The 57,671-nt window shown below is 41.1% G+C and carries 55 protein-coding genes and 1 pseudogene (1 of these 56 running past the window's edge); 22 read left to right on the forward strand and 34 right to left on the reverse strand.

Annotated features, from left to right (window positions below; genetic code table 11):
• The first annotated feature begins 381 nt into the window (after positions 1-381).
• The 6 genes from MMP72_RS13405 (at position 382) to MMP72_RS13430 (ending at position 4,990) form a co-directional block, all read left to right on the forward strand.
• Positions 382-1,272, forward strand: coding sequence for a VacJ family lipoprotein (locus MMP72_RS13405; protein ID WP_241318049.1), 891 nt, complete (start codon positions 382-384; stop codon positions 1,270-1,272).
• 131 nt (positions 1,273-1,403) lie between these two features.
• On the forward strand, positions 1,404-2,372 hold the full coding sequence (gene gigA, locus MMP72_RS13410; protein WP_241318051.1) for an RsbU family protein phosphatase GigA: 969 nt from the start codon (positions 1,404-1,406) through the stop codon (positions 2,370-2,372).
• A gap of 102 nt (positions 2,373-2,474) precedes the next feature.
• Entirely contained in the window at positions 2,475-2,996 is a 522-nt protein-coding gene (gene gigB / locus MMP72_RS13415; protein ID WP_241318053.1) for an STAS domain-containing protein, read from the forward strand.
• 35 nt (positions 2,997-3,031) lie between these two features.
• On the forward strand, positions 3,032-3,853 hold the full coding sequence (locus MMP72_RS13420; protein WP_241318055.1) for a carbon-nitrogen hydrolase family protein: 822 nt from the start codon (positions 3,032-3,034) through the stop codon (positions 3,851-3,853).
• 223 nt (positions 3,854-4,076) lie between these two features.
• Positions 4,077-4,439 (forward strand): DUF4951 domain-containing protein, encoded by a 363-nt coding sequence (locus MMP72_RS13425; RefSeq protein ID WP_241318057.1) that lies wholly within the window; start codon positions 4,077-4,079, stop codon positions 4,437-4,439.
• Positions 4,440-4,555: 116 nt separating this feature from the next.
• Positions 4,556-4,990: an organic hydroperoxide resistance protein gene (locus MMP72_RS13430; protein ID WP_241318061.1), complete on the forward strand. Its 435-nt coding sequence runs from the start codon at positions 4,556-4,558 to the stop codon at positions 4,988-4,990.
• A 63-nt stretch (positions 4,991-5,053) separates the two neighbouring features.
• Here the strand turns inward: MMP72_RS13430 and gspE are convergent, their stop codons facing one another.
• A complete protein-coding gene (gspE, locus tag MMP72_RS13435) occupies positions 5,054-6,544 on the reverse strand; it encodes a type II secretion system ATPase GspE (protein ID WP_241318179.1) in 1,491 nt (496 codons plus the stop codon).
• A 93-nt stretch (positions 6,545-6,637) separates the two neighbouring features.
• On the opposite strand from gspE, the gene MMP72_RS13440 reads away from it, so the two are divergent.
• Both MMP72_RS13440 and MMP72_RS13445 read left to right on the forward strand, forming a co-directional pair.
• Positions 6,638-7,456 carry a hypothetical protein gene (locus MMP72_RS13440; protein WP_241318063.1) on the forward strand — a complete coding sequence of 273 codons (819 nt, stop codon included), beginning with the start codon at positions 6,638-6,640 and terminating at the stop codon, positions 7,454-7,456.
• A gap of 9 nt (positions 7,457-7,465) precedes the next feature.
• Positions 7,466-8,383, forward strand: coding sequence for a mechanosensitive ion channel family protein (locus tag MMP72_RS13445; protein WP_241318065.1), 918 nt, complete (start codon positions 7,466-7,468; stop codon positions 8,381-8,383).
• On the opposite strand, the gene MMP72_RS13450 is transcribed toward MMP72_RS13445, so the two are convergent.
• Complete coding sequence (locus tag MMP72_RS13450) at positions 8,384-11,233, reverse strand: DUF2339 domain-containing protein (RefSeq protein ID WP_241318067.1); 2,850 nt, start codon at positions 11,231-11,233, stop codon at positions 8,384-8,386.
• 188 nt (positions 11,234-11,421) lie between these two features.
• Here MMP72_RS13450 and polA point away from each other — a divergent pair, with 188 nt between their 5' ends.
• A complete protein-coding gene (gene polA / locus MMP72_RS13455; RefSeq protein WP_241318068.1) occupies positions 11,422-14,187 on the forward strand; it encodes a DNA polymerase I in 2,766 nt (921 codons plus the stop codon).
• 73 nt (positions 14,188-14,260) lie between these two features.
• On the opposite strand, the gene MMP72_RS13460 is transcribed toward polA, so the two are convergent.
• The 5 genes from MMP72_RS13460 to ppx form a co-directional block, all read right to left on the reverse strand.
• Complete coding sequence (locus MMP72_RS13460; RefSeq protein ID WP_241318070.1) at positions 14,261-14,809, reverse strand: YggT family protein; 549 nt, start codon at positions 14,807-14,809, stop codon at positions 14,261-14,263.
• Positions 14,810-14,825: 16 nt separating this feature from the next.
• On the reverse strand, positions 14,826-15,665 hold the full coding sequence (proC, locus tag MMP72_RS13465) for a pyrroline-5-carboxylate reductase (protein ID WP_241318072.1): 840 nt from the start codon (positions 15,663-15,665) through the stop codon (positions 14,826-14,828).
• 3 nt (positions 15,666-15,668) lie between these two features.
• Positions 15,669-17,054, reverse strand: coding sequence for a tRNA lysidine(34) synthetase TilS (gene tilS, locus MMP72_RS13470; RefSeq protein WP_277606396.1), 1,386 nt, complete (start codon positions 17,052-17,054; stop codon positions 15,669-15,671).
• Positions 16,991-17,815, reverse strand: a complete 825-nt coding sequence (locus MMP72_RS13475; RefSeq protein ID WP_241318074.1) for an acetyl-CoA carboxylase carboxyltransferase subunit alpha — start codon at positions 17,813-17,815, stop codon at positions 16,991-16,993. Before MMP72_RS13475 ends, tilS begins: the two co-directional genes overlap by 64 nt.
• 100 nt (positions 17,816-17,915) lie before the next feature.
• Positions 17,916-19,436, reverse strand: a complete 1,521-nt coding sequence (gene ppx, locus MMP72_RS13480) for an exopolyphosphatase (protein WP_241318075.1) — start codon at positions 19,434-19,436, stop codon at positions 17,916-17,918.
• A gap of 270 nt (positions 19,437-19,706) precedes the next feature.
• Between ppx and trxA the strand changes: the two genes are divergently transcribed.
• The 3 genes from trxA (at position 19,707) to MMP72_RS13495 (ending at position 22,262) form a co-directional block, all read left to right on the forward strand.
• Positions 19,707-20,033: a thioredoxin gene (trxA, locus tag MMP72_RS13485; RefSeq protein WP_130162797.1), complete on the forward strand. Its 327-nt coding sequence runs from the start codon at positions 19,707-19,709 to the stop codon at positions 20,031-20,033.
• Positions 20,034-20,354: 321 nt separating this feature from the next.
• Positions 20,355-21,623 carry a transcription termination factor Rho gene (gene rho, locus MMP72_RS13490; protein ID WP_004672538.1) on the forward strand — a complete coding sequence of 423 codons (1,269 nt, stop codon included), beginning with the start codon at positions 20,355-20,357 and terminating at the stop codon, positions 21,621-21,623.
• A 399-nt stretch (positions 21,624-22,022) separates the two neighbouring features.
• The gene (locus MMP72_RS13495) at positions 22,023-22,262 is read left to right on the forward strand and encodes a hypothetical protein (RefSeq protein WP_241318077.1); all 240 of its coding nucleotides are present in this window, start codon (positions 22,023-22,025) and stop codon (positions 22,260-22,262) included.
• 100 nt (positions 22,263-22,362) lie between these two features.
• Here the strand turns inward: MMP72_RS13495 and MMP72_RS13500 are convergent, their stop codons facing one another.
• From MMP72_RS13500 to pheS, 3 genes are read right to left on the reverse strand one after another with little or no spacing between them, the layout of a single operon-like run.
• Positions 22,363-22,659, reverse strand: coding sequence for an integration host factor subunit alpha (locus MMP72_RS13500; protein WP_000126166.1), 297 nt, complete (start codon positions 22,657-22,659; stop codon positions 22,363-22,365).
• Positions 22,656-25,052, reverse strand: a complete 2,397-nt coding sequence (pheT, locus tag MMP72_RS13505; protein WP_241318079.1) for a phenylalanine--tRNA ligase subunit beta — start codon at positions 25,050-25,052, stop codon at positions 22,656-22,658. The genes MMP72_RS13500 and pheT overlap by 4 nt, the downstream gene beginning before the upstream one ends.
• Positions 25,053-25,085: 33 nt before the next feature.
• Positions 25,086-26,066, reverse strand: coding sequence for a phenylalanine--tRNA ligase subunit alpha (pheS, locus tag MMP72_RS13510; RefSeq protein ID WP_241318081.1), 981 nt, complete (start codon positions 26,064-26,066; stop codon positions 25,086-25,088).
• A 156-nt stretch (positions 26,067-26,222) separates the two neighbouring features.
• Here pheS and MMP72_RS13515 point away from each other — a divergent pair, with 156 nt between their 5' ends.
• Positions 26,223-27,221, forward strand: a complete 999-nt coding sequence (locus MMP72_RS13515) for a hypothetical protein (RefSeq protein ID WP_241318183.1) — start codon at positions 26,223-26,225, stop codon at positions 27,219-27,221.
• Here MMP72_RS13515 and MMP72_RS15895 read toward each other — a convergent pair.
• From MMP72_RS15895 to thrS, 10 genes and pseudogenes are all read right to left on the reverse strand, one after another.
• Positions 27,206-27,331 (reverse strand): hypothetical protein, encoded by a 126-nt coding sequence (locus MMP72_RS15895; RefSeq protein WP_277606397.1) that lies wholly within the window; start codon positions 27,329-27,331, stop codon positions 27,206-27,208. The genes MMP72_RS13515 and MMP72_RS15895 overlap by 16 nt on opposite strands.
• Positions 27,332-27,524: 193 nt before the next feature.
• Positions 27,525-27,884, reverse strand: coding sequence for a 50S ribosomal protein L20 (gene rplT / locus MMP72_RS13520; protein ID WP_241318083.1), 360 nt, complete (start codon positions 27,882-27,884; stop codon positions 27,525-27,527).
• 11 nt (positions 27,885-27,895) lie between these two features.
• The gene (gene rpmI, locus MMP72_RS13525) at positions 27,896-28,090 is read right to left on the reverse strand and encodes a 50S ribosomal protein L35 (RefSeq protein ID WP_004278281.1); all 195 of its coding nucleotides are present in this window, start codon (positions 28,088-28,090) and stop codon (positions 27,896-27,898) included.
• Between the two features lie 199 nt (positions 28,091-28,289).
• Positions 28,290-28,717, reverse strand: a pseudogene (locus tag MMP72_RS13530) (YqaA family protein).
• Between the two features lie 66 nt (positions 28,718-28,783).
• Positions 28,784-29,635 carry an arylamine N-acetyltransferase gene (locus tag MMP72_RS13535; protein ID WP_241318085.1) on the reverse strand — a complete coding sequence of 284 codons (852 nt, stop codon included), beginning with the start codon at positions 29,633-29,635 and terminating at the stop codon, positions 28,784-28,786.
• 122 nt (positions 29,636-29,757) lie between these two features.
• Positions 29,758-30,147 carry a hypothetical protein gene (locus tag MMP72_RS13540; protein WP_241318087.1) on the reverse strand — a complete coding sequence of 130 codons (390 nt, stop codon included), beginning with the start codon at positions 30,145-30,147 and terminating at the stop codon, positions 29,758-29,760.
• Entirely contained in the window at positions 30,147-30,764 is a 618-nt protein-coding gene (locus MMP72_RS13545) for a glutathione S-transferase N-terminal domain-containing protein (RefSeq protein WP_241318089.1), read from the reverse strand. Before MMP72_RS13545 ends, MMP72_RS13540 begins: the two co-directional genes overlap by 1 nt.
• Before the next feature lie 136 nt (positions 30,765-30,900).
• Positions 30,901-31,218 (reverse strand): hypothetical protein, encoded by a 318-nt coding sequence (locus MMP72_RS13550; protein WP_241318091.1) that lies wholly within the window; start codon positions 31,216-31,218, stop codon positions 30,901-30,903.
• Positions 31,219-31,366: 148 nt separating this feature from the next.
• Positions 31,367-31,918: a translation initiation factor IF-3 gene (infC, locus tag MMP72_RS13555; protein WP_130162807.1), complete on the reverse strand. Its 552-nt coding sequence runs from the start codon at positions 31,916-31,918 to the stop codon at positions 31,367-31,369.
• 5 nt (positions 31,919-31,923) lie between these two features.
• Positions 31,924-33,846 carry a threonine--tRNA ligase gene (thrS, locus tag MMP72_RS13560; protein WP_241318093.1) on the reverse strand — a complete coding sequence of 641 codons (1,923 nt, stop codon included), beginning with the start codon at positions 33,844-33,846 and terminating at the stop codon, positions 31,924-31,926.
• A 266-nt stretch (positions 33,847-34,112) separates the two neighbouring features.
• Here thrS and MMP72_RS13565 point away from each other — a divergent pair, with 266 nt between their 5' ends.
• Positions 34,113-35,756 (forward strand): acyl-CoA synthetase, encoded by a 1,644-nt coding sequence (locus tag MMP72_RS13565; RefSeq protein ID WP_241318095.1) that lies wholly within the window; start codon positions 34,113-34,115, stop codon positions 35,754-35,756.
• A gap of 43 nt (positions 35,757-35,799) precedes the next feature.
• Here MMP72_RS13565 and yjgA read toward each other — a convergent pair whose 3' ends face one another.
• The 9 genes from yjgA to mazG all read right to left on the reverse strand — a co-directional run bounded on the left by yjgA (position 35,800) and on the right by mazG (position 42,467).
• Positions 35,800-36,339 (reverse strand): ribosome biogenesis factor YjgA, encoded by a 540-nt coding sequence (yjgA, locus tag MMP72_RS13570; protein ID WP_241318097.1) that lies wholly within the window; start codon positions 36,337-36,339, stop codon positions 35,800-35,802.
• A gap of 2 nt (positions 36,340-36,341) precedes the next feature.
• Positions 36,342-36,611, reverse strand: coding sequence for an HPr family phosphocarrier protein (locus MMP72_RS13575; protein WP_241318099.1), 270 nt, complete (start codon positions 36,609-36,611; stop codon positions 36,342-36,344).
• Positions 36,608-37,459 (reverse strand): RNase adapter RapZ, encoded by an 852-nt coding sequence (gene rapZ, locus MMP72_RS13580; protein ID WP_241318101.1) that lies wholly within the window; start codon positions 37,457-37,459, stop codon positions 36,608-36,610. The genes MMP72_RS13575 and rapZ overlap by 4 nt, the downstream gene beginning before the upstream one ends.
• A gap of 28 nt (positions 37,460-37,487) precedes the next feature.
• Positions 37,488-38,333 carry a pantoate--beta-alanine ligase gene (panC, locus tag MMP72_RS13585; protein ID WP_241318103.1) on the reverse strand — a complete coding sequence of 282 codons (846 nt, stop codon included), beginning with the start codon at positions 38,331-38,333 and terminating at the stop codon, positions 37,488-37,490.
• A 3-nt stretch (positions 38,334-38,336) separates the two neighbouring features.
• Entirely contained in the window at positions 38,337-39,146 is an 810-nt protein-coding gene (panB, locus tag MMP72_RS13590) for a 3-methyl-2-oxobutanoate hydroxymethyltransferase (protein WP_241318105.1), read from the reverse strand.
• Positions 39,147-39,185: 39 nt separating this feature from the next.
• Positions 39,186-39,674, reverse strand: coding sequence for a 2-amino-4-hydroxy-6-hydroxymethyldihydropteridine diphosphokinase (folK, locus tag MMP72_RS13595; protein WP_241318107.1), 489 nt, complete (start codon positions 39,672-39,674; stop codon positions 39,186-39,188).
• A complete protein-coding gene (pcnB, locus tag MMP72_RS13600; protein ID WP_241318110.1) occupies positions 39,671-41,125 on the reverse strand; it encodes a polynucleotide adenylyltransferase PcnB in 1,455 nt (484 codons plus the stop codon). Before pcnB ends, folK begins: the two co-directional genes overlap by 4 nt.
• A gap of 138 nt (positions 41,126-41,263) precedes the next feature.
• Positions 41,264-41,692 carry a ComEA family DNA-binding protein gene (locus MMP72_RS13605; protein WP_241318112.1) on the reverse strand — a complete coding sequence of 143 codons (429 nt, stop codon included), beginning with the start codon at positions 41,690-41,692 and terminating at the stop codon, positions 41,264-41,266.
• Positions 41,661-42,467, reverse strand: coding sequence for a nucleoside triphosphate pyrophosphohydrolase (gene mazG, locus MMP72_RS13610; RefSeq protein ID WP_241318114.1), 807 nt, complete (start codon positions 42,465-42,467; stop codon positions 41,661-41,663). The genes MMP72_RS13605 and mazG overlap by 32 nt, the downstream gene beginning before the upstream one ends.
• A 97-nt stretch (positions 42,468-42,564) precedes the next feature.
• On the opposite strand from mazG, the gene MMP72_RS13615 reads away from it, so the two are divergent.
• Together MMP72_RS13615 and MMP72_RS13620 are read left to right on the forward strand one after the other, a co-directional pair.
• Complete coding sequence (locus MMP72_RS13615; protein WP_241318116.1) at positions 42,565-43,341, forward strand: SDR family oxidoreductase; 777 nt, start codon at positions 42,565-42,567, stop codon at positions 43,339-43,341.
• Between the two features lie 388 nt (positions 43,342-43,729).
• The gene (locus MMP72_RS13620; RefSeq protein WP_241318118.1) at positions 43,730-44,158 is read left to right on the forward strand and encodes a hypothetical protein; all 429 of its coding nucleotides are present in this window, start codon (positions 43,730-43,732) and stop codon (positions 44,156-44,158) included.
• A 98-nt stretch (positions 44,159-44,256) separates the two neighbouring features.
• Here MMP72_RS13620 and MMP72_RS13625 read toward each other — a convergent pair whose 3' ends face one another.
• From MMP72_RS13625 to cysM, 4 genes are read right to left on the reverse strand one after another with little or no spacing between them, the layout of a single operon-like run.
• Complete coding sequence (locus tag MMP72_RS13625) at positions 44,257-46,563, reverse strand: bifunctional (p)ppGpp synthetase/guanosine-3',5'-bis(diphosphate) 3'-pyrophosphohydrolase (RefSeq protein ID WP_241318120.1); 2,307 nt, start codon at positions 46,561-46,563, stop codon at positions 44,257-44,259.
• Between the two features lie 46 nt (positions 46,564-46,609).
• Entirely contained in the window at positions 46,610-48,001 is a 1,392-nt protein-coding gene (gene rlmD / locus MMP72_RS13630; protein ID WP_241318124.1) for a 23S rRNA (uracil(1939)-C(5))-methyltransferase RlmD, read from the reverse strand.
• Positions 48,002-48,010: 9 nt separating this feature from the next.
• Complete coding sequence (locus tag MMP72_RS13635; RefSeq protein WP_241318126.1) at positions 48,011-48,832, reverse strand: 3'-5' exonuclease; 822 nt, start codon at positions 48,830-48,832, stop codon at positions 48,011-48,013.
• Positions 48,833-48,849: 17 nt separating this feature from the next.
• The gene (cysM, locus tag MMP72_RS13640; RefSeq protein ID WP_241318128.1) at positions 48,850-49,785 is read right to left on the reverse strand and encodes a cysteine synthase CysM; all 936 of its coding nucleotides are present in this window, start codon (positions 49,783-49,785) and stop codon (positions 48,850-48,852) included.
• Positions 49,786-49,932: 147 nt separating this feature from the next.
• Between cysM and MMP72_RS13645 the strand changes: the two genes are divergently transcribed.
• The 6 genes from MMP72_RS13645 to MMP72_RS13670 all read left to right on the forward strand — a co-directional run bounded on the left by MMP72_RS13645 (position 49,933) and on the right by MMP72_RS13670 (position 57,019).
• Complete coding sequence (locus MMP72_RS13645; RefSeq protein WP_241318131.1) at positions 49,933-52,743, forward strand: ATP-binding protein; 2,811 nt, start codon at positions 49,933-49,935, stop codon at positions 52,741-52,743.
• 77 nt (positions 52,744-52,820) lie between these two features.
• Positions 52,821-53,609 (forward strand): crotonase/enoyl-CoA hydratase family protein, encoded by a 789-nt coding sequence (locus tag MMP72_RS13650; protein ID WP_241318132.1) that lies wholly within the window; start codon positions 52,821-52,823, stop codon positions 53,607-53,609.
• 221 nt (positions 53,610-53,830) lie between these two features.
• On the forward strand, positions 53,831-54,697 hold the full coding sequence (locus MMP72_RS13655) for an NAD(P)-dependent oxidoreductase (protein WP_241318134.1): 867 nt from the start codon (positions 53,831-53,833) through the stop codon (positions 54,695-54,697).
• Between the two features lie 22 nt (positions 54,698-54,719).
• Positions 54,720-55,514 carry a TIM barrel protein gene (locus MMP72_RS13660; RefSeq protein ID WP_241318137.1) on the forward strand — a complete coding sequence of 265 codons (795 nt, stop codon included), beginning with the start codon at positions 54,720-54,722 and terminating at the stop codon, positions 55,512-55,514.
• A gap of 81 nt (positions 55,515-55,595) precedes the next feature.
• The gene (rsfS, locus tag MMP72_RS13665) at positions 55,596-55,994 is read left to right on the forward strand and encodes a ribosome silencing factor (RefSeq protein ID WP_004672480.1); all 399 of its coding nucleotides are present in this window, start codon (positions 55,596-55,598) and stop codon (positions 55,992-55,994) included.
• A 203-nt stretch (positions 55,995-56,197) separates the two neighbouring features.
• The gene (locus MMP72_RS13670) at positions 56,198-57,019 is read left to right on the forward strand and encodes an SDR family NAD(P)-dependent oxidoreductase (protein ID WP_241318139.1); all 822 of its coding nucleotides are present in this window, start codon (positions 56,198-56,200) and stop codon (positions 57,017-57,019) included.
• Between the two features lie 62 nt (positions 57,020-57,081).
• Here the strand turns inward: MMP72_RS13670 and MMP72_RS13675 are convergent, their stop codons facing one another.
• Positions 57,082-57,671, reverse strand: partial view of an NAD(P)(+) transhydrogenase (Re/Si-specific) subunit beta gene (locus tag MMP72_RS13675; protein WP_241318141.1) — the 3' end only. The gene runs 877 nt beyond the window's last position; 590 of the gene's 1,467 nt are visible here — the last part of the coding sequence; its start codon lies beyond the right edge, outside the window; it ends in the stop codon at positions 57,082-57,084.

Here is a 57,671-nt window from a genome sequence, read left to right on the forward strand (position 1 = left end):
TCACCATCAAGCTAGGTCGGCTATATTACTCTCAATCTCTTAAAAGTCAACAGGCAATTTAGATATTTTTAAAACTTATTCTCAATTCCAAGAATCTAACCTTTCGATCCAAATCCCTGTTTATCAACAAGTTTTTATCCGCATCACCGCCGATGGATGTGCATTCTACAGCATTTCACACACCACGCAACCCCATTTTTTAAATTTTATGTTTAAGTGGATATTTTTAGATCAAATTCACATTTCTTCTTATATTTTGCTAGTGAATTTGCTTTAATAATAGGTGAATAATTAAATTGTATTCTGCTTAATATGTTTCGTGTTAAATAACACGATCATTTTTATGACTGTATTTCGCTCAAACAGCGATTAAGGATTGATATGCATTACTCCAATTTTATCTTACTTGGGTTGTTAACTGCTGGAGCATGTTCTTCATCCGTATTCGCTCAAGAGGCATTTAATGAATCAGCAGTTGATAGCAATACTACCGTCACCTCAACATCAAATGAGCATAAGCCATCAACAATACAAGCAATAAGAGATTTAAAACATCTTACTAAAAGTGATTTAAAAGTTAATGCAAATGCCGCCCAACCAGATGCAGTGAAAGATCCATTACAACCATTAAACCGTCAAATTTTCCTCTTTAACGATGCATTAGACCGTAATTTATTGAAACCTATCGCAATACAATATGTTGCTAAAGTCCCTGAACCAGTACGTAGCCCATATCGTCAATTTCGTAAAAATCTAGGTGAACCGTGGAATGCCGTCAATCAAGTGATTCAAGGTCGGCCTAGCCGTGCAGCAAAAACCTTAGGGCGTTTTACTTTAAATACATTAACAACCTTGGGTTTTGCTGATCCTGCTCGTCGCTTAGGCTTATCTACAGAAGAAGAAAACTTCGGGGTAACTTTAGGATACTACGGCGTTCCTTCTGGTCCTTATGTCATGCTACCGTTCTTTGGTCCAAGCACTTTCCGAGACGGTGTTGGTATGGCTGCAGATAGTTTTGGTCGTCCGCAGAAATACTTACTTGACGATCAAGATGGTGTTTATTGGTCAACCAACGTCTTGCAAGCTGTAGATGCTCGCTCCCAGATCCTTGATATTGAAGAAAGTCTGAAAGGTGATAAATATGCAATGATTCGTGACTTTTATTTGCAACGTAAGTCTTTCCAAATTGCAGAGAAACGTGGTGACTCAAATGACATTTCCTTTATCAGCGACGAAGATGATATTGATGAATCATTTTCAGATGAAGAATAGTTAAATTAAAATAATGTCTTACAAACTTATGTGTCGCTAGTGAATTTAAACGCTAGCAACACTATGTTTTAGGCTATCTTTCATCTATGATGAATTAAAAAGTGATCATACAAAGGATTGGCAATACATCAATGTATTTCATTCAACCCACACGCTCCATACCTTACTTAGATCAAGCTTTAACCGAGTTACCGACTCTCCAAATCATTCAAGTGAATGATTTGGATTTGTATGATCAAACGATTATTGCGATTGCCGATGTACAAGACTTCTTAAAATATCAGTGGAAACTGCCAACCATTGTGCTCGCATTTGAACATGAAGGGGCTGCATTAGCGCAAGCTTGGGAAATGGGCGCACTAGCAGGTTGGATGTGGGATAACTTGCCCAAAAATCCGATACATTCTTTATTTAAAATTGATGCACAATACAAGCGAAATCAAGACAGTCGAGATCTCCCTTCCGCAGCTGAATTACAGAAACGTCTTTTACCCAATCCAATTGAATTGCCAAATTATCAATTCGAATCTTTTTTTCAACCATCCGCTTATTTATCTGGCGACTGGTACGATTACTGGCGATTAAATGATGAAGAGGTCTTATTTTATCTGGCCGACGTTTCAGGGCATGGTGTCACCAGTAGTTTATTGACGTCATGGATGGCCGCATTTCATGGTCGATCAAAAACGCCAAGTCAACTCATTCAAAAACTCAATGCTATGTTAGTGCAAGAAAATATAGAAAAGCACATTACCATGGTGGCAGGGATTCTAAACGTAGTAACCAACGAAGTTCGCTGGTCAAGCGCAGGACACTACCCTCCGCCCATTATTTTTGAGCCGAATCAACCACCACAAATTTTGTCAACCAGCAGTTTTCCTTTAGGTCTCACAGAAGAACTCGAAGTTGAAGAGCATCACTGTGTACTTAATCGCCAAGCACGGTTCATTTTATGTTCCGATGGTGCGCTTGAACCTTTTGATGGTGGATTGAATGATCAATTTAATCAATTGGTCGAACACCTACAGAATAACTCATTCCAAGCACCAGAACATGTCGCCGATGACATCGCTATTCTAAGTTTGTGTCGAATGAATTAATATTAAAATCAGTACTTTAACCAGTTCACAGTATCCAAGCCCTTGTGTCTGCAATATCACTATGGGATAATTTTATATCCTTTCTCTGAAAATGGCATTTATATGTCAACAGGTCATGTTGAATATGCAAGTTTGAATGGCACGCATATTTTCAAGCTTATTGGCGAAGTGCGTGCTCACTCTTGTATAAGTTTAGACAAACTGCTCAACCGAATTGAACAACAACAAAATGTTGTTGGTGCAATCGTTGATCTTACCCAAGCCACCTTTATTGACAGTACCGTTTTAGGAATACTGGCAAAACTAGGCTTAAAACTGAAGCAAACGCACCACATTCAAGCCGTAATGCTTTCAACAAATGCAGATATTACGACCTTAGCCAACAGTATGGGATTAGCACAAGTATTCGTGATTTTGAATTATTGTGGCGATCCGAATGTTTGCACCTTAGAACTGACTGAAGAGCAGGTTACTCATAGTGCCATGCTCAATACAGTATTAGATGCGCACAAAACCCTCATGCGTTTGAATGAAAACAACCAGAATATGTTTGAACCTCTGGTGAAACAATTGCAAAAAGAACAAGATTGCTTAAATATTGACGTACAAAAACAAAATGTCTGATCATTAAACATTAAACTCTGTATCGTGACTTGCTTATGACCTTACTTTCAGTTGCACAAATGAACTCCCAAGATGACATAGAAGCGAACTTTCTTGTCATTGAATCATTGATCCAACAAAGTAAGGCGCAAGCCGCCGAACTGGTGGTCTTTCCTGAAAATTTTGTCTGCTTTGCTGCAGGAAAACAGCGTGAAACTGCCGCACAATTTGAAAGCATCCAAAGCCGATTAGAGCAACTTGCTCACCGCTATCAAATTTGGATTGTTGCTGGCACACTCCCTTGCCCTTTCCGCCCAGATGGTTCGATTGTTACGGATGGTCGCGTTCGGACTGTGAGTCTATGTATTAGCCCAGAAGGTACAGAAGCGCGCTACGACAAAATTCATTTATTTGATGTTCAGGTTGGGGATAGCGTTGGTGGTTATCAAGAATCAAAATTCTTTGAGCCTGGCAATGACGTTGTTGTGGCAAAAACACCGTTTGGTAATATTGGCTTAATGGTGTGTTATGACTTACGCTTCCCAGAGCTTGCCTTAACGCTACGTCAGCAGGGTGCACATATTTTAACTGCTCCTGCTGCGTTTACGTACACCACGGGTCAATTACATTGGCAATTATTGTTGCAAGCACGCGCAATGGATAGTCAATGTTATGTTTTAGGTGCAGCGCAACAAGGGCGACACGGTGACCGTCAAACTTGGGGACATGCTGGCATCACCGATAGCCGTGGTCAACTGTCGAAAATGGTAAATGCAGAAGGTCATGCTTTAATCAGCACTCATTTTGATCTCGCCGAACAAGAGAAGGTACGTCTTGCAATGCCTTTGATGCAACATCGCCAACTCATCCATTATTAGCAACATATTTGATTAGCAATATATCTGCTGTTTTTTAAAATCCAAATTCAGACCCAATCTTTATCTTCTTAGCGTGATCTGACCGTGCTGATCATTTTTATCGGTGCGAGACCGCTTAAATCATGATTTAATACAAATTATTGATCTCTGTAGAACAAAGCAAAATGACTTTATTCGATGAGTGAAATAATATTGTCAACTAATTCTTATTAAGCCATTGTTCATGTTTAGATTTATTACCATATTGTTTTTTCTAGGGGCAATCACACCACTACATGCGACATCAGTAGAGGAAAATTCTGATGTATCAACCAACACGCAAAATAACTTATCGACACCACAAAACTTATCTCTCAATACATTTGGTCAATGGGTCATTGGTTGGGGTACAGGTGCAGAAGGTGCAAGGCAACGCTTAGACTATATTCAACCTGAAGATGTTGTGATCATCAAACAAAAAGGCACAACGCTGGAAATGATCAAAGCATGGCAACAGTATTATGAGCAAGAAGCTCAGAAAAGTTTAAGCAACCCAACAGCTCGCTATAGAGCACGATTAATGAAAAGAATTGCCGAACTTTGGTAAAAAAACGACAATAATAAGCGCTGAATATGCAAAATCAAACAACTTTTACTCACTTGTTTTTTCATTGATATGGAGTACGATCTAATTGTACCCAACAATATTCAGGAATAATAATCATGTCTTTAGAACAAGTGGTCTATCGTGCAAAAGCGAAAGCAACAGGTGGTCGTGATGGCCGTGCGACCTCTTCTGACGGTGTTTTAGATGTTCAACTAGGTGTTCCAAAAGAAATGGGTGGTGCTGGTGGTGAAGTGACCAATCCAGAGCAGCTTTTCGCTGCTGGTTATTCTGCATGTTTCTTAGGAGCTATGAAATTTGTTGCGAACCGTGACAAGCTTAAAATCAGCAAAGATGCTTATGTTGAAGGTGAAGTTGGTATTGGCCCAATCCCAAATGGCTTTGGGATCGAGGTCACGTTAAATGTATATTTAATTGGCTTAGAACAAGCAGAAGCAGAACAACTGGTTGCCGCTGCACACATCGTTTGCCCTTATTCAAATGCAACGCGTAACAATATTGATGTGAATTTTAATATTGTGACTGCTGAATAATATTCCTACTCATAAAAAACAGCATGGATTCACCATGCTGTTTTTATTCCTAACACGGCTGATTTAGCCTTCGGCAGCTTCATTGGTGACTCGTAATACTTCTTCTAAAGTTGTTTTCCCAGCCAAAACCTTTCTTAAACCATCATCACGAATTGAACCCGATTGTTTACGAACATAGGTTTCTAACTCATATTCGGCAGCATTGCCATGAATCAAACGACGCATGGACTCATCAACGGGTACAATTTCATAAATTGCGGTTCGTCCGCTAAAACCCACATGCGAACAATGCTCGCAGCCCTGCGGCTCTGGTAGCTCCATCTGTTGATTGACATCAAGATGTTTGAAAAGTTGTTGCTCAAAGTCATCAGCTCTACGCCATGTCACACAATGCGGGCATAAAGTACGAACCAAACGTTGTGCAATCACACCGATCAGCGAGCTTGCAAGTAGAAAGGGCTCAATCCCCATGTCTTTCAAACGAGTAACCGCACCAATTGCGGTATTGGTATGCAGCGTTGATAAAACCAAGTGACCTGTCAATGAGGCTTGAACTGCAATTTCTGCCGTTTCAAGATCTCGAATCTCCCCGACCATCACCACATCAGGATCCTGACGCAGCATCGCTTTAAGCGCTCGCGCAAAAGTCATATCAACTTTGGTATTGACCTGCGTTTGACCAATCCCTTCAAGTTGATATTCAATCGGATCTTCCGCAGTCAAAATATTACGCGTGTGATCGTTCAAATCAGATAATGCCGCATACAGCGTGGTGGTTTTACCCGAACCAGTTGGCCCAGTCACAAGAATAATGCCATGTGGGCGATGCACCAATTGCGTTAAACGATCATAATCACTTTGCATCAAGCCTAAATGGGTCATATTTAAACGCCCCGCTTGCTTATCCAGCAAACGCATCACCACACGCTCACCATGCGAGGATGGCAATGTCGATACACGAACATCCACTTCACGCCCAGCTAAGCGTAACGAAATACGACCATCTTGTGGAATGCGCTTTTCTGCAATATCAAGCTTCGCCATCACTTTGATACGTGAAACTAACAACGGCGCTAACTCACGACGCGGTTGCACGATTTCACGTAGTTGACCATCGACACGCAGACGTACCGAAAGTTTTTTCTCAAAGGCTTCAATATGAATATCAGATGCACTGACACGGATTGCTTCCGACAGCAAAGCATTGATAAGACGTACAATGGGCGCATCATCTTCCTGATCCATCAAGTCTTCAGCTTCTGGAACTTGATCCGCAAGGCTTAATAGATCAGGATGATCTTCTAAACCTGCCGCAACCTGCTGAGACTCACCTCGGTCGCCCGCATAGCTTGAACTAAGTAAGGCATGAAACTCTTGCTCGGTACAAAGTTGATCGTGAGCTGACCTCCCCAAAATGCGACGTGCTTCCTGCAAAGCAATACGTGCAGTTTCCTTGCGTCGCACAATAAAAACTTGATCGCCTTCATAACGAAACAAAACGCCATGCCGTTTGGCAAAACTATAAGGAATTTGTATTTGTTTAAGTATTTGCATCACACAAATAATGATAAAAGAAAGCATTGAGTGTACTCTAAGCTGGTTACAGCGTGAAGTCTCTTTAGCATACTCACAAAGGAATTTTGCATCTTGTCTCAAAATAATCTATATCAAACGCCTCATTCAGAAACGTTGAAGTGGTGGGGCGAACAAAAATTTGAAATTCAACAGGCCAAAGCTTGGCAATTCGGTTCATTGCTCTTCCGCCTAACACGCGGAATTAAAGAGTGGCGATTGGAATACCATCGTCCGCACTCTCAGCACGATTATGAGCAGCAATGGCGAACGCTAGCCGATACTGAGTTCGCCATGCCGCAACCAGCAAAGATTGAACGATATATGTTTCATAAAACCAATGAAATGTTTCATTTGATGCCACGTCTGGCTGATCGTTCAGTGGTGATTAAGCCTGTAGATCCAATTTATATTCCAGCGGGTCAACGCGGCACGTTATATATCAGTACCCCACTGTGGATTGCAGGTTTGGCTGATGGGCTCAATGAACCATTATTTGATATTCCTATCATTCAATCCAAAGATACCTGGTTCGGAAAAAATCCCCAACAAGGGGAGATTTGCTATGCCACTTCTGTTGATGGTCGCACGGATTTAAACCTTTTAACACCACGTGCTTTTCGAGCAGTCACGCCCATTGAATTTCAGAACAACAGTCAACATCAATTGCGTTTTGACCGTATGAATGTACCTGTTCCTGCCCTACCACTATTTTATAGCGAAGGGACTGGCCGACTTTGGACCTCTAAAATCAAAGTATATTATGATGGTGCAGAGCAAGCACGCATTCGAATTGAAAATAGAACCCCAGCTCAGGCAGGCGAAGTGACTTACATTCATCCACCACGTTCGCCAAATAGTACTTTTTTGAATATGTTTGATTCATTCTTTTAAGGGATTGCTATGCCAGATTCAAATATTCCTAAAGATATTGCAAGCAACCTCACCAGTGTTTTCACCAATATTAACTTTGAACGACTCAGTGAAATTATTGTCGCGATTACGTTATGTTTAATTGGCTTTGTGATTGCAAGATTATTATCCAATGCCTTTATCCGAACCATTGGTAGCCGTTTTAATGCGCATCAACGCTTATTGTGGCGCAGAGGTATTTTCTACTTCATTTTCCTACTGTTCATTATGACCAGTCTGCGAGAGGCAGGATTTAAACTCAGTGTCTTTTTAGGCGCGGCAGGGATTCTAACCGTCGCACTGGGTTTTGCTTCACAAACCTCTGCATCCAATTTGATTAGTGGTTTGTTCCTGATCGGTGAAGGCTCTTTTGAAGTCGGTGATACCATTCAAATCACCTTGATTCGAGGACACACGATTGAGGGTGAGGTTATTTCGATTGACCTTCTTTCGGTCAAACTACTGACCTTAGACAATGTCTATATCCGCCTACCCAATGAACAACTGATTCGTGCACCGGTCATGAATTTATCTAAATATCCGATACGACGAATCCCCATTACGCTGGCGATTAATTTCCATGAAGATATTATTAAAGTTAGACATGTCTTATTAGATGTCGCGTTAAAATATCCTCTTGTGATGGATGATCCTAAACCTGCTGTAACAGTAACCGCTTTTAAAGAGTCCTCAATCGAAATTTTATTTGCGGTATGGTGTCGTCAAGAAAACTATATTCAAGTTCGTGATGAAATGCAGGAACGTGTTCGTAATGGTTTCTTGGAAAATGAAATTGAAATTCCAGTACCGAAAATGGGCTTGATTGACCGACCAACACCATTACACGATGATGAAGTCGATCAATATACCCACCAGAAAGAGCTTAAAAAAGAAGAAAAAGAGCGATAATCAACGCTCTTTTTGAGGCTCATCAATCGCAGGTGGCAAAGGCGCAAGATAAGCAATCACCAGCATGATTGCACCAGACCCAATAAATGAGATCACACGGGTCAATGTGCCACTTTGCGAGAGGTCAAGTAATAATAATTTAGCCACCACGATGCCTAACAAGGCCGCTCCCACAAACCAAATTTGACGAATATGACGGCGGCTGGAAAAGGTCATTAATACAAAAGCCAAGATCACCCATAATAAAGTCAAACTCAGTTGCACATCACCGTTTTGCCAAATTGCACCATCCCATAATGGTGTATCCAAATAATGATGCATGGCACGAACCACCACACTACTCAAAACCAATAAACCAATTAAAATGGTTGTGACTTTAAAACCCCACTCAATCGATCGCTCAGAACTAAAATCGTGATGATAAATGATCCAGATCATGCCAATAAACATCAATAAAGATAAAAGATCAGTCAAATTTAACAGTGGTAACAGATAATATTGCTCGGCAGAATATGGATCTAAACTGACCAACACCAACCAAAACAGGGTTAGCCCCCAAACAGGGAGCTGATGAAGCAATTCAGTTTTACCTGACGTAAATAACCAAATACTGTAGATCGCAGGGATAAGAGCTAAAGCAATCACGGGCATAATCGGGAAAACAGCCAAGCCAACACTGGCTAAGCTCAGCCAAAGTAAAGTTGACCACACCAGTAAATAGCGCTTGGATGCTAAAGGCTTTAACGCCACGAGTAATATGGTTAAGCCAATTGCAGTGATCAAAAAGCTAGCTTGACTTAACTGACTCGACCAATGTCCTAGCGAATAAACATTTTCTGTCAGACTTATGCCATAGAGTAAAAATAAGAGTCCACCGATCAAGATGAGCTGTAGAGAGTGCCATTGCAATTTTGATTTCAAATAGACCGCAACACTAAACATCGCCAGTAATACCACAGCAATTGCCAAGTAAGGACTTAATCCATGTTGCTGCCATTGCATCAATTCAACACCAGCGATCGCACCTGCGTACATGCCTAATGCGATAAAAATACCACCCAACATGCGTGAACTAAAATACTTTTCGACTTGTTGATAATGCAACAAATAGAATGCCGAAATAAATTGAGCGAAGGCATAAATGACCGTACTTAAGACAGGGAAATGGTCATTGGACCAAACTTGGAACATCAGTGCAATGGAACTGAATAAAACCAATGCCACCCCAATGTAACGGCTTAAACGATAACGTTCTGTCACGCCCCAAACAATCAATGCAGTGCCTTGAATCACCCACCCTGTTGATGTCCAATGTGCACCTTTGGCAAGTGGGAAGATCAGCGCGACAAAGACAACGGCAAGGATAAAAAAGCTTTTCGCCAAGATCGATAATTGAGGATGCTGACGTTTAATCCAGACATTTAAAACAATATAAACAATAGCCAATGCCACTGCACCCCAAGTCAATGCTTGGGTTGAGTTATGCATCAAATAAGCATGCAAGGAAAAACCAAGCACAGGTACACTAAAAATCAGACCTACATCTAAAATCGGTGGTAAACGCAGTAATTTTGGCTCTGTTTCCTCTTGTTGGTTTTGTGCACGTAACATCAATTGGCTATAACGAATACTCAACCAAATAAATAAGGCGATATGTAACCACAAGATCAGATCAAGCGTTTTATATTGTTGATGATCTGCATAAATACCAATGACCGCTCCACCAATAAACATCGTGGCAAAAAAAGCAATTTGGTGCAGAATCTTCCAAGGTTGAATAAAATTGACCACTGCAACAGCCAAATTAATCAGAAAATAATAAGCAAATAAGAAGATCACGTCAGGATGGTTTTGTGGAATAAGCAATGGCGCAAGATAGGCCATGGTCAATGCAAGAATTGCTAAATACAAAGCCTGTTGTTTTAAGCTGAGATAGACGGTCACCAATAATAAAATCACAAAGAGGATGCTAGCAGTGGTCAAACTACCAATCACAGCAAAATGATGCGAGAAAATCAGCGTTAAAAAGACGACAGCTAAACCTAAGCCCTGTAAAGCCACTGCAAATAACTGATTTTTCTTTTGCAGTAAATAGCCAACAACCGTTGTGATCCCACCTGCACTTGCAATAAAGCCGAGTTTAACACCGAGACTTAACTGCCAATGTTCACTGGCAAACCGTAGCAGCAACACCACGCCAACCATTAAAATCGCCACGGCAACACGTAGAATTGGATTGCCATGTATCATCCAATCAAATGCAGGCTGCCACCATGCCACATCTTTAGATTCAAATGAATTCGGGATTGGTGGAGCGTTTTGAATATTGGGTTGTTGACTTGAATCAGAATGGGCTTGCATCCAAGCAGGATGTTGTGACTCAGACTCTGGAAAAGCTGTGGCTGTCATCGAAGGCTGAGCTAATTCAATATCTTGAGGACGGTATGCAGATTCAGTTTTCGACTCAACCATTGAAAGCTGTTCTAAATGCAGCAACCTCGTTTGAAATGCACTGATGGTTTGAACCAAACACAACATCAGCACCAATAATGCACCACCCGCAAGCCACATCCATGTATTGGCATAAGCAAATAATGCAAGCAATGCCGTGCTATAAATCAGTACCCGCTGTATCCCAATTCCAGCAGATTGAGCAAAATAACTGGGAGCAGCTTGCTCCAACTGACATAAACGTTGGTGAATTTCAGAAAGGATGTGCACAATAACAACGGTTAATCCCACTGTGGCAGCAACAATAGTTCCCTGCCATTTAAATGCAATTGCACAAGCCAGCAACACAGTCAAAGCAATTAAAACAATGACAATTCCCTGTTTGTTTTTTTTATACATAGACTTATATCAATAAAACAGTTTGATTGGAGCTATCTTACTTGATCACTAGATAAGCAGCTATTTTTGCATACAAAATACTGCAATTTTTTAAAGCGACGTAGATCGTCATTGCACAACACGGCAACAAGGACAGCGATCACTTTTTCACGTAAAATACCTGCTAACTTATAATTAGGATTTGCGCAATGCCACCTTTTGTCTTGGTTGACGGGTCTTATTTTTTATTTCGTGCTTATCACGCATTACCTCCATTAACGACGTCTACTGGCTTACATACCAATGCAATACGTGGTGCAATTTCAGCAATTCAAAAATTGATGCGTCGTACCCAACCGACGCATATGGCGGTGATTTTTGATACACCAGAACCCACCTTTCGCCATAAATTGTCACCCATCTATAAGGGCGATCGCCCAAGCATGCCAGAAGAATTGTCTCAACAGATTCCTTATTTACATGCATTGATCAAAGCACAAGGGATTCCTTTATATTATCTCGCAGGTGCAGAAGCTGATGATATTATTGGAACTTTGACCAAGCAGGCGCTGAGTGAGGGCCATCATGTTCTGATCTCTACAGGTGACAAAGACATGGCGCAATTGGTCAATGAACATGTCAAACTTGAAGATAGTTTCAAAGAACGTGTCCTTGACGAAGCGGGTGTTTTTGAGAAATTTGGCGTTCATCCGCATCAAATTATTGATTATCTCACCCTCATGGGTGATGCATCAGATGGCATTATGGGCGTTCCAGGTGTGGGTGCAAAAACTGCGGCTAAACTCCTCAATGAATATGGCTCATTGAATAATATTATTGCCAATGTCGATCAGCTTAAAGGCAAAATCAGTCAAAACATTAAAGACAGCTTAGACAACATCAAGGTTGATCACCAACTTGCCAGTATCGTCTGTGATCTTGAATTAAATCTAGATTGGCATGAGCTTAAACTCAGCAATCCAAACATCGAAAGTCTACGTCATCTCTATACAGAACTCGAATTCCGTAACCAATTACAATCTTTAGACCACCCGAATAATCCAAATACCCCCGCTTATCAGCAAACCTCACAAAAAATTGTGAAAGCAGAGCAAAAAGCTGAAACGGTGGTTACCGAAGATCATGCCACACTTTCAAGTCAAGATGATCAACTGGGTACAGCGACCTATCACACGGTGCTTACACAACAAGATTGGGATGCATTGCTACAACGTATGCAACAAGCAGACCATTTTGCAATTGATACTGAAACCACGAATTTAGATTATCGTGTTGCCGAATTGGTTGGCTTCTCAGTCGCGTTTGATGCCAATGATGCATACTATGTACCTGTGGCGCATGACTATGAAGGTGCACCTGAACAACTCAATCGTGATCAAGTTCTCGCGCAAATCAAGCCGATTCTTGAAAATGATCAAGTGAAGAAAATTGGTCATCATCTTAAATACGATGCCCATATCTTCGCCAACCATGGCATTACCATTCAAGGCTGGTACTTCGATACCATGCTGGCATCCTATGTATTGAATGCCGTAGCAACACGTCATGGCATGGATGATGTCGCACGACTTTATCTGAGCCATTTGACCACCACCTTTGAGCAAATTGCAGGCAAAGGTGCAAAACAGAAAAGCTTCAATCAAATTGAACTCGAAGTTGCAGCACATTATGCAGCCGAAGATGCCCATGTCACTTATCGTCTTTACGAGGTTTTATCTGGGAAATTAAAAAGCTCTCCAGAACTCGTAAATATTCTGTATAACATCGAAATGCCAGTTGCACGTGTGTTGACCGCCATGGAAGAAGATGGCATTAAGCTTGATCATCAATTCCTTGATCAACTCAGTGTTGAGTTTTCAAAGACCATACAAACATTGGAAAATCAGGCAACTGAATTGGCAGGAGAAGCGTTTAATGTGTCTTCTCCAAAACAAGTGGGCGAAGTCTTATTTGAAAAACTTGGCATTAAAGGCGGTAAAAAAACCGCAACTGGACAGTTCAGTACCAGTGAAAGTATTTTAGAAAAAATTGAGCATCCGCTGGCTGAAGTTATTTTAGAGCACCGTGGATTGGCAAAACTGAGAAATACCTATACTGACCGTCTTATTGAACAGTCGCATGATACAACACACCGTGTTCATACCAGTTATCACCAAGCCTTAACCACAACAGGTCGCCTATCTTCGACTGATCCAAACCTACAAAATATTCCAATTCGTACGCCAATTGGTCGTCAAATCCGTAAAGCTTTTATTGCACCTGAAGGTCGTGTGCTATTGGCAGCCGATTACTCACAAATTGAACTACGTTTGATGGCACATTTTTCCCAAGACGATGCTTTGATTCATGCATTCCAGCAAGGTCAGGATGTACACCGCCGTACAGCCTCAGAAGTATTGGGTATTGCAATTGAAGATGTCACCAATGACCAACGTCGCCAAGCGAAAGCAGTCAACTTTGGTCTACTGTATGGCATGTCGGAATTTGGTCTTACCCGTCAACTGGGTTTTACACGAGAAGAATCACGTAGCTATATCGCACGTTATTTCCAACGCTATCCAGGTGTATTGGATTATATGGAACGCACGCGTCAGATTGCACGTGAACAAGGTTTTGTTGAAACGATTCTAGGTCGTCGCCTGTATACACCTGATATTTTGGCCAGTAATAAAATGATCAAGCAAGCTGCTGAACGAGCTGCGATTAATGCACCTTTGCAAGGTAGTGCAGCTGATATTATCAAGTTAGCAATGATTGCCGTGGATCAAATGTTGCCAAAAGATCAAGCCAAACTCTTACTACAAGTCCACGATGAATTGGTATTTGAAGCAGATGCGACTATTGCTGATGAAATTTCTACGCAAATCGCTGAAGTCATGCAGTCAGTCTTGAAAATTTCCGTTCCATTTGTGGTTGAAGTTGGGCAAGGACTGAATTGGGACGCAGCGCATTAATCTCTTATTCTGAACAAAAAAAGAGATGCTAGGCATCTCTTTTTTAATAAAAGCAAAAGCTTACAAACCAAAGCTAGACAATTGCTCTCAGCATCGTTTCTGCTACAAATAACACCAAAAATGCGAGAATCGGTGATAAATCAATCATCCCCATACTTGGCATCACTTTACGGAAAGGTGCCAAAATTGGCTCAACCAATTCCTGAATCACCTCCATATAAGGTGATCGAAATTGCGAAAGCATCATGATCCAGCTACAAATAATAAAGGCAAAAATCATATATTTAAGGATCGTTACCAAAGACAATAGCATTTCTTTTACTGTAGAAACAATAAAATACAAGGTACTCCCCGTACCAATGCCTGATAAATGCTTTTCTCCCCACATTTTCAGAAAGTAAAGCAAAATAACCAAAACTAATGCGGCTAAATTAACCCGTCCTTTGCTTACCGTTGGGAAAATACGGCTGAAAACATCTACAATCTTGGTTGCTTTCGTCGTTGAAAGAACCACAGGATTGTAGGGAGTGACTGCCGCCAATTGCATTAAAAAACGGAAAAAGATCAACAAAATTGCAACATTGATCAAAACACCAAAAATTAGCGCAGAACTTGCACCCATAATTGTCTTATCCTACTTAAACTGATTTAGTCTTGTCACTCAACTCTTGCGCAAGCTCGTGGCTACGTTTTTGAGCTGCTGCAAGCGCTGCTTGAATATTTTGTGAAATCTGTGCACGATCAAACACCTCTAATGCTGCTTGAGTTGTGCCATTTGGTGAAGTCACATTTTTACGTAATTCTGCTGGAGAATTTGAACTGGTAATGGCCATTTGTGCCGCACCCAGCGCAGTCTGCAAAGTTAATGCAGTGGCAACTTTTTCATCCAAACCTAAATTTTTACCTGCGCGGATCATGCTTTCCATTAAATAGAAAAAGTAGGCAGGACCTGAACCAGATACTGCAGTTACCGCATCAATTTGCGCTTCATTATCCACCCAAATGGTTAAACCAGTCGCTGCTAAAATTTGACTGGTTAATTCACGATCTTTAGCACCAACAGCCGCAGATGCATAAATACCATGCGCCCCAGTTTGAACCAATGCAGGTGTATTCGGCATCACGCGCACAATACGTTCGCTGCCACCGATTAAATTCGAAATGGTTTGAATTTCAGCGCCCGCAATAATTGAAATCACGAGTTTATCTGACAACAAGCCTTTTAATGGTTGTAAAACCGTTGCTAATACCTGTGGTTTCACCGCCAAAACAACGACATCAGCCTCTTTGACCGCATCAACATTATCCGTCGTGGTTTGAATCCCTTTTTCTTCTAATATTTGACGAATCTGCTCTACTGGGTCAGACACTGTAATGCGTGTGGTCGGTAAGCCACGAGAAAGTAGCCCACCAATCAAGGCTTGCGCCATATTACCGCCACCGATAAAACAGATATTTTGATTCAATGTTGTCGCCATGTCCTACTCGTCATGTGATAAAGACTGATGAAAAATACAGTCAGAAATTAAACTTGGTTGCCAACCGCCCTGTACCAGATACTCAGATTGCGCCAACCAAAAACCTTTTGGGCTAAAAACCCCAAGCATAACATTATCCACGACTAATATTTGAATTGTATGACGGAACCAAGGCAAAATCTGCGCGTCTTGAATAGCTTTTTTCAGCGGCCAATGCCCCACTCGGCCATACAGATGAATTTTCTCACCGCCTTGTCGCTTGATTAATTGCAAATTTTGACCTAGTAGGTTTGGAGAAAGCCCCAAATGCTGAGATTCAATTTTAAATTGCCCTGCCGCAACCTGAATAGATTGCCCCATTAAATAGACTTGAGAAATTTTATCAGGAATCGGGGAAACTTTTTCTGCATACAAAACCTCTTGCGTCAAACGATATAATTTTTTCTGATAACGCGCATAATAATATGGATGCACATGTAAAATCGCTTGGGCATCGGGTTTTGCTGCAATCACTTCTTGTTGTAAGCGCTGCACCATGTCATAACTTGGACGATATTGCGCATTGCCTTTCATCCAAGCTGAAAGCAATTGGCGTTGCCGTGCGAGTGATAATTTATCTAACTCAATTAAATTCAGTTCATCATCCGTTGCGCATTGCTGCCAATCATTTTGCAACACATCATCTAAAATCTCCGCAGCATCTTGCATGAGATAGCAACTACGTGCGACAGCCGATTGCATTTGAGGAAAACGATGTTGTAAGACATCCCACAAGACTTCTCGACACCATGCACGATCATAATGTGTATCCTGATTGCTTGGGTCCGTCACATAGTCAAGACCGATTTGTTGCGACCACTGTTCAATTTTCTCACGACTCAAATCTAAAAATGGCCGCCAAATAGTCATGTCCTGACGAATATCAATTTGCTGCATCGCAGCCAATCCATGGACACCTGCTCCAGAAAACAAGCGTAATAATAGCGTTTCAGCCTGATCTTGTTGATGATGCGCTAAAACCAAAATTTCATTGGGTTGTAAATGTTGTTGATAAGCTTGATAACGAGCTTGACGCGCTTGTTGTTCTAAATTGCCTGTTGCAACGTCTACTTGCTGAATAATGCACGGGATATTTAAAGCATCTGACTGCTGTTGTACAGCACTGCCCCATTCAGCACTCATTGATTGAAGTTGATGATCGACATAAATCGTACGAGTTTTCGTCGGAAAAAGTTCAGACATTAGAAACAGCAACAGCATGGAATCCATGCCGCCGCTACATCCAATTAGGAATTGAGTTTGTTCAGAAAAATGTTCTGTTTGCGCTAGGATGCGATGCCTAAATTGCTGCTGCCAAACTTCATTAAACGTTGATAACGCGCTTCGCATCGTGATTGAGCATCCATTGGTTGCAATTCATCCAAGGCTTGTTTTAACACATCTTTTAGGTCATGCATGACTTTTTCAGGCTGCAAATGTGCCCCCTCACCTTCATCCACAACGTATTCAACAATACCTATCGCTTTTAATTTATCAGCAGTCAAGGCAAGTGCTTCACTCGCTTGAGCAGCCTTATCTGCTGTTTTCCATAAAATCGAAGCACAGCCTTCAGGTGAAATCACCGAATAAATACTGTGTGAAAGCATGATCACACGATCAGCAACACCAATACCCAAAGCACCACCAGAACCGCCTTCACCCAGTACCGTTGCAATCACTGGCACCTTCAAACTGGACAATTGTGCCAAACTGGTTGCAATTGCTTCTGCCTGACCACGCTCTTCAGCACCAACACCTGGATAAGCACCCATGGTATCAACAAAAGTAAACACTGGTAAATTGAAGCGTTCGGCCATATCCAGTAACCGTTGTGACTTTCGATAACCTTCTGGATTACACATCCCAAAGTTATGTTGCAGTTTCTCACGCGTACCACGTCCACGATGTTGACCCACCACCATGACAGGTTGTCCGTCAAAACGAGCCAGACCGCCAATCATCGCGCCATCATCACCAAATAAACGATCACCATGAAGTGCATCAAATTCAGTAAAGATTTCACTCACATAATCGAGGAATTGCGGACGTTCAGGATGTCGCGCAATTTGAACCGTAGTCCAAGCCTTGGACTGAGTCGCTTTATTTTTCATAAGTCGTAAATAATCCCTAACAAGGATGCAAGGTCTGTTGACGCTTCCTATCAGTTATACACAAGTTGTGTTTTAAGTTGAAAGGTCAACAGCTCCTAAGTTAATCAACAAATTTATCTGACAAAATATGTAGGCCAATATTCCAATGCTTAAATTGCACTTGTTCGTCATGCAAATCCGCAACCAGTAACGGCCATTGTTTCGCATCGCCAGAAACACTCAATTGCCATTGTTGATCATTTACCACACTCAGTTCAATGGCAGGAAGCATCTGATCACTACGACTATGATTCAGTAGAACTGCGAGCCGAAGAATCATACAAAGATAAACCAAGTGCTGACTACCCACTTTTAATACATCATTTTTAGTATCTGCACGTAGCTTACGACGATGATGAGAAATCAAGTGTGAAAGATGGTTTTGGTCAATTTGTGAAAAACCGGGAATGTCTGAATGTTGTAATAAATAGGCACCATGACGGTGATAACCACCATGACTAATGGCCAATCCAATTTCATGTAAATAAGCCGCACGACGCAGTAAGTCACTGTCTTCAGTGGTTAAATGTAATGACTGAGCTACGCCATTAAACAAGTGCTGAGCCGTATTTACCACACGCTCTGCTTGTTTTGGGTCAGCATTGTAACGTCCCATCAATGCTTGAACGCTACGATCCCGAATATCTTCATGTTTGAATCGACCAAGCAAATCGTACATCACACCTTCACGTAATGCACCATCCGAATAAGCGAGTTTATCAATGTTTAATACATCAAAAATCGCATATAAAATCGCAAGCCCAGCTGGCAAAACTGCTCGACGATCTTCACGTAAACCGTCGAAATCAATTTCTGAAGTATGCTTAAACTTTAATAAACGATCTTTAAGCTTATATAGGCCATCATGAGTAAGATTTTCTTGTTCGTCACTCAAACCGAGGTTTATTAGGATTTGTCGACAGGCTTTAATGGTTCCACTCGAACCCACCACCGTATCCCAACCTTCCGTTTTATAGGTATTGGCAATACCTGACATTTCTTTACGTGCTGCAACCACAGCCTTATCAAAGGCCTTACTCGAAATCTCACCTTCTGCAAAGAAAGTTTTACTATAAGCGACACAGCCCATCTGCAAAGACTCGGTATAAATCGGCTCAAATTCTTCACCAATAATGAATTCGGTTGAACCACCACCAATATCAATGACTAAGCGTCGCCCACCATTGGCCATACTATGGGAAACCCCGAGGTAAATTAGACGTGCTTCTTCACGACCTGCAATAATTTCAATGGGTTTAGGCAAAATTTCAGCGGCTTTCTGAATAAACTCATGACCATTCTTGGCTTGTCTTAACGCATTGGTTGCAACAATCCTCAAACGATTTGGCGGCACTGAACTCAAACGACCAACAAAACGGGCTAAACAAGCCAAGCCACGCTGTTGAGCAGCTTCTGTTAAATTTTTATTTTCATCTAGCCCAGCAGCTAATTGTACTTTTTCTGACATTGAAGCAACTTTTTTAACTTCACCGTGATCAACACGAGCAATTGCAAGATGGAAACTATTTGATCCCATATCAATTGCAGCAAGTAATTCTTCATCAATCAGAAAATCAGACATTATTCATATAAACCCATGCTCAATTCACGCATTAGAGTAATTCACATGCTTACAATTTTAAAGTCATTTTAAACAATAAAACTCGCGTATTTTCGCTTTTTACATATAAATGATTGTTTAAGTCGATAATCGGTATCGCAAGCAACCATTAGACTTTTCACTTTCTAACTTGAATAATCAGAACAAACCCTTACATTGAATAAAGCGACAATGTAATATTCATTCTGATATTGAATTGATACTTTATTTCTTAAATTTGGAGCAACCCCCATGTCTGCGACTATTGTTAATACATCTGATGAGAACTTCCAAGCAGATGTTTTAGATGCTGAAACTCCCGTACTTGTTGACTTCTGGGCTGGCTGGTGTGCGCCTTGTAAAGCAATTGCACCCGTACTAGAAGACTTGTCAAACGAATATGCTGGAAAAGTAAAAATCGTTAAAGTTGATGTTACTGCATGTGAAGAAACAGCAGTAAAATACAATATCCGTAATATCCCAGCGTTATTGATGTTTAAAAATGGCGAAGTTGTTGATCAACAAGTAGGTGCAGCACCTCGTTCTAAACTTGCAGCATTTATTGACCAAAACATCTAATTAGATTGTATAACAATCAATTTGCGGAAATACGCTATCCATTGATTAGCGTATTCCTCCGTAAAAATTGACAAAGCAGTTGATTTCGTCTATATTTCTCGATCAAGAAGCTTTGAATGGAATCTACTTCATTGCGCTTCTTACACGATACAAAACATAAGATCGCCGCTCGGCAATAACAATTGTTTTCACATTTCTCTCTGAAACAATGAACCAGACTACTGGATCGTGATTGTTTAATACAATTACATCAGTATATATGCGGTCGATTTTTTCTTTCCCAACACAATCCTCCACTTATTCCATTCTGTCTGACCACTTATGAACTTAACTGAACTCAAGAAAAAACCCATTGGCGAACTCATTAAAATTGCGGAGTTTATGGGCCTTGAAGGCATGGCACGTAACCGTAAACAAGATATTATTTTTGCCATTTTAAAACGCCATGCAATGAATGGCGAAGAAATCTTTGGTGATGGCGTTCTAGAAATCCTTTCTGATGGCTTTGGTTTTTTACGATCTGCTGCTGGTTCATATTTAGCAGGGCCAGATGACATTTATGTCAGTCCATCACAAATTCGCCGTTTTAATTTACGTACGGGTGATACCATTACAGGTACGATTCGCCCACCGAAAGAAGGTGAACGTTATTTTGCTTTATTAAAAGTGAATCAAATTAACTATGACACACCAGAAAATTCCCGTAATAAGATTTTATTTGAAAACTTAACCCCATTATTCCCAACCGAACAAATGGTGATGGAACTTGGTAATGGTACAACTGAAGATCTCACCTCTCGTGTTGTCGATCTGGTTGCACCGATTGGTAAAGGTCAGCGTTCAATTATTGTTGCGCCGCCAAAAGCGGGTAAAACAATGCTTTTACAAAACATTGCTCAATCCATCGTCCGTAATAATCCAGAAGTCTTCTTAATTGTTTTATTAATTGATGAACGTCCAGAAGAAGTGACGGAAATGGAACGTACGGTTCGTGGCGAGGTTGTGGCATCAACATTTGATGAAGCCCCTGCTCGACATGTTCAAGTGGCCGAGATGGTTATTGAAAAAGCGAAACGTCTAGTCGAGCATAAAAAGGATGTTGTCATCCTGCTTGACTCGATTACTCGTTTAGCGCGTGCTTATAACACAGTCGTCCCGTCATCAGGCAAAGTGCTGACAGGTGGTCTGGATGCACATGCACTCGAACGTCCAAAACGTTTCTTTGGTGCTGCCCGTAATATCGAAGAAGGTGGTTCATTGACCATTATCTCTACAGCCTTGATTGAAACAGGCAGTAAGATGGATGATGTCATCTACGAAGAGTTTAAAGGTACAGGTAACCAAGAGATTACCCTTGATCGTCGTATCGCAGAAAAACGTGTCTTCCCTGCCATGAACATCAAAAAGTCTGGTACACGTCGTGAAGAGCGCTTAATGGGAGAAGATAACCTTCGTAAAGTTTGGATTTTACGTAAGTTACTTCACCCAATGGACGAACTTGCAGCGATGGAATTCCTACTGGATCGCATGAAAGAAACCAAGACCAATGATGATTTCTTCGACCAAATGAAGCGCAAAGCCGCAAACTAGATCGATGATTCGATGATCACAACAGCCACCTTTATGGTGGCTGTTGTGATTTGGTTGACATGCTTACATAACAGTTACAATCAAGCCCTCACTCCCACAAAAAATATCATCTATTTGATTTTTATATAGATAAAAAAATAATTATTGTTATTTATCTCTAGAATACCGATTTAAAAGCACCCATCCATAGTTATTTTCTATCAAAAAATAACCGATTTTTGTCTATTTTTGTCGTTTTGCTAGACAGAATAGTAGTAATTCATGATTTGCTTTGATAGGATAGCATCTGACTAGTTAGGCTGCTCCCTGCGTTGTTTCCTAAAATTTTTAGGAATAATAAAAGCACAAACAGACTAACTCAGGTTTTTTTTAATCTCACAATTTTATGAGAGTGATGCCATGTTATTCAAAAAATTCGCTGTTATTGCTGCTGTTGCAACTACTTTAGCTTTTGTTGGTTGCTCTAAGAAAGAAGATGCTGCTGCTACTGACGCAACTGCTGCTGCTTCTGAAGCTGTAGCTGCTGCTTCTGAAGCTGCTGTTGCTGCTTCTGAAGCTACTACTGAAGTTGAAGCTGCTGCTGAAGAAGTTGCTGCTGCTGCATCTGAAGTTGCTGTTGAAGCTTCTGCTGCTCAATAATCTAGTTTTAGATTAAAAAAAGAGAACCTTTCGGTTCTCTTTTTTTATGCCTAAAAATATGTCTGACTTTCTTACAACATTTCAGGCTTAAAAAAGCAGATCAATCGATCTGCTCATTTCCAACGCGCTGTCTAAATTTCTGACCCGCTCTGAAAGTGACAACTCGACGAGCAGAAATCGGAATCTCTTCTCCCGTCTTTGGATTACGCCCAGGACGCTCACGCTTATCACGTAACTCAAAATTCCCGAACCCTGAGAGTTTAACTTGTTCACCAGCAATCAATGCCTGGCTAATCTCGTCAAAAAACAACTCGACCATTTGTTTTGCTTCACGGCGATTTAAGCTGGTAAGTTCACTTAAATGGTCCGCCATATCTGCTTTTGTTAATGCTGTCATGAGGCCCTCAATGTCGCTTGATAAGTGTTTTCCAACACTTGAATAATGTTATCCATACCAGATTTGATTTCAGCATCTTCAAGCGTACGCGTTGGGTGTTGCCACAACAATGCAAAAGCTAAAGAGCGCTTGCCTTGTTCAACACCTTGCCCCGTATACACATCGAACAACCATGTAGAGTCAAGTAACTCACCCCCAGTTTGTTCAATCATGCGCTGAATATCTTTCACCACAATCTTATCAGAGATTAAAAGCGCAATATCACGTCTAACCGATGGAAAACGTGATAATTCTGTAAAATTAGATACATAAGATTGCAAAACTGCCTGTTGATCCAATTCAGCGACCCAAGTTGTACCCTGAGTAGCATTGCTACGCAAGAGCTCGTCCTCAAGTGATGGATGTAAACGACCGAGATAACCAATCGACTGTCCATCGACCAAGATTTCAGCTGATTGTCCTGGATGTAACCACGCTCGCTCGGTTCGAACGAACTCAGCCTTTACCCGACCAGCAGCCAAAATTTCTTCAACTTCGCCTTTAAAATCAAAGAAATCCATTGCAGTTGGCTTAGCATGCCAAGATTCAGGCACCTGCGAGCCTACTGCGATAAGCGCTAATGTTGGAATCTGCTTAAGGTCATGAATATTTTTCGCATTTTGATAGTCAAAACGCAAGCCCAACTCAAAAAAACGTACACGATGTTGTTGACGATTCAAGTTATATTGCACACAAGGAATCAAGCTAGACAATAGTGTGCTACGCATTGCCGCCAAATCACTTGAAATTGGATTGGCAAGCATGAGTGGCTGGACATTTGGATTGAGTTGTTTTTCCAATTTTGCATCGGCAAAACTAAAGCTAATCGCTTCTTGATAACCCAAAGTTGCAACAGTTTGACGCAATTGTGCAATATCAAAACCATCTTGATACGTCTTCAACGTCACATCTATTTTTGGCAAACTGATTTGAATATTGTCATAGCCATGAATACGTGCAATCTCTTCAATAAGATCTTGATAAATCACCATATCATAACGATGTGAAGGTGGTGTCACACACCATTGACCTTCAGCTTTAGTCTCTACAACACAGCCAAGCCGTGTTAAAGCATCAGCGATAAACTCACCTGAAATTTCATAACCAAGCAATTGATCGACTTGCGCTTGTTGCAATTCAATTGCTTCACGCTTCGGTAACAATGCAGCTTGTTCAGCGACCGTGATTGGACCAAATTCACCACTAGCAAAGGCTTGAATCAGTTCACAAGCACGATGCATTGCGATCATTGGCAACTCAAAGTCCACACCGCGTTCATAACGCTGTGAGGAATCGGTATGCAAACCAAAACGACGCGCACGGCCTGCAATGGCTAAAGGTGCAAAGAATGCACTTTCGAGGAAAATATCTTGGGTATCATCGGTAACCGATGAATCTAAACCGCCCATGATTCCAGCAATCGCCAAAACTTTTTGATCATCGGCAATGACCATCATGTCATCTTGCAATTCTACGTCTTGATCATTCAACAACGTTAATTTTTCTTGTGGCTGAGCTTGACGCACTTGAATCGAACCTTCGATTTTTGCCAAATCAAAAGCATGCATCGGCTGCCCCAACTCAAGCAACACATAGTTGGTGATATCGACCAAAATACTATGGGTACGAATACCTGAATGTGCCAATGCTTGTTGCATCCACTCAGGTGTTGGCGCTTTCACATTCACATTTTTAACAATACGCCCCAAATAGCGTGGTGTACCTTCAGTCGTAATCGATACTGATTTTTCATCGCTAATGCTTGCAGAAATGGCCTGAATCACTGGTTCATTAACATTCAATTTATTAATGACTGCAATTTCACGAGCAATACCACGAATACTAAAACAGTCACCACGATTTGGTGTGATGCTAATATCAATCACATTGTCATCGAGTTTTAAATATTCACGGATATTCATCCCCACTGGTGCATCAGTAGGCAATTCCAATAAACCATCAATTTTATCTTCTAAATCAATTTCAGAAGCACCACAGAGCATCCCTTGTGATTCCACACCACGCAGTTTACCTTTTTTAATTTTAAAATCGCCTGGCAATACTGCACCAATCGTCGCAACAGGTGCTTTCATTCCTGCGCGTACATTCGGCGCACCACATACGATCTGTAGTGGATCACCTGAACCAATATTCACTGTGGTCACACGTAAGCGATCTGCATCTGGATGTTGCTCAACTGTGAGGACCTCACCAACCACCACCCCTGTAAACGGTTTTGCCACAGGCGCTAATTCGTCAACCTCTAGACCAAGCATGGTCAATTGATCAGAAAGTGTCTCGCTATCAATGGCTGGATTTACCCACGTGCGTAACCAATTTTCACTAATTTTCATTTGTATAAACCTTATTTAATCCTGAAAAAATGTTTAGGCAAACTGGCGTAAAAAACGCACATCATTTTGGTAGAACATACGCAAATCATTAATGCCATAACGCAACATTGCAAAACGCTCTACCCCTAAACCAAAAGCAAAGCCTTTGTATTTATCAGGATCAATCCCTGCGGCACGCAGTACATTTGGGTGCACCATGCCACAACCTAAAACCTCTAACCAACGGCCACGCTCATCCATAATATCCACTTCGGCACTCGGCTCTGTGAACGGGAAATAAGATGGACGGAAACGTACTTTCAAATCTTTTTCGAAGAATTCATTGAGTAGATTAATCAATAAACCTTTTAACTCAGCAAAACTGGTATTTTCAGCAACGTATAAGCCTTCTATCTGATGGAACATCGGAGAGTGAGTTTGATCCGAGTCACAACGGTAGACACGGCCAGGGCACACGATACGAATCGGTGGCTGATTGCTTTCCATGGTACGAATCTGAACACCCGAAGTATGGGTACGAAGTAAATGTGTCGCATCAAAATAGAATGTGTCATGCATGGCACGAGCTGGATGATGCCCCGGAATATTTAAAGCTTCAAAGTTATGATAATCGTCTTCAACTTCAGGGCCATGTGCAACTTGGAAACCCGCTTTAGTAAAGAATTGGCAAATACGCTCTTGCACTTGAGTAACCGGATGGATACTTCCCATACGCTGACCACGACCAGGTAAAGTAATATCGATCGTTTCACTTGCTAATTTTTTTGCAAGTTCAGCTTGCTGTAACGTCTGTTGGCGCTCAGTCAATGCAGCATTGATTGCTTCACGAACAGCGTGGATCGCAGCACCTTGTACTTTTCGCTCTTCAGGATCCATTTTTCCAAGTGCTTTCGACTGTTCTGCAAGCTGGCTTTTCTTCCCTGTAAATTGAACTCGTACTTGATCGAGTGCAGCAAGGTCTTGAGCCGCTGCAATGGCAGCAAGCGCTTCAGTGGTCAGGGCTTCCAGTGACATAGTAACTCTCAAAGCAACAAATGATAGAAATATAATAAAACGCTATAGTTTATCAGCTTTTTATCTATTTTTTGAAGATTAAGCCGATTGAAAAAACATATACCGCAACAATTTGATAAAATCACCAGTACCGCTAAAAAACCAAGAGTAAAAACAATGGCGCTCGATCAAATCTGGAAAGTACAATTGACGCTTGTCACTTATGGCAATGAGTTTTTACAGCAAGACTTAGACTTTAATGATTGGGTTAACCACCCTGTTTTTGCTCAACATCATTTGGTTTTTCGTGATTTAGCCTCGCAACAGCTTTTAGCACAACATTTTCAAGTTTGGTTAGAAGCATTAAAACAACAAGGAGTGGATAAATTAAGTCTCCATAATTCAAATATTTTGCAGGATGAAAGTAATCCCAATGCAAACGTTGAATTGCTCCCCTACGCTCACTTTATTGTCAGTCATCAAAAAAAGAATAAAACAGCATGGATTTGCGGTCATGAACTTGCGGAATGGTACCTTCAAGACTACCCATTTGCAGCGCCTTCGGCACAACAAATTAAGCTCCGACAAGAGATTTTTTGGCGCTATCCTCTCAATGAAAAACTGACGAAAAAAGTTGTTTCAGATTTAAAAACCAATGATTGGCATGAAATAGAAAAGTATATTGAAAGTGAAATTTTTAATCATCAATATGCTGAAGACTTCGCGGAACCTGAGCAACAAGATTTACCTTATTATGGTTATACACTAGATCAAAGTCATACGCAGAGTTCAATGCTGGCTATTATTCCAACCCATTATCAAGCAGACTCAGCCCATCAATTGATGCATCGCATGTCTGCACTAACAGACTTTATTGAGAATCAACGCCGCAATCCATATAGTGCTGAAGGAGACATCATTAGTCCCGAACAGCAAATCGATTTGCGCAAATTTGTCCAAAAAACTGATGATGTATTTGGCAGACTTATCACCAAGATTGCCAATCATTATAAAAATATTGATTTTGAAATGCCGATGGAACCTTATGATCGGACGATGGATGTTCCAATCGCATCAGATCCCACAAATCAGCATAAGGCCAATCATTCCAGCGTAATTAAACTGGTGCTGATCACCGTTGTGATCTGTATTTTGGCTTATTATTTTGGGCTGTAATACTCAGTATAATCCAGCTCATCTTCATCAATATTGATAAAATCTGGTTCAGGTGTTTGCTCAAATTTAAATGCTGTATCAAACCATTGACTTAATTCACTTTTATCCACTACATGACTTTGTTTAGGAATATGCCAAAAGAAATAGAGATATTGAAATATTTGCCTTGTTGAGTTTCTTGCACTAAATCCGTTAGAAATTTTGTATCATTCATATTATTTTTTATTGATTTTATATACTTAAAACTCATCTGCTCAAAATAAAAAAGACCGCTAAAAAGCGGCCTCTTTTGAATCTCTAAGCTTATGCAGCTAATGCACCTTTAGCTTTTTCAGCTAAAGCAGCAAATGCAACTGCATCATGCATAGCGATGTCAGCTAATACACGACGGTCGATGATCACTTGAGCTTTTTTCAAGCCATTAATCATGCGGCTATAAGACAAACCGTTAAGACGAGCACCAGCATTGATACGCGCAATCCATAAAGCACGGAATTGACGTTTCTTCTGACGGCGGTCACGGTAAGCATATTGACCAGCTTTGATTACTGCTTGGAACGCTACGCGATAAACGCGTGAACGAGCACCATAGTAACCTTTAGCGCGAGCAAGAATTTTTTTGTGACGACGATGCGCCACTACACCACGTTTTACACGAGCCATTTATAATCTCCTTAGATGTATGGGCACATACGACGAACTGATGCAACATCACTTACGTGAACCATTACACAGCCGCGCAATTGACGAATACGCTTAGCAGATTTTTTGGTCAAAATGTGGCGTTTGAACGCTTGTTTACGCTTAAAACCGTTAGCAGTCGCTTTAAAGCGTTTAGCTGCACCACGGCGAGTTTTCATCTTAGGCATAACAACCTCTTTTGAACACCTGTTCGGAACGTTTGCACCATTGCAAAAACGACCTGCAGGTAAGGGAGGCAATACTATATAGCATTTTTGATTAAAACTAAAGCAAAAATTATGTGTTGAAGGCTGACCATTCAATATACTTATACAAATTTGATAAAGCCCTCAAGATCCCCCTTAATAACCTTATAGATAGCGAAATCTAGCTAAACAAGCCTAAATACAACGCATACATAAATAGATAACGCCCACCTTTAGCAATCGTCACAATCAGTAAAAATCGTCCAAACTTTTCTTTCATTAACCCTGCAATCAAGGTGATCGGGTCACCAATCACAGGCACCCAACTCAACAGCAATGAATAAAAACCATATTTATGATAAATCTGTTGAGCTTGCTCTAAACGAGGCTGAGAAACTGGAAACCATTTTTATCTTTAAAATGTTCTATTTTTAATCCTAGCCACCAATTCACACACGAACCAAGCACATTACCAATGGTTGCCACAAGGAGTAAATAAAATGGATTTGAAAGGCCTTGAATCAGCAGTGTCATTAAGACTGCTTCTGATTGCAAAGGGAGTAACGTTGCAGCCCCAAAAGCGGATATAAACAATAAGAAATAGGACATCAATTCGAAATTTCACGCAGACTTGGCCAAAGCATACAGGCAATACCCAAACAATATAACGTGAAATTATTGATTCAAAGCTAATTTTTCCCACACCTGCTTCAATTTATCCTGATTTATATCAATTTGAAAAATAGTTTTTATCGTTTCCTCAAAATCACTAAACGTGGATAAAACCTTTTTGTCTGACCTCTCTTTACCATGCACCCTTAATACACGGTCTTTTAAAGTCATTCTGGTATCTGAGTTGGCAGTGAATAGCATCAAATGCTGTGTAAACAATGATTCAGGTGATGTGGAAATATACCAATTTGCGATCACAGCATCGGCTGCGGCAATCTTTTGCTCAGGATGAATCGCATAGACATTGACCCATTCATCATGCAGAAAAACTTGCAACATATATTTCATTTCCGTCAGTAGCGCGTCATCAATGCCACACTCAGTAACATCTACAAATTTAAAAGGCTCTAATGCTGTTGGTTGCATTTCACCAATCGCCTCAAAAGACAAAATTGTTGTCGGTGTCATACCACCAAAGCCGGGATCATATAAAAATAATTGCTGATTAATCCGAACCAGCGTCACCAAATGAGTACGGACGGGAGCTACGGTATGGATACTTTGATAATACACTCGACCTAATACATTATAAGCATCATACCCCAGTTCAGTTAATGCAATCCTAGTCAGGGTACTGTGCTCTAAACAATAGCCTTCTCGATTTTCAAGTAATAACTTCTGAGCGAGTTGATCAGGATCTAATGAAACATCCTCTCCTAAAAAAGAAGAAATATTACCAAAAGGGATATGCTGCACATGCAAGCTTAATAATGTCTTTAAATTATCCTGCGTTGGTACGAAGTCCCCTTCAAAACCAAGTTTATTTAAATAGTAGGCTGAAATGGTTTGCTTCATGACTAGGTAAACTTTTTTGAGATTAAGCTATCGTATAATGATCACACCGATTTTAGTTTAAAAATTACACAACTAATAAAATAATCATTCACACCATGATTAGAACATAGTTCTTGAAATGCCTAATTCTTCATCCGAGCTGTCTTGGATCGAACAACATAAGTCAGGATTGAGAAAAGAAATGGAAAAATAAAAGCCATCCAAAATGCAATATCAGACTTTATAATTTTTTGGAGCACGGATAATTGAATATCCCCATCGGCAACAGCAACCCAATCAATGGATACAGTATGATAAAGATAAGTCTTGAAGATCAAATATAAACTCAAAAAAGCAACTAAAAGTATAAATCCTAAACTACCCATCAGAATAAAGGCGAGGACACCCAAGCCATCTACAGAATATAGCTCTTGTAGCATTCCTGACAGGACTGCTGTAATAAACATCAATCCCATCGCAATCGCCGAATGTTTTAAATAAACATCCCATCTAACGTTTTTATTAAAAACCATCAAACTTTAATCGATAGCGCTTTTTGGATCGCAGGACGAGCGGTTAAACGTTCCATATAATCTTGTACATATGGATAATCTTCAAGTTGAATCCCTTGCCATTCATAACGCAATGCCCAAGGTAAAATCGCCATATCCGCAATCGAGTATTCACCTGCTACAAACGTCTGACCAATCAACTGTTTATTCAAAACGGCATAGAGACGCTTGGTTTCATTGATATAACGATCCGTCGCATAAGGAATACGCTCAGGCGCAAACTTGTTGAAATGATGGTTCTGACCAAGCATTGGGCCAAAGCCACCCATTTGCCACATCAGCCACTGTTCAACTTCAACACGTTCTTGCTCATCATCTGGATAGAATAAACCGGTCTTTCGACCCAAATATTGTAGGATTGCACCCGATTCAAATACAGAAATGGGTCCACCTCGTGGTCCATTCTGATCAACAATCGCAGGAATTTTATTATTCGGAGAAATCCTTAAAAAGTCAGGCTGGAACTGATCATTCTCTAAAATATTGATGGGGAAAATTTGATAGGCAAGCCCCATTTCTTCTAAAGCAATTGTTATTTTATGCCCATTGGGTGTACCCCAATAATATAAGTCAATCATTTATATTATCCTATTCATCGTTATCATGACTGTTTATGGCGTTATAGCATATTTAATCCGTTCTTCGTATTATTCAAATACGAAACAAAACAATAAAGTACATCTTTTCAAATGGGCTGATGAGATGAAAGGAAAACTACTGGTTTGCTAAGTATGCTTTGGCTTTTTCACCCACAAATTGTCGCCCTGCATTTTCGCCATTGATCCATTCTTCAACTGTAAATAAATCGAACAATCCGACTTTAACTAAAGTTGGAATAGCCAGCGCTAACTCCTGTTCAACCTCACCACGTACGCCCGCATTATATAAGCTGATATTGTGCAACATCGTGGCCACAGTCCCCGTTTGAACCCGACTGCCATCTTTTAATCTGACTTGCGGTAACACTTCTCCATCCTGTACCACTTTTTGATTTATTTCAGACAATTCATGTGTACCATTTATTGTAGACATTTGCGCGAACCCTCACGAAAATAGTTTAATTTTCCAGTAAATTTACCATGACTAAACTTTAATATTTGATGATTCTCGTTACAACTCTTAAATATTTTTTGCATAAAAAAGCACCGCTTATTGCGGTGCTTTTTCTATCAAGAAAAAATTACTTTTTCTTTTTCGGGCCAAGCAACATGCCCATTTGACGGCCTTCCATTTTTGGAGCTTGTTCAACAACGCCAAATTCAGCCACATCGCCCTCAATTTTTTGCAATTGAGCTAAACCAAGCTGTTGGTGTGCCATTTCACGGCCACGGAAACGTAAGGTGATTTTCACTTTATTTCCCTCTTCAAGGAAACGTAAAATTGCACGCAATTTCACTTGATAATCACCTACATCCGTCGCAGGACGTAACTTGATTTCTTTCACTTGCACTTGATGCTGTTTTTTCTTCGCATCTTTTTGCTTTTGCTTTAAGTCAAATAAGTGCTTGTTGTAGTCCATGATTTTACAAACAGGAGGTTCTGCATTAGCAACGATCTCAACAAGGTCAAGATGGGCTTCTTCAGCAGCACGCAACGCTTCAGTTAATGAAACGACTCCTTTTTGCTCACCATCTGCAGCAACGAGACGTACTTCTTTCGCACGAATCTCATCGTTAATCGCTGGACGGTTACTTTTAGCACCTTGTTGTTGGTTACGGTCAGGCTGTTTAATCTTTATTACTCCACGATATACCGGCCACGTTCGGCAACGGCAGATTTCACTAAGTCAATAAATGCATCCACTGACATAGTACCTAAATTTTTTCCTGAGCGAGTTCGTACATTGACTGTACCTTCTTCAACTTCTCGATCACCAAGAACCAGAAGATAAGGAATACGCTCTAGGGTACGCTCACGAATCTTAAATCCGATCTTTTCATTTCTCAAGTCAGAAATCGCACGAAGACCATTTCCCTTGAGTTTTGCGACCACTTGTTCACATGCTTCTGCCTGTGAATCAGTAATATTCATGACACACGCTTGAATTGGTGCAAGCCATGGTGGCATGAAACCCGCGTAGTGTTCAATCAGTATACCAATAAAACGTTCGAAACTGCCAAGAATTGCACGATGTAACATGACTGGTTGATCACGTTCATTATCTTCAGTCACGTAAGAAGCATCTAAACGAATCGGCAAGTTGAAATCACATTGGATTGTACCGCATTGCCATACACGACCTAAGCAATCTTTCAATGAAAATTCAATTTTCGGGCCATAAAATGCCCCCTCACCTGGTTGTAAGTCCCAAGCTAGACCAGCATCATCAAGTGCATCTGCCAAAGATTTTTCAGCGATATCCCAAAGTGCATCATCACCCACACGTTTTTCTGGACGTGTTGACAATTTCATTTGTACGTCTTCAAAACCAAAATCTTTATAAACATCTAACGTCAGTTTGATAAAGTCAGCAACTTCCTTGCCGATTTGCTCTTTAGTACAGAAAATATGCGCATCATCTTGCGTAAAGCCACGAACACGCATAATACCGTGTAAAGAACCTGATGGCTCATTACGATGACAAGAACCAAACTCAGCTAGGCGAATTGGTAAATCACGGTAAGATTTCAAACCTTGGTTAAACACTTGAACGTGACATGGACAGTTCATTGGCTTTACCGCATAGTTACGGCTTTCTGAATGCGTCGTAAACATGTTTTCTGCGTAGTTTGCGGCATGTCCAGATTTTTCCCACAGAGTAAAATCTACAATTTGTGGCGTCTTAATTTCTAAGTAACCGTGGTCTTGTTGAACTTTACGCATGTATTGTTCAAGCACTTGATAAATCGTCCAGCCGTTCGGATGCCAGAACACCATACCGGGTGCTTCTTCTTGCATATGGAACAAGTCTAATGCTTTACCAATTTTACGGTGGTCACGCTTTTCAGCTTCTTCAATACGTTTAATATAAGCAGCTAACTGTTTTTTATCTGCCCACGCTGTACCATAAATACGTTGTAGTTGTTCATTCTTCGCATCACCACGCCAGTAAGCACCAGAGATTTTAGTGAGCTTGAATGATTTTAAGAATTTGGTGTTGGGTACGTGTGGACCACGACACATATCCAAATAATCTTGATGGTAGTACAAGCCCATTTCAGTTTCATTCGGCATGTCTGCAATCAAGCGTAATTTGTATTCTTCGCCACGCGCTGTAAATTCAGCAACAACGTCGTCACGTGGTGTCATTTTCTTAATCACGTCATAATCTTGATCGATGAGCTTTTTCATGCGCTCTTCAATCGCAGCCATATCATCCAATGTAAATGGACGTGGCATCCAGATGTCGTAGTAGAAACCTTCTTCGATCACAGGACCGATCACCATTTTCGCTTCAGGGAACAATTGCTTAACAGCATGTCCAACAAGGTGCGCACATGAGTGACGAATAATGTCTAAACCTTCTTCATCTTTCGGTGTAATAATCTGAACTGTTGCATCGTCTGTGATGAGATCACAAGCATCCACCAAGCGATCATTGATACGGCCTGCTACAGTATTTTTTGCAAGACCCGGACCAATGCTTTGAGCTAGTTCCATGACGGAAATCGGATGATCAAACTGTTTCTGATCACCATTTGGCAAAGTAATGATTGGCATAATAAAATCCTTAAGGAGTGATGCCCTCTACGAAGGAGCATATCACCGCGAGATTATGTATTGAGGAGAACCTCAAAAGATAAAAAACGGCGGATAAAAAGTATCGAAGATTTTACACAGGTTTAGGCTAGGATGAAACCTTTGTGTCAGAAAAACCCAAGTTCATTCAAGGTTTCCTCTCAGACTAAAGCCTAAATGATTTAGATTGAACGAAACACTATGTTGATCTAGATAGAAATGAAAAAAACATTCATGGAGCAATACACATGGTCAGTGCATATGATGAGTTACCACAAACACCAGCAAACTTTGTCGCGTTATCTCCGTTACGCTATCTAGAACGTGCTGCTTATATTTATCCAGATCAAGCGGCAATTATTCATGCTGAACGTCATATCACATGGCAACAAACCTACCAGCGCTGCCGTCAATTCGCTCATCAACTCGAAAAATTAGGGATTCAGAAAAATGATACCGTCTCGGTGTTATTACCCAATATCCCTGCCATGCTTGAAGCACATTTTGCTGTACCGATGGCAGGTGCGGTTTTAAATACCTTAAATACTCGCCTTGATGCCAAGACCATTGCCTTTATGTTGGAGCATGCAGAGGCTAAAGTGCTGTTGGTCGATCCTGAATTTCGACAAGTCGCAGTAGAGGCACTCAAACTCGTTCCACAAGACATTATTGTGATTGATGTGTTTGATACTGAATTTGATGGTGAACAAATTGCCATTGGACAATACGAATATGAATCTTGGATCGCCCAAGGTAACCCAGAGTTTGAATGGCATTTACCCCAAGATGAATGGGATGCAATCAGTCTAAACTATACTTCTGGCACCACAGGCAATCCGAAAGGTGTGGTCTATCACCATCGAGGAGCCTATCTCAATGCAGCAAGCAATATTCTAGCTTGCGGAATGAAGCCTCGTGCAGTTTACCTATGGACACTGCCACTATTTCACTGTAATGGTTGGTGTTTTGCATGGTCAATTGCTGCAAGTGGTGGCACCAATATTTGTTTACGTCGTGTAGATCCTGCACTGGTCTTTAAATATATCGCACAGCATAAAGTTGATTATTTCTGTGGCGCACCGATTGTTTTATCCATGCTCATCAATGCACCTCAAGAACAAAAAGTTGTATTTGAACATCATGTTGAGGTGATGGTCGCTGGTGCAGCCCCTCCCGTTGCCGTTATTGAAGGCATGCATCATATCGGCATAAATGTAAATCACGTCTATGGCTTGACTGAAACCTATGGCCCTTCAGCACTGTGCGCAACGCAAGCAGGCTGGAGTGATTTATCTATTCAGGAACAGGCTCAACTTCATTCACGTCAAGGCGTGCCATATCCGTTGCAAGACAGTATGCGTGTACTTGATCCTGAGAGCATGCAACCTGTACCCAATGATGGTCAAACCATGGGAGAAATTATGTTCCGTGGCAATATCGTCATGAAAGGTTATTTGAAAAACCCACAAGCGACTGAAGAGGCATTTAAAGGTGGCTGGTTCCATACCGGTGATTTAGCCGTTTGTCATCCTGACGGCTATGCCAAAATTACCGACCGTTCTAAAGATATTATCATTTCAGGCGGCGAAAATATTTCGTCTTTGGAAGTTGAAGATGTGCTCTATCGCCATCCTGCTGTGCTCACCGCTGCGGTCGTGGCGAAACCTGATGAACGCTGGCAGGAAGTACCATGCGCATTTATTGAACTCAAACAAGGTGCATCCGCGTCAACCGAAGAAATCATTGCGCACTGTCACAAAGAGCTGGCCCGCTTTAAAGTTCCGAAAGATATCGTGATTACTGAAATCCCAAAAACATCAACAGGCAAATTACAGAAATTTATTTTACGTGAGTGGGCAAAACAACGTGCGTCAGGTGAATTTGGACATTAATCCTCAAAAAAAAGAAGTTTCCAAGGAAACTTCTTTTTTAGCTTTAACCTTGATCAGACAATAAAGCAATCTGCTGTACATAATTGACCAGCTTAAGCTTGGAGGCTTCAAGCTCTTCCTCACTCACTTGTCGTTTGATATCACGATGAATACGTAACACATGCTGACGTAAAGTATGACGCTCAGAAGCATTATAAACTTTACTAAATTCATTGATAATCGGGTCACCCTGATCAATCATACGATCAACCCAACGCATCAATTGCATTTGTTTTTTAGCACCTTGCTGCGGTGTTAAATAAGACAAAATCGTGGTTTCATTTTCATTGCGTAATAACTTACCAATTCGTAAAAACTGACGACGTTTTGCTTCATATGAACTAATCGTTTGTACATCAAGCAGCGCATCAATTAAACGCTCATCGACAGGCAGTTTTTGAATCTGTTTTGGATTCAATTGAGCCAGTTGTTCACCCAAAGCGGCCATGCGCTGTACTGCTTTTTTTTGCTCAGTTCTACTCGCACGCCCTTCTAATGACTCAAAATCTTCATCGGTATAACGCTGCTGGGTACGACGTGACACTATTACTCTGCCTCATAAAATTTTGCTGCGAACAGCGTTTGAATTTCTTCCAGTGCCTTTTCTTCATCAGCACCTTCAATGACTAATCTTAATGTGGTGCCCTTACCAGCACCTAGCATCAACAATGACATAATGTTTTTTGCATCAACCAACTTATCGCCCTTACCAATTTGGATAGAAGAACGAAACTTCGTCGTCACTTCAATAAGTTTACCAGATGCGCGTGCGTGTAAGCCGAGTTTATTAATTACATCAATTGTTGTGTCTATCATGACCAGTGCTTCATTTCTCTATGTAAGATTTGGACAGCCCATTTTGCCTCAAGGGCTTGTTTGAGTCTATCCACAATATAAACTGAACGATGCTGCCCACCGGTACATCCCACTGAAATCGTCATATAGTGGCGATGTCCTTCTGCAAATGCAGGCAACCATTTATCTAAAAAAGTATAAATATCTTCAAACATTTCACTGGTTTGTTGACTACTTTCTAAAAAACGACGTACTGGCTCATCCAAGCCAGAAAAACGACGTAATTCTAAATCCCAATGCGGGTTAGGTAAATGACGAACATCAAATACATAATCAGCATCCAATGGAATACCGTGCTTATAACCAAAGGACTGCAAAATAACAATCAAATTATTCGATTGTCCCAGTTTAGACAACAAAATATGCTTTAAATCATGGACACTTTTATCCGTCGTATCAATATGCACAGTAGAGCGGAATTGTATCGGAATCAGTAGCTGTTTTTCTTCCTGTATACATTGCAACAGGCTATTAAAACGATTCGCCAAAGGATGCGGTCTGCGTGATGCACTAAAACGCGCAATCAAACTTTGATCTTGCGTGGTTAAATAAATAATATCCACTGAACCATGTTTTTGTAATTGGTCAAAAACTTGATCGAACTCTTGCATATCGGCACGAGTACTTCGAACATCGACACCCAAAGCCAGTTGTTCCAGATTGTTTTCACGATCTAGTTTTGCCACTATTTCAGGCAACAATGCCAAAGGTAAGTTATCAATACAATAATACCCCAGATCTTCAAGCACTTGTAATGCAGAGGATTTTCCTGAGCCAGATTGTCCTGTGACGATAAGAATACGCTTCATGGCATTTTGCCCTTTTTATTTTCAAGTTCTAAGTTTTAAAATGTATTTGTAAATTATCAATCAACCGTGTTGAACCAAGTTTTGCGGCAATAAATAACACCAAATCTTGGTCAAATTGTTCAATAGGTTGCAAGTTGGTTTGTCGAGCTTCCACATAATCCACAATGAACCCAGCTTGTGTCAATTGAGCAGAGACATTTGCTAACACTTGTGAAAGCACTTGCCCTTCATGCAATTGTTGCTCGGCCTGTTTTAACAATTGATAAATTGTTGGTGCAACCGCACGTTGTTGTTCAGACAAATATCCATTGCGTGAGCTTAATGCCAAGCCATCTTCAGCACGAACGATTGGTACACCCATCACTTCCAACGGCATGTTTAAGTCTTGAACCAATTGACGAATCACCGCCAACTGCTGATAGTCTTTTTCACCAAAGAAGGCATAGTCAGGTTGTACAATATTGAATAACTTGGTGACAACAACCGCGACCCCGTCAAAATGACCTGGACGAGACTGACCACACAAATCATCGGTAATTTGACCAACACTGATATTGGTCAAACGAGGATGCCTGCCATACATTTGCTCGACAGAAGGTGCAAAAATAATATCGCAGCCCACATCGGCCAATAACCGACTATCTTGCTCTAAAGTACGTGGGTAGCTATCAAAATCCTCACCTGCGCCAAACTGGATTGGATTGACAAAAATACTGACCACTACCACATCACAGATCTTTTTCGCAGCACGAACCAAAGTCAAATGACCTTCATGCAAATTGCCCATGGTGGGTACAAAACCAATCATCTTTTTTGCAGTACGCGCGGGTGCAAGTGACGCAGTTAAGCCTTGTATCGTTGTTTCTGTTTTCATGAATCAAAGCTCAACGTGGAAAGTATGTTCTTTTGCTGGGAAAGACTGGTCTTGGACGGCAACATGATACGCTTTAAAGGCATCTAAGATCGCCGTTTCACCCGCCTGCTCTTTCATAAAGTTACGTACAAACCGCGCAACACGCCCAAAGGTTAAACCCAACATATCTTGTGCAACCAAGACTTGACCATCGGTTTCATTCCCCGCACCAATCCCAATCACAGGCGTGTTCGGGAATAATTCAGCAATTTCTTTGCCTAGTTGAGCAGGTACACATTCAAGTAATAAAACAGCAGCACCAGCATCAACTACCGCTTGGCAGTCCGCAATCAATTGATCTGCTGCTTCACGTGTTCTCGCTTGAAGTTTATAACCACCAAAAACATGGACCGATTGTGGCGTTAAGCCTAAGTGGACACAGACAGGAACACCATTACGAGTCAATACCGTAACCAACTCGCTTAACCATGCACCGCCTTCGATCTTGACCATTTGAGCGCCAACCTGCATCACGGTCTTGGCATTTTTCAAACCATCTTCAAGCGTTGCATAACTCATAAATGGCAGATCAGTCATAATCAAAGCATGTGAGTTACCACGGCGTACAGCAGCAGTATGGTAAGCCATATCTTCAACAGTGACAGGAAGTGTAGAGTCTCTGCCTTGAATCGCCATTCCTAGAGAATCACCAATTAAAATCGTATCAATTTCAGCCAATTCCATCGCTTTTGCCATACTTGCATCGTAACAAGTGAGGCAAGAAAACTTGCGTCCTTCGGCTTTAAACTTTCTTAAGTCACTTAGACTAATCATGATGATGTCCTCTACAGGCATTTCCAGAACAAAATAATCTTAAGCGGTTGCCCAAGACTGATTTGCGATTACAGTCAAGTTTGCTTGCTGTACCAGTTCTAAATCTTTTAACGAATGACCATTTAACTGTAAATGAGCATCTAAATCTAATAAAGGGATAACCACAAAATCACGCTCAAGAATACCAATATGAGGCACAGTCAAACGTTCATTGTGAATTTGCTCATGACCATAGATCAGCAAATCCAGATCAAGAGTACGCTCACCCCAACGACGTAAACGTACACGTCCTGCTTCTTGCTCAAATTGTTGTAATTGATCAAGTAAAGCCAAAGGAGTAAGTGTAGTATCCAGTTGAACAACAGCGTTTAAGAAATTGGGTTGGTCTTGAGGTCCCATTGGCGGGCTTTGATAGAGCCGTGAAACGTGTACAGGACCTAAAGTCGCGAGCTTCGCAACAGCTTCGTATAAAATCTGCTGCGAATCCCCTAAATTACTTCCAAGACCAATAAAAGTGCGAATTGTCATTGCGTTGGTCCAAATACCACTTGACTTAAATCACGTTGAACACGCTTTCGCTTTAGAATCGGATGATCCGCATGAATCTGATGCGGATCCAGCGTTGCTTTTTCAATGAAACGACTCGCAGATTCAGATGTTCTCACACGTTCTTTTTTGGCACGGCGATTTCTTGGTTCAGGTTCATTGACTAAAGGCTCTATTTCAGTGACTTTAGCTTCATCCGCATCAGCCGCCTTACGACGGGTTCTACTGCGCTGACGATTGTACTGACGAATTGCCGCTTCTTTTTGATCAACCGACATTTCTTGGTAGTTTTCCCACCAAACACCCATGCCGTCAGTCTGAGTATCACCAGATTTCTCACGAAGTAACAAGAAATCAAATCCAGCTCGGAAGCGTGCATGTCCAGCCAAAGCTTCTATTTGTTGTGGTTTTGGATTCAACAAACGCGTTTGCATTTCCCAAACTTCACGGATAAAGGTTTCAGCAAAGCGTGGAATAATGGTTCGCGTTGCTTGACGCTTTAATACATCAAGCCCAGCTTGAGCACGTGCTTCAGCAGGAACTACACCTTTAGCTAAATAAAACTCACAACGCTCTAAAAATGGTTTCCATAACAATACTGCATAAAAGAATGCAGGATTGATGGTTTTCCCAATTTGAATCCGTTGATCGGTGTTTCGAGCTGCGCGTTCTATAAATGCAGTGATATTCGGTGGAATTTCAGCAAATAACTGCTTCCATACCCCAAAATCAATCAACATTGGTAACACACGGGCTAAGTGCCCCATGGTAAAGAGCTTTTGCGACTCATCATATAAACGATGTGGCGAGACATCACGCAACAACTGCGTCATCTCAGGATTAAATACATCGAGAATAGATTGATCAATTTGAAAATTCAGTTTTGCCGCAAAACGCAATGCGCGCAACATACGCACTGGATCTTCTTCAAAACGCTGTGCAGGTTCACCGAGGAAACGTAATGTACGTGACTTAACATCGTCAACAGCATCGCAAAAATCCAGCACAATGCCTTGACGGGGTTGATAATATAAAGTATTGATTGAGAAATCTCGACGTGCGAAATCCTGCTCAATCGTTCCCCAATTATTATCACGAAGAATCATACCAGATGCACTGGTGACTGCTTTTTTAGGGGGTGCACGGAAAGTCGCAACTTCAATTAACTCGCGACCAGAATAAACATGTGCTAGTTCGAAACGTCGCCCGATAATACGGCAACGTCGACCAAAAACTTCTTTCACTTGAGCTGGTGTCGCATCAGTAACTGCATCGAAATCCTTCGGATTAAGACCTAACATCAAGTCACGAACACCACCACCCACAATATATGCCTCATAGCCAGCTTTCGTCAGGCTATCAATCACATCTAATATGGAGGAAGGAAGTTGAGTTGTGGATAAACCACATTTTGACGCACGCAAAGTTTGCAAAAGACACTGTCTCCTACGTCAGGACGTAAATAACAATTTGTCGCTAATCATAGCTCTAACACACACAAAGGGCAATTTATTCTGTTGAAGATTCAATAGATCGATGCGTTTAATGCGTGATTTCATTCCCAAACCTCTCTAAAGTATCAGTCTTGCTTTATTCTTCTCAAGCAACTTTGGTCCTATTCCTTTTACATTCATCAGTTCATCAACCGTTTTAAAACCACCATTCTTTTGACGATACGCGACAATGGCTTGCGCCTTTTTCTCGCCCACACCATCTAAGGCTTGCAACTGCTGTAGATTCGCTTGATTTAAACTGATTTTATCACCACGAATATTTACAGAAGATGAAACCTGCTTGGAACTTTGTTGATATGCAGGTCGTGATAGATAATAGTGATTGTTCGGCTGATTCGCCAATTGTTGATCACGTGTTTGCTGCTGCGCTTTCCATGTTTGATAGGATTGATCAAACTGCTGTGCGTAAGTGCTCGGCACGCAACCCAACCAAAAAACCAAGCACAAAAAAATATTATGTTTGCTGCTGAGTTGCGGCAAATTCATTGGAGATCCCCTGAAGTTTTAATTGTCGTTTTGCTTGCTCCCATAGTTCGTCCATTTCTGCCAAACTCATTTCTTGCAAGTCTTTCTGTTGTCGTTGTGCTTGTTGTTCAATAAAGGCAAAACGATGTCTAAATTTATGAATCGTTGCCAACAATGCTGTCTCACTCGACAGCCCCAGTTTACGTCCTACATTGATCAAAGAAAATAGACAATCACCAAATTCTTCTTCTATTTCATCGGCTTTTTGATTGTTTATCGCTTGTTGTAACTCTGCCAACTCTTCATCTAATTTTGCATAAGCATCGTCAATTGTTTCAAAGTCAAAACCAAGTTGTGCCGCTTTCTTTTGAATTTCATGTGCCTGTACCAATGCAGGTGCATGCTTGATCTCATCTAAACGCGACTGGGCTTTGCCCTGCTTCTCTTGCTGCTTGATTTGTTTCCATAACTCACTGACTTGTTCTGAACTTAAATCTTGATATTTTTCAGCCTGAAATACATGTGGATGACGGCGAATCAGTTTCTCACTAATGGCATTCACAACATCTTGAAAATTAAATGCACCTTGCTCACTAAACATTTGCGATTGGAACACCACTTGAAGTAACAGATCTCCCAGTTCATTACGGATTTCATCTAAATCACCTACTCGAATCGCAGCTTCGACCTCATAAGCCTCTTCAATGGCATAGCGAGTCAGACTATTGGGTGTTTGCTGTTGATCCCATGGACATTTCTCTCGCAATTGTCGCATGATTTCTAATAACTTTTCCATGATGATCTCCCAACCCAATCCAACCAAATTGTTGCAGCATAAAGCAGCTTATGCGTAATATACACCCACTCAAGAAATATCAATATAAAGGAAAGCCATGCAATATAGCGTTTTTATCAGTGGAGCAGCTCAAGGAATCGGTGCTGAAATCGCTCGCCTTTTCCATCAAAAAGGATTCAAAGTTGGAATCTATGATATCAATGAAGAACAGGCTCAGGATTTAGCAAAAGAACTTGGGGAAAATGCTAAAGCAGGCTATTTAGATGTCAGTCATCAACAGCAATGGCAAATTGCGCTGCAAGAGTTTCAAGACTGGGCAGGTGAACTTAATATTTTAATTAATAATGCTGGGATTTTATATTCTGGTGCATTTGAGCATACTTCGATTCAATCACACCACCGTATCATTGATATTAATGTCAAAGGTGTTTTAAACGGCTGTCATACCGCCTTTCCATATCTCAAAAATGCCCGTTTTGCGCGCGTGATTAATCTATCTTCAGCCTCCGCAATTTATGGCCAAGCGGATTTAGCATCCTATTCTGCCAGCAAGTTTGCAGTGCGTGGTTTAACAGAAGCCCTCGATGTCGAGTGGCAAAAATATAATATTCGTGTATTGGATGTTATGCCTTTGTTTGTTCAAACCAATATGGTTAAAAATATGGATGCAGCAAGCATTCAAAATATGGGCATTGATTTAACTCCAACCGATGTGGCTAAACAGGTATTGAATTTAGCCCTACAAAAAAACCATCTCCTCCTTCCGACGCATACACCTGTAGGCATAAAAACTAAACTACTTTACAAAATATCCAGTATCAGTCCGCAATTTCTAAATCGTCTAAGCAATTTATTATTATCAAAACAGCATTAATGGTTTTAACCACCTTATGATTTTTACTCCTATTTAAGGTGGTTTATTTTAATAATTACAACGCTTAATTTAGTTTAACTTTCACATAAAGCCAAAATTTAAAATAAAATTCAGCCCACCAACCAATCCTGCATAATGTTAAAAAAATGTGAATTATATCAATGAAGTTTTTAAACACAAAATTAAATGATAAAAATCAAATAGATACAAATAAAAAATCAAGAAAAAATAGAACCAATAGAAATAAAATAGAGATTTTTAACCAGGTAGACAGACAATTCTTTAAAAAAGTATTAAAAAATCGTGACATTTAAAAATAAATTAAATAGAATCCACCCGCCAAATACATATTGGCCATTTAACCGAAAACTTTTAAAGTGTTTATAATATGAAAAAACTATTAGTTTTAACTGCTGCTGCAACGCTTTCTTTTTCTACTTTTGCTGCAACTGAGGGTAAACCTTTCTCAACGACTGAATTAAGAGCAATGGACTGTCCAACGCTTTCTGTTGAACAAGCCAATGCAAAACGTGAACTCGCGAGCGCAGAAAAAAATATTGCCAACATTAATGCCAATGCCCAAGCACCTGGCAAAGCGATTAGTAAATGGGCTGGTGTTGCAAGCGGTGCATTAACTGCATTTGGTGGCAACTCAGAAAAGACGGCTAAAGCAAGCCAAATTGCAAATAATATTGCAGGCGAAGAAGACACTTCTGATGCCAACAACCTTTCTGTTCAAGAGGCGATTAAGGCTAAAGCTCAAGCAAATATTGATAACATTACCACTTATCAAAAAAGCAAAAAATGCAAAATCTAATATAGATATTATATTCAGCTACATCTGATGATTAATATTGATAGAGTGCAAGTATAATAAAACCCGCTTAAGCGGGTTTTATTATGCTCGAATAATGTTTAACTTCCTTGAACTAAACGTCTGGCACTGATAATTCCAGGTTGTTGCTCTAGGCGGGCCAATAGACGAGAGAGTTGTGCTAAACCTTTTACTTCAATCAGCAACTTCATATTGGCAATACCATCTGATTCAGAAATTGTATTGACCTGTCGAATATTGATTTGATCAGAAAAAATCACTTGGGTTAAATCTTTCAGTAAACCACGACGATCATAAGCCTCAACCACGATCTGCACACTTTGACCGCGGGTCGGTTGCATTTCCCAATCCGCTTCTACTGCACGCTCAGGCTCTAACCCTGTCATCCGGATATAATCTGTACATGCCACCTTATGAATGCTCACACCACGATTCAAGGTGATATAGCCGCCAATTGACTCACCATGTACAGGCTGACAGCATTGAGCGATGTGCAATTCCACATTATCCAAACCATCAATCAAGATGCCATGTGCAGATAAAGTATGGCTGGCACGCGGATTCAATGCAGGCTTCAAGACCAACTCAGGCTCATCTTGATCCAAATGCATCTGACGGTTCACTTGGTTAATCAGCGCATGCAGACTAATGTCGCCACTGACCAATGCAACTAAAATATCATCACCAGATTTCAGATTAAAATGAGATGAATAATCTTTTAAATCAATACTTTTTGGGTGAATAGCCAGCCGTGCAAGTTCCTTATTAAGCAGCTCTCGACCCACTTCAATATTCTTACTACGATCTTGTTGTCTAAACCAGTGACGTAACTTGTCTCGTGCACGTGAGGTTTTGATATAACCTAACGAATTCACTAACCAATCACGGTTTGGTTCACGATCTTTCTTGGTTAGAATCTCAACCTGTTCACCTGTTTTTAAGGTATAGGTTAATGGCACATAACGCTGATTCACCCGTGCGGCATAGCACTTATTCCCGACCTCAGTATGCACATGGTATGCAAAGTCGAGAACCGTTGAACCGCGCGCTAACTCCTTAATATCACCATCACGGCTAAATACGTAAATCTTTTCAAAATTTTCAAAATCTTGAATCTGATCTATACCATTCGACTCATCATCTTCGCCATGCGGTGTGGTTTCTGTACGCTCTTGATAATGTTCAAGTACTGCACGCAATGAATGCAAGCGATCATTAAAGGAGTGGTCGGTATTTTTCGCACCTTCTTTATAGTTAAAGTGCGAGCAAACCCCGAGTTCGGCCTCTTCGTGCATCTCAAAAGTACGAATTTGCACTTCTAGTGATTTATTCTCGGCAATAACTGCCGTATGCAACGAGCGATAACCATTAGCTTTCGGGTTAGTCACATAGTCATCAAACTGATTGGGAATATGACGCCATAACTGATGCACGATCCCCAAAGCATGGTAACAATCGGGTACGCTTTTCAACAATACACGCACTGCACGAATATCATAGAGCTGATCGAAGCTGAGATTCTTGCTTTTCATTTTTCGATAGATCGAATAAATGTGCTTCACTCGCCCTGTAATTTCAGCCTGAATATCATATACACCCAATTCAGTCCTAAGCTTATCAATCACAAACTGAATGTACTGCTCTCGCTCCAAACGTTTTTCATTCAGTAACGATGCAATTTCTTTATAACGTTCTGGGGCTAAGTAACGAAAGGCAAGGTCTTCCAGCTCCCATTTCAGTTGCGCAATCCCTAAGCGATGTGCCAACGGAGAGTAAATGGTTAAGATTTCACGAGCGACCCGTTCTTGACGCTCTTTACTTGCATTTGCTAACTCACGCAATGCATAAGTACGCTCTGCCAATTTGATTAATACAACACGCACATCTTCTGTCACCGAGATGAGCATCTTGTAAATGCCGTTTAAATGTTCACGCTGGTTATTATTAAAATGATCTTCTAGACGCTTATTTTTCTCAATTAACTCAGACAGTTTACCCATCGCAAGTGTCCCTTTGACGAGACCCAATACTTGCTCACCAAACTCACGCTGAATATCCTCAAGTGTGATCAATCCCTCACGTACACTGCGATATAATACTGCCGCTGACAACGTATCTTCATCTACATGTAAATGCGCTAGAATATCTGCCATACCAATCCCAGTACTAAAGGTATTGGTATGATGATTAACCGTGGTTTCTAACTCTTTTGCTAAGGTAAGCTCTGCAACTTTTTGTAGTTGTTTCAGCTCCGCCCTATCCAAGATATCGCACACTCGATCTAGCCAAGAAACTAGACTACTTTGCGCTTCAGCGGCATGTTCTACAGTCGCTTCCTCAGACAATTCTTGGAATCGCCCAGGTAACTGTTCACGTACTGTGACCATACCATTCTCCTCTGGATATATAACTCATTTTCTAATCGTTTATCTCTTAGATTTTATCAAACTCATTTTTTTCAAATAAGGCAATAGATTCAACATGTTCAGTATGGGTAAACATATCCATCACTGCAGCTTTCCTGAGCCGATAACCATATTGTGCCAATACACCCGCATCCCTTGCCAGTGTTGAAGGATTACATGAAACATAAACGATTCTTTTTGCTCCAAACTTCGGTACATATTGCATTACCTCAAGTGCACCCGATCTAGGAGGATCAATCAATAATGCATCAAATCCTTGTTTTGCCCAAGAATGATGCGAAAAATCTTTTGTTAAATCTTGTGAAAAGAACACGGCATGAGGCAGCTCGTTTGCTTTTGCATTCTCCGTCGCCCGCTGTACCATTTCATCACTTGCTTCAACACCCACCACTTGACCTGTCTCACCCACACAACGTGCTAGAGGGAGGGAAAAGTTACCTAATCCACAAAATAGATCAAGCACCCTTTCTCCTTGCTGTAATTCTAGCAATTCACATGCCAATTGAACCATTTTAGCATTTATAGCGCCATTTACTTGTGTAAAATCCAACGGTGAAAATGCAAAATTGACATCAAAGTCTTCTAAACGGTAATGCAAGCGCATTGGTGCTCGCGGATCATCCACTCGATGTACACTGTCCGCACCTTTGGGTTGCAAGTACAACTGCCATTGTTTATCTAACGCGAATTGACGTAATTGGTTGACATCCGACACATTTAATTCATCTAAGTGACGAATTAACAATGCCACGTCCTGATCCCCCATAGCCAACTCGATATGACCAATCTGTGCTTTAGCACTTAAGTTCTCGAGTAGCTTTCTCAACTCAGGTAATGTTGCGGATAAGGTTTGTTCCAGTACGTTACACTGCTGAATGGCCGTTAAGTGATTACTGTGATGCTCCCGAAAGCCCATCACTAAGCGGTCTTGCTTTGCGATATAACGAACACCAATCCTAGCACGACGTCGATAATCCGTTTTCACCGAGCGGATTGGATCTAGCCACTGTTCGGGTTGTAAGCCCGCAAAATGCTGTAGATGAGACTGCAATACGTTTTGCTTCAGGCGAATCTGCTCATCAGGATGAATATGTTGTAAGCTACAGCCACCACACACCCCATAATGAGGGCAAATCGGCTCAATTCTCTGCTCAGCAGCCTCGCTCTCAAGCGTCAGCATTTCAGCTTCTTCTAAGCGGGTGGTCTGATGGGTAATCCTTGCCTGAACAGTTTCACCGACTAAAGCATTCCGAATAAAAACTTTTTTACCCTGCTTTTCTTTAGGATGATCTGCATGCGTTCCATAATGCGCAATCCCTCGCCCCTCATGCGAAAAAGCTTCGACTTGAAAAGTATAAATGGGATTTTGGGCTGGACGATGTTTCGCTTTCTGTTTCAAAAGATGAACCTAATTTTTTGGCGCAAAAGTATCTGCGGTGAATACAGTATATTGCGATGTTCGCTGCCATACCTGTAAAAAATCTGATTGTTGCGTTTGTGTTTGTAAATATTCAACCGTTGATTGGATCAACTGACCATGATCCTGTTGATTAAGCTGACCTTTTAACAGTAGCCAACGTAAATAAACCAACCAAGTATTTAAAACGTCACCTTCACAATAACTGGTCAATTTTAACCATTGCTCAGTACGGACATACTCAGGCACATGATAGCCAGATTCACCACGCTTTCCTGGAAAGCCGAGCAGACAGGCAATATCATCCAATTTTTGAAAATTACGACCATTAAACATGGCCATCACATCCATCAAATCAACATGGCGATGATGGTAGCGGTTTTGATAATTATTAAAACGTTTCTGCTGATCAATTTCGCCTTGATCAAATAAACTCGGTGCCACAAGTCCATGATACATAGAACGAAATAAGATCACAGGCAGATCAAACTGTGAGCCATTCCAACTGACCAAAGTCGGCTGTTTCTTATCAAAAATAGACAAAAACTTAGTCAACATTTCTGCTTCTGAATTTTGTTCTCGACTAAATGAAAACAGTCGAAAACCCTTTTCATCAATCCACAAACCAGAAATACAGGCAATTTCATGTAAAGGTAAACGCTGAAAATCCACGCCTGACTCTTGACGGCGAATCTTGGTCAGTGCCTGTTCCACATCAGCGTCTGGTAAATCAAGGTGATGAAGATGAGCACCAGCTTTTAAATCGGTCAGTGTTTCAATATCAAAAACTAAAGTCGGAAAACGTAAGCTCATCATTCAATACAATTCAGTTAGGCTTGGTCTTCATCTTGCACTGAAAACAACCCCGTCGACAAGTAACGATCGCCTCGGTCGCAGATAATACAAACAATCACTGCATCTGGCGTTTGTTCTGCAATCTTAATCGAAGCCCAAACAGCGCCACCAGAAGATGTCCCTGCACTAATCCCTTCCTTACGTGCCAATTTACGCATGGTTTTTTCTGCTTCAATCTGTGGAATATCCATAATACGATCCACACGACTCGCATCATAAATCGTTGGTAAGTATTCTTGTGGCCAACGGCGAATCCCAGCAATGCTTGAGCCATCTGCAGGTTGCAAACCAACAATTTGAATCTCAGGGTTTTGTTCTTTTAGATATTTCGACACGCCCATAATCGTGCCTGTGGTCCCCATTGAACTCACAAAATGAGTGATCTTTCCACCGGTCTGCTGCCAGATCTCAGGACCTGTCGTCAGATAATGTGCTTCTGAATTATCAGGATTACCAAACTGATTGAGTACCAAGCCCTTGCCTTCGGCTTGCATTTGTAATGCCAAGTCACGCGCGCCTTCCATGCCTTGTTGCTGCGTCACTTCAATTAACTCAGCACCATATGCCAACATAGCATCTTTACGCTCTTGGCTCATATTGTTCGGCATGATCAGCTTCATTTTATAGCCACGCATGGCTGCGACCATTGCGAGAGCAATGCCCGTGTTGCCGCTGGTTGCTTCAATAAGCGTGTCGCCTGGTTGAATCTGACCACGCTTTTCCGCTTGGATAATCATATTGTATGCAGGACGATCTTTGACAGAACCAGCAGGGTTATTCCCTTCTAATTTTGCTAATACCGTGGCCTGAGTATGACTTGCTAACCGCTGCAAACGCACTAAAGGGGTTTTACCGACATAGTCATCCAGTAAAAATTCATCTGCTAAAAAATCAGTTTGCGTATTCGTCATGATCGACACCGATATCAAGGTGGCGCTATTGTATGAAAAAAACAGAGAGACTGCACCTTTTCGCGCTGCTTTTTATTGGCAGCTCAATGCTCACCCCCATACAAAGCATGCTAAGATATTTTGCAGAACGATAAATCTGCCGCGACTATGTCAAACTTCAACAAAGCCATTTCCAAACGTTTACGGCTCAATCATGCTTATGGGCAACTGATTGCTCTTATTTTTGTTCCGATCGCGATTTTGACGGGTGTAGGAATTATCTGGGTTTTATCAGAAACAACCAATGCCGCCAAACAACAACAAAACGCTGAAGCTTCTGCCATTTTGGCGCGTTACCATCAAAGCTCAAATGAGTTATTTCATCTCATACAAGAGCATCCTGATCAATACGACCGCGCTCAAAACCTGATGCAGAAGATGTTTGATGAAAAAAACCTACAACGCGCAGTACTGATTGACAATAAAGGACAAACTTATTTAACCGTTGGCTACCAAAACAATCGCTTCTGGCCAAACTTCCCCAAAAACGGTCATTTTTTTGGCCCTATTCCGCATAATAACAATAATATTTACGGTGTAAGACTTGATACCATCAATCCCAATTCAGTGTGGTTAATGATTGAGTTGAACAACCACTCACTCGAACTCGCACGCTATAAGATTTTACTCTCACTGGTTGCCACAGGACTCCTAACCCTATTAATTTTATTATTTTGTTTAAATGTTTTTTCTCGGCGTTGGCTCGCACCTTTATACGAGATTCGCATGCAAATGCAACGTCTCAATGCCGATACATTGGATCAGCATATTGTGGTCAACAGCACAGGGGAACTACGTTTATTACAGCGAGATATCGCCAATGTGGTGAAGCGCTTACACTTCAGTTTCTTAGAATTAAAAGAACATACCGAACAAACTGAAGAAGACTTACGCCGCACACTCGACACCTTAGAAGTCCAAAACATTACCTATCGTCAGGCACGCGACCAAGCGATTTCTTCGAATCAATCAAAATCAGTCTTTCTCGCCAATATTAGCCATGAGTTAAGAACACCATTAAATAGTATTGATGGCTTTATTCATTTGTTGTTACGTCAGCAAAACCTGAGTAATGAGCAAAACCTTTATTTACAAACCATTCGAAAATCTTCAGCCCACCTTCTAGCACTGATCAATGATGTTCTTGATTTTTCTAAAATTGATGCTGGTAAGTTAGAACTTGAAACCGCGCCCTTTGATCTTGAGGAAGCCATTTTTGATGTCATGGATATGCTGTCGCCATTGGCCGCACAAAAGCATATCAATATGGCATTTTATTATGCTGATAACATCCCACAACATGTGGTGGGTGATGCATTACGCTTTAAACAGATCCTCACCAACCTCATTTCCAATGCGATTAAATTTACACCTGATGGTGAAATCATCGTTCGCGTGCGCATGGAAGATGATGAGATTGGACAATGTTTATTACATTTTAGCGTTCAAGACAGTGGGATTGGCTTAAGCGGTACAGATCGCAAGCGATTATTTGAATCCTTCTCGCAAGGCGATGCCTCAGTTACACGTCAATTTGGCGGTACGGGGCTGGGCTTAGCCATCTCCAAACAACTGGTGCATTTGATGCGAGGGCAAATCGGGTTTGAAGACAACCAAGAACGTGCACCAACAGAAAAAGGCTCAACCTTCTGGTTTACCGCTTCATTTAAAGTTGATGAGCAAGATGCAATAATCGAACACCCACGCTTTGAGCATTTACAAGTGGTGTCTTATCTTGCACACCCTGCAACAGCTAGCGTACTCCGTTTATATCTTGAAAATTATCATGTTAATCATATAGAGACACAGTCAATTTTAGATTTATTTAGTCGACTCAATCACCTCAATCAACAAGAAAATACTTGGCTCATCGTCGATCACAGTGGCGATACCGAAGCGTTACTCAAAGAAATTCGTCAACGTTATCATGGCAATCTTGCTGTTTACGGCTATCAGATGAGCCTTGATCCAAACATGCTGAATGAGTATCGTGCTCGCCCAATCTACCAACCCCTAAGCCGTCGTGAGCTTATTCAACTGTTAGGCAATCAACCTATTTTTGAACAAGAAGCAGAGGATTTTAATGGTCAAGGCTTACATATCCTAGCTGTGGATGACCATTTACCGAACTTAATCGTATTGGAAGCACTGTTAGGTGAGCTTAATGTCACCACCACCAAAGCACTGAGTGGACAGAAAGCCATTGATATTATTCAAGAGCGTATAGAGCAAAAATCTCCACCCTTCGATCTGGTATTTATGGATATTCAAATGCCTGTTATGTCAGGTATTGATACCACACGTGCGATTCGCTCATTAGAATCAACTTTAGATTCAGGCATGCAACTGCCGATCATTGCCCTGACGGCACATGCATTGGCGGATGAAAAACAAAAACTCCTCAAAGTCGGTATGAACGACTATGTCACCAAACCGATTCAAATGGAGCAAATCATTCAGATACTGACCCAGTGGACCAAGAATAACTTTAGCTCTCAACCCGTAAATAATGAAACGAAACGTCCTGTCGAATCGATTGATCCACAAATTCTAAATTGGCAACAAAGCATTCAACTGGCTGCCAATAAAGAAGATTTAGCCCAAGACTTATTGCGGATGCTAGTCGACAGTTTTGATACCGAACTCACTGAAATGCAACAACTGATTGAGGTTGAAGACTTCCCGCAACTTGAACATGTGCTACATCGCCTTTATGGCGCAACACGCTATGTCGGCACCCCAACCTTACAACGTGTTGCAGGTGAATTTGAACAATTTGTTTCGACGCTGCGTAAAGAGCGTCGCAAAGCAGATGAAGGCTTTACGCGAGAAACCAATCATCGTTTTAATGAGCTCAACTTTGCCATTGAACAAGTCAGACAATCAGCAAATTTAATCTTAAATTTGAATGACAGCTAAGGTGACTGTTGTGTCATGTTTCATCTTAAAAACTCATGCTATGCTGCCGATCATCAAACACAATAAGAGTATGACAAATGGCCGTTTTACGCGTTGAAAAGAACAATGGCATTGCAACGGTTTACCTCAACCGTCCAGATAAACGTAATGCAATGAGTTTTGCATTGTTAAAGGAACTTGTCGCAACCGCCAAAAAAATTGAAAAAGATCGCTCTATCCGTTGTGTCATTTTAACGGGTGAAGCGCAGGTGTTTAGTGCAGGCATTGACTTATCTGACCTAAACAATCCTAAAAACACCGTATTTGCAGCATGGGAACTGATTAAGCCAGGACAAAGTCTCTTTCAAAAAGCGTTTTTAATTTGGCAAAATTTACCGATTCCAGTCATCGCTGCAATTGAAGGCTATTGCTTTGGGGCCGGTATGCAACTTGCGCTCGCTGCTGACATTCGCATTGCCACACCAGATACTCAAATGTCGATTATGGAAAGCCGTTGGGGACTCGTGCCTGATATGGGCTTAACGCGCTCTTTAAAAGGTTTAATTGGGGTGGATTTAGCCAAAGAACTGACCCTAACCGCCCGTATTTTTGATGCTCAATATGCCAAAGAAATCGGCTTGGTCACTCATTTAGACGTAGATCCTTTAGCAAAAGCAAATCACATTGCTCAAGAAATGCTACAACGCTCACCTGATGCAGTCATGGCGGCTAAACGTGTATTAGATGCGATGCAACATCAACCAGAAAAAGCCTTACGTTTAGAAAAGCTGTGGCAACTTAAACTTCTTTTAGGTAAAAACAGCGCCCTTGCACGCAAGAAAGATAAAAATCCTGAAGTTGAGTTTTTACCACGTCAGTATAAGTAAACTGAATTCAACATCAAATCTATCTCTGCGCCATCATCAACTATCGCGGGGCGACATGGATGTCGCCGTTGAGCTGTGGCATCAAGGAAGTGCCATCAGCTCAACAAAGGATTTTTGCCTACTTTTCATCCTTGAAAAGTAGGTCGCCGAAGGCATATCCTGAAATAAGATGAGCACTTGGCAGACTCCGCTACGTACAAAAAACAATACAGGCAATAAACATGAAACTTGGTCAAAGAACACCTATCGCATTCTTAGGCATGGGGTTAATGGGCACCCGCATGGCAGCCCGACTCCTTCAAGCAGGCTACACAGTTGCCGTGTGGAACCGTAGTCCACATGCTTGTGAACCGCTGATTCAGCAAGGTGCAGTCGCGTTAACACTCGATAAAATTGCAGACTATCCAGTGATTTTGACCTGCTTAGCAGATGACAAAGCGATTCAAAGTGTTTTCACCCAAATCCAAACTCACCTACAACCACAACAAATTATCGTTGATTTCTCGAGCTTATCGGTAGCAACAACCCAAGCACTGGCTCAATCTGCTCAACAACAACAAGTCACATGGATTGATTCCCCTGTCTCTGGTGGAACAATAGGCGCTGAACAAGGCACACTGGTGATCTTTGCAGGTGGAGATGCCAAGACAATCGAACAACTCAATCCGATCTATCAAGTCCTATCTCAACGCGTAACACGTATGGGTGACTCAGGAACAGGGCAAGCGACAAAGATTTGCAATCAACTGATCGTTGCAGCCAATAGCACCTTGATTGCTGAAGCTGTTGCTCTTGCTGATCAAGCAGGTGTAGATACCACATTACTTGCACCTGCGCTTGCAGACGGTTTTGCTGATTCTAAACCTTTACAAATACTTGCTCCTCGTATGGCAACGCACACCTTTGAACCTGTGCAGTGGAAAGTCCAAACCCTCTCCAAAGATTTAAACAATGCCTTACAACTCGCACAAAGCTTTAACCTAGAGATACCTGTTGCACAAAAAGCCCTACTACAGTTACAAGCACACCAACAAAATGGCTTTGCTGAGAATGATTTAGCTACTATCATTCAACATATAGAACAATAATTAATGCGTCATGGAGGTTAATATGAGCCATCTTGCAGTCAATTTATCAATGATTTTTACTGAAGTGCCATTGATCGAACGTTTTGCTTTGGCACATGCACATGGTTTTCAGCATGTAGAAATTCAATTCCCCTATGAATTAGAAATTTTTGATATCCAAACCCAACTTGACCAATACAATCTTTCTTTGTGTCTCATTAATGCACCTGCGGGAGATCTGATGCAAGGTGGTAATGGCTTGGCAGGTGTTCCCGGATTAGAAACGACATTTTATCAAGCACTGGAACTTGCTATCAGTTATGCCAATGCATTAAATGTTCCTCGTATTAACATCCTCGCAGGCAAACAACCCTTAGATGCCGATTTACTTCCTTGTTTAAATACACTGGCAAGCAATCTTAAACTCGCGTGTCACATGCTCACAGAACATGATATCGAGCCTGTTTTTGAAATGATCAATGGCACAGATATGCCCCGTTTTTTAATACAAAATATTGCTCAAGCCCAAGAAATGCTTGAGGCGGTGAATCATCCTGCGCTTAAAATGCAATATGATTGCTATCACATGGCGATGATGGGTGAAGATGTTTTGGCGGGTTTACAAGAGAATCTTCATCATATTGGGCATATACAATTTGCGGATTGTCCGAGTCGCCATGAGCCTGATACTGGAAATATTCCTTATAAACAAATCTTTGACTGGTTGTTACAAAGTGATTATCAAGGTTTAATTGCCGCAGAATACAGACCAGAAACACATTCAGATCAATCATTTGCATGGAAAAATAAATATTTTTCCAATGATGTGAACACATAATCTGTTACGGCTAAAATTTGAATTTTTTTGTTAAAAACGGTATATTTGACGATGAGTAATTGTCAGGAAAATATACACCCCATGAATTTAGAACCATCGCCCAGCGCTTCTAATTCTCACGACCTAAAAATCAAAACTTCAAGCACCGATGTACAGGCTTGTTTAAAAGTCGTACATGAAGCCCTTACTGATGTAAAAGCCAAAGATATTTTAGAACTTGATGTCAGTTCTATTAGCAATGTTGCTGATGCAATTGTGATTGCCAGCGGCACTTCAACCCGTCATGTAAAAGCCCTTGCGGATAATGTTGCTGATGAAGCACGTAAAGCAGGTTTTCGCCCAATCGGTGTCGAAGGTGAACGAGACGCTGAATGGATCTTAATTGACCTAGGTTTCGTCGTTGTACATGTCATGTTACCTACTGCTCGTAAATTCTATGACCTTGAAAGTTTATGGCGCGCCCCTGAGTCTGTCGCATAAATTTTAGAAGTCAAAAAAACCTGTCATTTTTATGGCAGGTTTTTTTTATTTGGTCTTAACCATTACCAATTATTTTAATGTCTGTATCAAATTAGACCCAATACATCTTTTTTAAAATCTGACATGCCAAATTGTCAAATCTAACGTATTATAAAAACGCTTTAACACTCAATCTATAAAAAGCCATAACTGGAGTAAACAAAGTGAAGATTCTCATTACTGGTGCAAATACGGGTATTGGTTTTTCCACCGCTGAACAATTAGTTAAGCAAGGACAGCATGTTATCTTGGCTTGTCGCAACCCAGAAAAAGCCCAAGTTGCACAAGACAAACTCCGTGCACTGGATCAAGGACAAGTTGATGTCGTCGCACTTGATTTAAACGACCTCGATTCAACCACTCAAGCAGCAGATGAAATTGCCAATCGCTTTGGCAGTTTAGATGTTTTAATTAACAATGCTGGATTATTTTCAAAGACCAAGCAATTCACACAAAATGGTTTTGAGCAGCAATTTGGTGTGAATTACCTCGGTCATTTCCTGCTGACGCACAAACTTATTCCAGTTTTACAGCAAGCACCCAAAGCTCGAATTATCCATCTCGCCTCCATTGCACACTGGGCTGGATCAATTAAGCCCAACAAATTTCGTGCAGAAGGTTTCTACAACCCTCTGTTTTATTATGGCCAATCTAAACTCGCAAACTTACTATTCAGTAATGCATTAGCTGAACAGATGGCAAGCAGTACCATCACCAACAATGCCCTACACCCAGGTGGTGTCGCTTCTGAAATTTATCGTGATTTACCAAAACCTGTTTATGAAGTGATGAAAATTGGCTTAGTGCCGACCTCTGTTCCAGCCAAACTCATTACTCAAATGGCGATTGGCGATGAATGGGAAAACCGCAATGGAGAATATGTGAGTGCACATATGCCCGACTGGAAATCTTCTCATGCTAAAAACCAGCAACTTGCACGTGATCTTTATGCACAATCAATGGGCCTTATAGAAAAGTATCTTTAATCAAACAAATAGCAATAAAAAAGCCACCCGAAGGTGGCTTTTACAATCCTACCAGGGTCAGATTAGTGACCACCACCATTGATTGCTTTCGTCATATCTTCAACCACTTTCTTCGCATCACCAAAAACCATCATGGTTTTTTCATTGTAGAACAAGTCATTATCTAGACCAGCATAACCTGTTGCCATAGAACGCTTGATCACCATGATTGTACGTGCTTTATGCGCCTCAAGAATCGGCATACCATAAATCGGTGAAGTCGGATCATCTTTCGCCGCAGGGTTAACCACGTCGTTTGCACCAATAACAAGAACAACGTCAGTTGCAGGGAAGTCTGAGTTAATCTCATCCATCTCTAAGATGTCTTCATACGCAACATCTGCTTCAGCTAACAATACGTTCATATGACCAGGCATACGACCAGCAACTGGGTGAATCGCAAAACGAACTTTTACACCTTGTTCTTTTAAGATTTCACACAACTCTTTAACCGCATTCTGCGCACGACCTTGCGCCATACCATAACCCGGTACGATCACAACGCTATCCGCATTTGACATCAAGAAACCAGCATCATCAGCAGAACCAGAACGATAGTTACGTTGTACTTGCTCACCCTTATCAACCGCAACTGCTGCGCCACCCATTGCAC

This window comes from Acinetobacter sp. NIPH 2699 (assembly GCF_022549355.1).
GTDB lineage: Bacteria > Pseudomonadota > Gammaproteobacteria > Pseudomonadales > Moraxellaceae > Acinetobacter.

What these genes read in the sequence shown, in the direction of transcription:
- MMP72_RS13430 (WP_241318061.1), top strand. Translation starts at nt 4,556, where the DNA reads ATGTCTTTAGAACAAGTGGTCTATCGTGCAAAAGCGAAAGCAACAGGT.
- MMP72_RS13635 (WP_241318126.1), bottom strand. Translation starts at nt 48,832, where the DNA reads ATGAGCTTACGTTTTCCGACTTTAGTTTTTGATATTGAAACACTGACC.
- mazG (WP_241318114.1), bottom strand. Translation starts at nt 42,467, where the DNA reads ATGGAAAAGTTATTAGAAATCATGCGACAATTGCGAGAGAAATGTCCA.
- tilS (WP_277606396.1), bottom strand. Translation starts at nt 17,054, where the DNA reads ATGCGAAGCGCGTTATCAACGTTTAATGAAGTTTGGCAGCAGCAATTT.
- proC (WP_241318072.1), bottom strand. Translation starts at nt 15,665, where the DNA reads ATGGCGACAACATTGAATCAAAATATCTGTTTTATCGGTGGCGGTAAT.
- MMP72_RS13515 (WP_241318183.1), top strand. Translation starts at nt 26,223, where the DNA reads ATGGCGCTCGATCAAATCTGGAAAGTACAATTGACGCTTGTCACTTAT.
- MMP72_RS13445 (WP_241318065.1), top strand. Translation starts at nt 7,466, where the DNA reads ATGCCAGATTCAAATATTCCTAAAGATATTGCAAGCAACCTCACCAGT.
- polA (WP_241318068.1), top strand. Translation starts at nt 11,422, where the DNA reads ATGCCACCTTTTGTCTTGGTTGACGGGTCTTATTTTTTATTTCGTGCT.
- MMP72_RS13645 (WP_241318131.1), top strand. Translation starts at nt 49,933, where the DNA reads ATGTCAAACTTCAACAAAGCCATTTCCAAACGTTTACGGCTCAATCAT.
- gspE (WP_241318179.1), bottom strand. Translation starts at nt 6,544, where the DNA reads ATGCAAATACTTAAACAAATACAAATTCCTTATAGTTTTGCCAAACGG.
- gigB (WP_241318053.1), top strand. Translation starts at nt 2,475, where the DNA reads ATGTCAACAGGTCATGTTGAATATGCAAGTTTGAATGGCACGCATATT.
- gigA (WP_241318051.1), top strand. Translation starts at nt 1,404, where the DNA reads ATGTATTTCATTCAACCCACACGCTCCATACCTTACTTAGATCAAGCT.
- folK (WP_241318107.1), bottom strand. Translation starts at nt 39,674, where the DNA reads ATGACAATTCGCACTTTTATTGGTCTTGGAAGTAATTTAGGGGATTCG.
- MMP72_RS13535 (WP_241318085.1), bottom strand. Translation starts at nt 29,635, where the DNA reads ATGAAGCAAACCATTTCAGCCTACTATTTAAATAAACTTGGTTTTGAA.
- MMP72_RS13540 (WP_241318087.1), bottom strand. Translation starts at nt 30,147, where the DNA reads ATGGTTTTTAATAAAAACGTTAGATGGGATGTTTATTTAAAACATTCG.
- pheT (WP_241318079.1), bottom strand. Translation starts at nt 25,052, where the DNA reads ATGAAAATTAGTGAAAATTGGTTACGCACGTGGGTAAATCCAGCCATT.
- MMP72_RS13460 (WP_241318070.1), bottom strand. Translation starts at nt 14,809, where the DNA reads ATGGGTGCAAGTTCTGCGCTAATTTTTGGTGTTTTGATCAATGTTGCA.
- MMP72_RS13565 (WP_241318095.1), top strand. Translation starts at nt 34,113, where the DNA reads ATGGTCAGTGCATATGATGAGTTACCACAAACACCAGCAAACTTTGTC.
- pheS (WP_241318081.1), bottom strand. Translation starts at nt 26,066, where the DNA reads ATGTCACTGGAAGCCCTGACCACTGAAGCGCTTGCTGCCATTGCAGCG.
- panC (WP_241318103.1), bottom strand. Translation starts at nt 38,333, where the DNA reads ATGAAAACAGAAACAACGATACAAGGCTTAACTGCGTCACTTGCACCC.
- MMP72_RS13405 (WP_241318049.1), top strand. Translation starts at nt 382, where the DNA reads ATGCATTACTCCAATTTTATCTTACTTGGGTTGTTAACTGCTGGAGCA.
- panB (WP_241318105.1), bottom strand. Translation starts at nt 39,146, where the DNA reads ATGATTAGTCTAAGTGACTTAAGAAAGTTTAAAGCCGAAGGACGCAAG.
- MMP72_RS13605 (WP_241318112.1), bottom strand. Translation starts at nt 41,692, where the DNA reads ATGAATTTGCCGCAACTCAGCAGCAAACATAATATTTTTTTGTGCTTG.
- rho (WP_004672538.1), top strand. Translation starts at nt 20,355, where the DNA reads ATGAACTTAACTGAACTCAAGAAAAAACCCATTGGCGAACTCATTAAA.
- trxA (WP_130162797.1), top strand. Translation starts at nt 19,707, where the DNA reads ATGTCTGCGACTATTGTTAATACATCTGATGAGAACTTCCAAGCAGAT.
- MMP72_RS13500 (WP_000126166.1), bottom strand. Translation starts at nt 22,659, where the DNA reads ATGACAGCATTAACAAAAGCAGATATGGCGGACCATTTAAGTGAACTT.
- MMP72_RS13655 (WP_241318134.1), top strand. Translation starts at nt 53,831, where the DNA reads ATGAAACTTGGTCAAAGAACACCTATCGCATTCTTAGGCATGGGGTTA.
- rapZ (WP_241318101.1), bottom strand. Translation starts at nt 37,459, where the DNA reads ATGAAGCGTATTCTTATCGTCACAGGACAATCTGGCTCAGGAAAATCC.
- MMP72_RS13425 (WP_241318057.1), top strand. Translation starts at nt 4,077, where the DNA reads ATGTTTAGATTTATTACCATATTGTTTTTTCTAGGGGCAATCACACCA.
- rsfS (WP_004672480.1), top strand. Translation starts at nt 55,596, where the DNA reads ATGAATTTAGAACCATCGCCCAGCGCTTCTAATTCTCACGACCTAAAA.
- MMP72_RS13450 (WP_241318067.1), bottom strand. Translation starts at nt 11,233, where the DNA reads ATGTATAAAAAAAACAAACAGGGAATTGTCATTGTTTTAATTGCTTTG.
- MMP72_RS13495 (WP_241318077.1), top strand. Translation starts at nt 22,023, where the DNA reads ATGTTATTCAAAAAATTCGCTGTTATTGCTGCTGTTGCAACTACTTTA.
- MMP72_RS13615 (WP_241318116.1), top strand. Translation starts at nt 42,565, where the DNA reads ATGCAATATAGCGTTTTTATCAGTGGAGCAGCTCAAGGAATCGGTGCT.
- rplT (WP_241318083.1), bottom strand. Translation starts at nt 27,884, where the DNA reads ATGGCTCGTGTAAAACGTGGTGTAGTGGCGCATCGTCGTCACAAAAAA.
- MMP72_RS13475 (WP_241318074.1), bottom strand. Translation starts at nt 17,815, where the DNA reads ATGAAAAATAAAGCGACTCAGTCCAAGGCTTGGACTACGGTTCAAATT.
- MMP72_RS13575 (WP_241318099.1), bottom strand. Translation starts at nt 36,611, where the DNA reads ATGATAGACACAACAATTGATGTAATTAATAAACTCGGCTTACACGCA.
- MMP72_RS13660 (WP_241318137.1), top strand. Translation starts at nt 54,720, where the DNA reads ATGAGCCATCTTGCAGTCAATTTATCAATGATTTTTACTGAAGTGCCA.
- cysM (WP_241318128.1), bottom strand. Translation starts at nt 49,785, where the DNA reads ATGACGAATACGCAAACTGATTTTTTAGCAGATGAATTTTTACTGGAT.
- MMP72_RS13620 (WP_241318118.1), top strand. Translation starts at nt 43,730, where the DNA reads ATGAAAAAACTATTAGTTTTAACTGCTGCTGCAACGCTTTCTTTTTCT.
- MMP72_RS13545 (WP_241318089.1), bottom strand. Translation starts at nt 30,764, where the DNA reads ATGATTGACTTATATTATTGGGGTACACCCAATGGGCATAAAATAACA.
- thrS (WP_241318093.1), bottom strand. Translation starts at nt 33,846, where the DNA reads ATGCCAATCATTACTTTGCCAAATGGTGATCAGAAACAGTTTGATCAT.
- MMP72_RS13420 (WP_241318055.1), top strand. Translation starts at nt 3,032, where the DNA reads ATGACCTTACTTTCAGTTGCACAAATGAACTCCCAAGATGACATAGAA.
- MMP72_RS13650 (WP_241318132.1), top strand. Translation starts at nt 52,821, where the DNA reads ATGGCCGTTTTACGCGTTGAAAAGAACAATGGCATTGCAACGGTTTAC.
- MMP72_RS13625 (WP_241318120.1), bottom strand. Translation starts at nt 46,563, where the DNA reads ATGGTCACAGTACGTGAACAGTTACCTGGGCGATTCCAAGAATTGTCT.
- rpmI (WP_004278281.1), bottom strand. Translation starts at nt 28,090, where the DNA reads ATGCCTAAGATGAAAACTCGCCGTGGTGCAGCTAAACGCTTTAAAGCG.
- MMP72_RS13550 (WP_241318091.1), bottom strand. Translation starts at nt 31,218, where the DNA reads ATGTCTACAATAAATGGTACACATGAATTGTCTGAAATAAATCAAAAA.
- ppx (WP_241318075.1), bottom strand. Translation starts at nt 19,436, where the DNA reads ATGTCTGATTTTCTGATTGATGAAGAATTACTTGCTGCAATTGATATG.